Source organism: Gemella sp. (genome assembly GCF_057272915.1).
In genome coordinates this window covers 101,121-158,791 of record NZ_DBHIUF010000002.1, presented here as the reverse complement: position 1 = coordinate 158,791, position 57,671 = coordinate 101,121, and the positions used below count along the sequence as shown (strand labels likewise).

The 57,671-nt window shown below is 32.1% G+C and carries 62 protein-coding genes, 1 tRNA gene and 1 riboswitch (2 of these 64 cut by a window edge); of the genes, 7 read left to right on the top strand and 56 right to left on the bottom strand.

Annotation, left to right across the window (positions count from 1 at the left end):
* The 12 genes from ACO6OL_RS01675 to ACO6OL_RS01620 all read right to left on the bottom strand — a co-directional run.
* Positions 1 to 1,248: the 5' portion of a Sau3AI family type II restriction endonuclease gene (locus ACO6OL_RS01675; protein WP_314160566.1), read on the bottom strand. Its footprint begins 252 nt before the window's first position; 1,248 of the gene's 1,500 nt are visible here — the first part of the coding sequence; its start codon is at positions 1,246 to 1,248; its stop codon lies off the left edge, out of view.
* A 78-nt stretch (positions 1,249 to 1,326) separates the two neighbouring features.
* Positions 1,327 to 1,515, bottom strand: a complete 189-nt coding sequence (locus ACO6OL_RS01670; protein WP_314160567.1) for a hypothetical protein — start codon at positions 1,513 to 1,515, stop codon at positions 1,327 to 1,329.
* Between the two features lie 321 nt (positions 1,516 to 1,836).
* Positions 1,837 to 2,274: a GNAT family N-acetyltransferase gene (locus tag ACO6OL_RS01665; protein ID WP_314160568.1), complete on the bottom strand. Its 438-nt coding sequence runs from the start codon at positions 2,272 to 2,274 to the stop codon at positions 1,837 to 1,839.
* Positions 2,275 to 2,341: 67 nt separating this feature from the next.
* Positions 2,342 to 3,724, bottom strand: a complete 1,383-nt coding sequence (selA, locus tag ACO6OL_RS01660) for an L-seryl-tRNA(Sec) selenium transferase (protein ID WP_314160569.1) — start codon at positions 3,722 to 3,724, stop codon at positions 2,342 to 2,344.
* A gap of 10 nt (positions 3,725 to 3,734) precedes the next feature.
* Positions 3,735 to 4,886 carry an aminotransferase class V-fold PLP-dependent enzyme gene (locus tag ACO6OL_RS01655; protein ID WP_314160570.1) on the bottom strand — a complete coding sequence of 384 codons (1,152 nt, stop codon included), beginning with the start codon at positions 4,884 to 4,886 and terminating at the stop codon, positions 3,735 to 3,737.
* Positions 4,887 to 4,933: 47 nt separating this feature from the next.
* Positions 4,934 to 6,817, bottom strand: a complete 1,884-nt coding sequence (gene selB, locus ACO6OL_RS01650; RefSeq protein WP_485501912.1) for a selenocysteine-specific translation elongation factor — start codon at positions 6,815 to 6,817, stop codon at positions 4,934 to 4,936.
* 96 nt (positions 6,818 to 6,913) lie between these two features.
* Positions 6,914 to 7,186 carry a putative Se/S carrier protein gene (locus ACO6OL_RS01645; protein WP_485501911.1) on the bottom strand — a complete coding sequence of 91 codons (273 nt, stop codon included), beginning with the start codon at positions 7,184 to 7,186 and terminating at the stop codon, positions 6,914 to 6,916.
* Positions 7,187 to 7,197: 11 nt separating this feature from the next.
* On the bottom strand, positions 7,198 to 7,998 hold the full coding sequence (gene yedF / locus ACO6OL_RS01640; RefSeq protein ID WP_485501910.1) for a sulfurtransferase-like selenium metabolism protein YedF: 801 nt from the start codon (positions 7,996 to 7,998) through the stop codon (positions 7,198 to 7,200).
* A 26-nt stretch (positions 7,999 to 8,024) separates the two neighbouring features.
* Positions 8,025 to 8,999 carry a selenide, water dikinase SelD gene (selD, locus tag ACO6OL_RS01635; protein WP_399536002.1) on the bottom strand — a complete coding sequence of 325 codons (975 nt, stop codon included), beginning with the start codon at positions 8,997 to 8,999 and terminating at the stop codon, positions 8,025 to 8,027.
* A gap of 197 nt (positions 9,000 to 9,196) precedes the next feature.
* Entirely contained in the window at positions 9,197 to 10,231 is a 1,035-nt protein-coding gene (tolA, locus tag ACO6OL_RS01630) for a cell envelope integrity protein TolA (protein WP_485501909.1), read from the bottom strand.
* Positions 10,232 to 10,725: 494 nt separating this feature from the next.
* A complete protein-coding gene (locus tag ACO6OL_RS01625) occupies positions 10,726 to 12,045 on the bottom strand; it encodes a CAP domain-containing protein (RefSeq protein WP_485501908.1) in 1,320 nt (439 codons plus the stop codon).
* A gap of 437 nt (positions 12,046 to 12,482) precedes the next feature.
* Entirely contained in the window at positions 12,483 to 13,205 is a 723-nt protein-coding gene (locus ACO6OL_RS01620; RefSeq protein WP_485501907.1) for a metallophosphoesterase, read from the bottom strand.
* 194 nt (positions 13,206 to 13,399) lie between these two features.
* On the opposite strand from ACO6OL_RS01620, the gene tehB (ACO6OL_RS01615) reads away from it, so the two are divergent.
* Positions 13,400 to 14,239 (top strand): SAM-dependent methyltransferase TehB, encoded by an 840-nt coding sequence (gene tehB, locus ACO6OL_RS01615; protein WP_485501906.1) that lies wholly within the window; start codon positions 13,400 to 13,402, stop codon positions 14,237 to 14,239.
* A 190-nt stretch (positions 14,240 to 14,429) separates the two neighbouring features.
* On the opposite strand, the gene ACO6OL_RS01610 is transcribed toward tehB (ACO6OL_RS01615), so the two are convergent.
* Genes ACO6OL_RS01610 through ACO6OL_RS01600 form a run of 3 tightly spaced genes read right to left on the bottom strand, consistent with a single transcriptional unit; the run spans position 14,430 to position 16,374 of the window.
* Positions 14,430 to 14,933: a GNAT family N-acetyltransferase gene (locus ACO6OL_RS01610; protein WP_485501905.1), complete on the bottom strand. Its 504-nt coding sequence runs from the start codon at positions 14,931 to 14,933 to the stop codon at positions 14,430 to 14,432.
* 24 nt (positions 14,934 to 14,957) lie between these two features.
* Positions 14,958 to 15,860, bottom strand: coding sequence for an alpha/beta hydrolase family protein (locus ACO6OL_RS01605; RefSeq protein ID WP_485501904.1), 903 nt, complete (start codon positions 15,858 to 15,860; stop codon positions 14,958 to 14,960).
* A gap of 55 nt (positions 15,861 to 15,915) precedes the next feature.
* Positions 15,916 to 16,374, bottom strand: coding sequence for a low molecular weight protein-tyrosine-phosphatase (locus ACO6OL_RS01600; protein WP_485501903.1), 459 nt, complete (start codon positions 16,372 to 16,374; stop codon positions 15,916 to 15,918).
* 302 nt (positions 16,375 to 16,676) lie between these two features.
* Here ACO6OL_RS01600 and tehB (ACO6OL_RS01595) point away from each other — a divergent pair, with 302 nt between their 5' ends.
* From tehB (ACO6OL_RS01595) to ACO6OL_RS01580, 4 genes are all read left to right on the top strand, one after another.
* Complete coding sequence (gene tehB, locus ACO6OL_RS01595; protein ID WP_314160581.1) at positions 16,677 to 17,540, top strand: SAM-dependent methyltransferase TehB; 864 nt, start codon at positions 16,677 to 16,679, stop codon at positions 17,538 to 17,540.
* Positions 17,541 to 17,601: 61 nt separating this feature from the next.
* Positions 17,602 to 17,690: riboswitch (TPP riboswitch) on the top strand.
* A gap of 80 nt (positions 17,691 to 17,770) precedes the next feature.
* On the top strand, positions 17,771 to 18,328 hold the full coding sequence (locus ACO6OL_RS01590) for an ECF transporter S component (RefSeq protein ID WP_485501902.1): 558 nt from the start codon (positions 17,771 to 17,773) through the stop codon (positions 18,326 to 18,328).
* Positions 18,328 to 19,701 (top strand): ABC transporter ATP-binding protein, encoded by a 1,374-nt coding sequence (locus ACO6OL_RS01585; protein WP_485501901.1) that lies wholly within the window; start codon positions 18,328 to 18,330, stop codon positions 19,699 to 19,701. Before ACO6OL_RS01590 ends, ACO6OL_RS01585 begins: the two co-directional genes overlap by 1 nt.
* The gene (locus ACO6OL_RS01580) at positions 19,682 to 20,338 is read left to right on the top strand and encodes an energy-coupling factor transporter transmembrane component T family protein (protein ID WP_485501900.1); all 657 of its coding nucleotides are present in this window, start codon (positions 19,682 to 19,684) and stop codon (positions 20,336 to 20,338) included. Before ACO6OL_RS01585 ends, ACO6OL_RS01580 begins: the two co-directional genes overlap by 20 nt.
* Positions 20,339 to 20,399: 61 nt before the next feature.
* Here ACO6OL_RS01580 and ACO6OL_RS01575 read toward each other — a convergent pair.
* Positions 20,400 to 20,496: transfer RNA gene (locus ACO6OL_RS01575), tRNA-Sec, on the bottom strand.
* 239 nt (positions 20,497 to 20,735) lie between these two features.
* Here ACO6OL_RS01575 and ACO6OL_RS01570 point away from each other — a divergent pair.
* Positions 20,736 to 21,188: a LytTR family DNA-binding domain-containing protein gene (locus ACO6OL_RS01570; RefSeq protein ID WP_314396028.1), complete on the top strand. Its 453-nt coding sequence runs from the start codon at positions 20,736 to 20,738 to the stop codon at positions 21,186 to 21,188.
* A gap of 6 nt (positions 21,189 to 21,194) precedes the next feature.
* Positions 21,195 to 21,878 carry a LiaF transmembrane domain-containing protein gene (locus tag ACO6OL_RS01565; RefSeq protein WP_485501899.1) on the top strand — a complete coding sequence of 228 codons (684 nt, stop codon included), beginning with the start codon at positions 21,195 to 21,197 and terminating at the stop codon, positions 21,876 to 21,878.
* Positions 21,879 to 21,896: 18 nt separating this feature from the next.
* Here ACO6OL_RS01565 and ACO6OL_RS01560 read toward each other — a convergent pair whose 3' ends face one another.
* The 40 genes from ACO6OL_RS01560 to ACO6OL_RS01365 all read right to left on the bottom strand — a co-directional run.
* The gene (locus ACO6OL_RS01560) at positions 21,897 to 22,496 is read right to left on the bottom strand and encodes a TVP38/TMEM64 family protein (RefSeq protein WP_314160001.1); all 600 of its coding nucleotides are present in this window, start codon (positions 22,494 to 22,496) and stop codon (positions 21,897 to 21,899) included.
* A 10-nt stretch (positions 22,497 to 22,506) separates the two neighbouring features.
* Entirely contained in the window at positions 22,507 to 23,997 is a 1,491-nt protein-coding gene (locus ACO6OL_RS01555) for a TIGR04282 family arsenosugar biosynthesis glycosyltransferase (RefSeq protein WP_485501898.1), read from the bottom strand.
* Between the two features lie 359 nt (positions 23,998 to 24,356).
* Positions 24,357 to 25,112: a rhodanese-like domain-containing protein gene (locus ACO6OL_RS01550; protein WP_314396031.1), complete on the bottom strand. Its 756-nt coding sequence runs from the start codon at positions 25,110 to 25,112 to the stop codon at positions 24,357 to 24,359.
* A gap of 221 nt (positions 25,113 to 25,333) precedes the next feature.
* Positions 25,334 to 26,065 (bottom strand): rhodanese-like domain-containing protein, encoded by a 732-nt coding sequence (locus tag ACO6OL_RS01545; protein ID WP_314160004.1) that lies wholly within the window; start codon positions 26,063 to 26,065, stop codon positions 25,334 to 25,336.
* A gap of 222 nt (positions 26,066 to 26,287) precedes the next feature.
* Entirely contained in the window at positions 26,288 to 27,001 is a 714-nt protein-coding gene (locus ACO6OL_RS01540; RefSeq protein ID WP_485501897.1) for an HAD family hydrolase, read from the bottom strand.
* Between the two features lie 270 nt (positions 27,002 to 27,271).
* Complete coding sequence (locus tag ACO6OL_RS01535) at positions 27,272 to 27,748, bottom strand: hypothetical protein (RefSeq protein WP_485501896.1); 477 nt, start codon at positions 27,746 to 27,748, stop codon at positions 27,272 to 27,274.
* Positions 27,749 to 27,897: 149 nt separating this feature from the next.
* Entirely contained in the window at positions 27,898 to 28,623 is a 726-nt protein-coding gene (locus ACO6OL_RS01530) for an SH3 domain-containing protein (RefSeq protein WP_485501895.1), read from the bottom strand.
* The gene (locus ACO6OL_RS01525) at positions 28,623 to 28,883 is read right to left on the bottom strand and encodes a phage holin family protein (protein WP_485501894.1); all 261 of its coding nucleotides are present in this window, start codon (positions 28,881 to 28,883) and stop codon (positions 28,623 to 28,625) included. Before ACO6OL_RS01525 ends, ACO6OL_RS01530 begins: the two co-directional genes overlap by 1 nt.
* Before the next feature lie 17 nt (positions 28,884 to 28,900).
* Positions 28,901 to 30,574: a hypothetical protein gene (locus ACO6OL_RS01520; RefSeq protein WP_485501893.1), complete on the bottom strand. Its 1,674-nt coding sequence runs from the start codon at positions 30,572 to 30,574 to the stop codon at positions 28,901 to 28,903.
* Position 30,575: 1 nt separating this feature from the next.
* The gene (locus ACO6OL_RS01515) at positions 30,576 to 31,010 is read right to left on the bottom strand and encodes a hypothetical protein (RefSeq protein WP_485501892.1); all 435 of its coding nucleotides are present in this window, start codon (positions 31,008 to 31,010) and stop codon (positions 30,576 to 30,578) included.
* Between the two features lie 27 nt (positions 31,011 to 31,037).
* A complete protein-coding gene (locus ACO6OL_RS01510) occupies positions 31,038 to 31,379 on the bottom strand; it encodes a hypothetical protein (protein ID WP_485501891.1) in 342 nt (113 codons plus the stop codon).
* Position 31,380: 1 nt separating this feature from the next.
* Positions 31,381 to 32,133: a carbohydrate-binding protein gene (locus tag ACO6OL_RS01505; RefSeq protein WP_485501890.1), complete on the bottom strand. Its 753-nt coding sequence runs from the start codon at positions 32,131 to 32,133 to the stop codon at positions 31,381 to 31,383.
* A gap of 1 nt (position 32,134) precedes the next feature.
* The gene (locus ACO6OL_RS01500) at positions 32,135 to 32,317 is read right to left on the bottom strand and encodes a hypothetical protein (RefSeq protein ID WP_485501889.1); all 183 of its coding nucleotides are present in this window, start codon (positions 32,315 to 32,317) and stop codon (positions 32,135 to 32,137) included.
* Complete coding sequence (locus tag ACO6OL_RS01495; RefSeq protein ID WP_485501888.1) at positions 32,310 to 36,416, bottom strand: phage tail spike protein; 4,107 nt, start codon at positions 36,414 to 36,416, stop codon at positions 32,310 to 32,312. The genes ACO6OL_RS01500 and ACO6OL_RS01495 overlap by 8 nt, the downstream gene beginning before the upstream one ends.
* A complete protein-coding gene (locus tag ACO6OL_RS01490; RefSeq protein WP_485501887.1) occupies positions 36,416 to 37,141 on the bottom strand; it encodes a hypothetical protein in 726 nt (241 codons plus the stop codon). The genes ACO6OL_RS01495 and ACO6OL_RS01490 overlap by 1 nt, the downstream gene beginning before the upstream one ends.
* Positions 37,138 to 40,728 carry a tape measure protein gene (locus ACO6OL_RS01485; protein WP_485501886.1) on the bottom strand — a complete coding sequence of 1,197 codons (3,591 nt, stop codon included), beginning with the start codon at positions 40,726 to 40,728 and terminating at the stop codon, positions 37,138 to 37,140. The genes ACO6OL_RS01490 and ACO6OL_RS01485 overlap by 4 nt, the downstream gene beginning before the upstream one ends.
* A gap of 23 nt (positions 40,729 to 40,751) precedes the next feature.
* Complete coding sequence (locus tag ACO6OL_RS01480) at positions 40,752 to 41,324, bottom strand: Gp15 family bacteriophage protein (RefSeq protein WP_314397098.1); 573 nt, start codon at positions 41,322 to 41,324, stop codon at positions 40,752 to 40,754.
* Positions 41,317 to 41,688: a hypothetical protein gene (locus tag ACO6OL_RS01475; protein ID WP_485501885.1), complete on the bottom strand. Its 372-nt coding sequence runs from the start codon at positions 41,686 to 41,688 to the stop codon at positions 41,317 to 41,319. Before ACO6OL_RS01475 ends, ACO6OL_RS01480 begins: the two co-directional genes overlap by 8 nt.
* A gap of 19 nt (positions 41,689 to 41,707) precedes the next feature.
* Positions 41,708 to 42,163 carry a phage tail tube protein gene (locus tag ACO6OL_RS01470; protein WP_102169969.1) on the bottom strand — a complete coding sequence of 152 codons (456 nt, stop codon included), beginning with the start codon at positions 42,161 to 42,163 and terminating at the stop codon, positions 41,708 to 41,710.
* Complete coding sequence (locus ACO6OL_RS01465; protein WP_485501884.1) at positions 42,156 to 42,569, bottom strand: minor capsid protein; 414 nt, start codon at positions 42,567 to 42,569, stop codon at positions 42,156 to 42,158. Before ACO6OL_RS01465 ends, ACO6OL_RS01470 begins: the two co-directional genes overlap by 8 nt.
* The gene (locus ACO6OL_RS01460) at positions 42,566 to 42,910 is read right to left on the bottom strand and encodes a minor capsid protein (RefSeq protein WP_485501883.1); all 345 of its coding nucleotides are present in this window, start codon (positions 42,908 to 42,910) and stop codon (positions 42,566 to 42,568) included. The genes ACO6OL_RS01465 and ACO6OL_RS01460 overlap by 4 nt, the downstream gene beginning before the upstream one ends.
* A complete protein-coding gene (locus ACO6OL_RS01455) occupies positions 42,911 to 43,249 on the bottom strand; it encodes a putative minor capsid protein (protein ID WP_485501882.1) in 339 nt (112 codons plus the stop codon). It lies immediately after the preceding gene.
* Positions 43,239 to 43,634 carry a hypothetical protein gene (locus tag ACO6OL_RS01450; protein ID WP_485501881.1) on the bottom strand — a complete coding sequence of 132 codons (396 nt, stop codon included), beginning with the start codon at positions 43,632 to 43,634 and terminating at the stop codon, positions 43,239 to 43,241. The genes ACO6OL_RS01455 and ACO6OL_RS01450 overlap by 11 nt, the downstream gene beginning before the upstream one ends.
* Before the next feature lie 26 nt (positions 43,635 to 43,660).
* On the bottom strand, positions 43,661 to 43,870 hold the full coding sequence (locus ACO6OL_RS01445) for a hypothetical protein (protein WP_485501880.1): 210 nt from the start codon (positions 43,868 to 43,870) through the stop codon (positions 43,661 to 43,663).
* Between the two features lie 15 nt (positions 43,871 to 43,885).
* Entirely contained in the window at positions 43,886 to 44,773 is an 888-nt protein-coding gene (locus tag ACO6OL_RS01440; RefSeq protein ID WP_485501879.1) for a phage capsid protein, read from the bottom strand.
* Positions 44,774 to 44,791: 18 nt separating this feature from the next.
* The gene (locus tag ACO6OL_RS01435) at positions 44,792 to 45,361 is read right to left on the bottom strand and encodes a phage scaffolding protein (protein ID WP_485501878.1); all 570 of its coding nucleotides are present in this window, start codon (positions 45,359 to 45,361) and stop codon (positions 44,792 to 44,794) included.
* Between the two features lie 110 nt (positions 45,362 to 45,471).
* On the bottom strand, positions 45,472 to 46,581 hold the full coding sequence (locus ACO6OL_RS01430) for a phage minor capsid protein (RefSeq protein ID WP_485501877.1): 1,110 nt from the start codon (positions 46,579 to 46,581) through the stop codon (positions 45,472 to 45,474).
* On the bottom strand, positions 46,565 to 48,055 hold the full coding sequence (locus ACO6OL_RS01425) for a phage portal protein (RefSeq protein WP_485501876.1): 1,491 nt from the start codon (positions 48,053 to 48,055) through the stop codon (positions 46,565 to 46,567). Before ACO6OL_RS01425 ends, ACO6OL_RS01430 begins: the two co-directional genes overlap by 17 nt.
* A gap of 11 nt (positions 48,056 to 48,066) precedes the next feature.
* Positions 48,067 to 49,374, bottom strand: a complete 1,308-nt coding sequence (locus tag ACO6OL_RS01420; protein ID WP_485501875.1) for a PBSX family phage terminase large subunit — start codon at positions 49,372 to 49,374, stop codon at positions 48,067 to 48,069.
* Entirely contained in the window at positions 49,364 to 49,789 is a 426-nt protein-coding gene (locus ACO6OL_RS01415; protein WP_485501874.1) for a terminase small subunit, read from the bottom strand. The genes ACO6OL_RS01420 and ACO6OL_RS01415 overlap by 11 nt, the downstream gene beginning before the upstream one ends.
* A gap of 231 nt (positions 49,790 to 50,020) precedes the next feature.
* Positions 50,021 to 50,494 carry a DUF1492 domain-containing protein gene (locus tag ACO6OL_RS01410; RefSeq protein ID WP_485501873.1) on the bottom strand — a complete coding sequence of 158 codons (474 nt, stop codon included), beginning with the start codon at positions 50,492 to 50,494 and terminating at the stop codon, positions 50,021 to 50,023.
* A gap of 135 nt (positions 50,495 to 50,629) precedes the next feature.
* Positions 50,630 to 50,947: a hypothetical protein gene (locus ACO6OL_RS01405; protein ID WP_485501872.1), complete on the bottom strand. Its 318-nt coding sequence runs from the start codon at positions 50,945 to 50,947 to the stop codon at positions 50,630 to 50,632.
* Between the two features lie 13 nt (positions 50,948 to 50,960).
* Positions 50,961 to 51,143, bottom strand: a complete 183-nt coding sequence (locus tag ACO6OL_RS01400) for a hypothetical protein (protein WP_485501871.1) — start codon at positions 51,141 to 51,143, stop codon at positions 50,961 to 50,963.
* An 18-nt stretch (positions 51,144 to 51,161) separates the two neighbouring features.
* Positions 51,162 to 52,181 (bottom strand): DNA cytosine methyltransferase, encoded by a 1,020-nt coding sequence (locus tag ACO6OL_RS01395; RefSeq protein ID WP_485501870.1) that lies wholly within the window; start codon positions 52,179 to 52,181, stop codon positions 51,162 to 51,164.
* A gap of 151 nt (positions 52,182 to 52,332) precedes the next feature.
* Positions 52,333 to 52,557: a hypothetical protein gene (locus ACO6OL_RS01390; RefSeq protein WP_485501869.1), complete on the bottom strand. Its 225-nt coding sequence runs from the start codon at positions 52,555 to 52,557 to the stop codon at positions 52,333 to 52,335.
* A gap of 3 nt (positions 52,558 to 52,560) precedes the next feature.
* The gene (locus tag ACO6OL_RS01385) at positions 52,561 to 52,770 is read right to left on the bottom strand and encodes a hypothetical protein (protein WP_485501868.1); all 210 of its coding nucleotides are present in this window, start codon (positions 52,768 to 52,770) and stop codon (positions 52,561 to 52,563) included.
* A gap of 2 nt (positions 52,771 to 52,772) precedes the next feature.
* Positions 52,773 to 54,161, bottom strand: a complete 1,389-nt coding sequence (locus ACO6OL_RS01380; protein ID WP_485501921.1) for a DEAD/DEAH box helicase — start codon at positions 54,159 to 54,161, stop codon at positions 52,773 to 52,775.
* A complete protein-coding gene (locus ACO6OL_RS01375) occupies positions 54,155 to 54,442 on the bottom strand; it encodes a PDDEXK family nuclease (protein ID WP_485501867.1) in 288 nt (95 codons plus the stop codon). The genes ACO6OL_RS01380 and ACO6OL_RS01375 overlap by 7 nt, the downstream gene beginning before the upstream one ends.
* Positions 54,443 to 54,819: 377 nt before the next feature.
* Positions 54,820 to 57,231: a virulence-associated E family protein gene (locus ACO6OL_RS01370; RefSeq protein WP_485501866.1), complete on the bottom strand. Its 2,412-nt coding sequence runs from the start codon at positions 57,229 to 57,231 to the stop codon at positions 54,820 to 54,822.
* Between the two features lie 15 nt (positions 57,232 to 57,246).
* Positions 57,247 to 57,671: the 3' portion of a DNA polymerase gene (locus ACO6OL_RS01365; RefSeq protein ID WP_485501865.1), read on the bottom strand. 1,549 nt of this gene lie beyond the right edge of the window; 425 of the gene's 1,974 nt are visible here — the last part of the coding sequence; its start codon lies off the right edge, out of view; the stop codon is at positions 57,247 to 57,249.

Below are 57,671 nucleotides of genomic sequence, written 5' to 3'. Positions count from 1 at the left end.
TATAAATTGAGATTGATACTTTTCCCATTCATGCTTTCCAATACCTTCTAAATCTGATATCGGCATATTCCAAAATTTAGAACCTATTAACTCATATTCTCCTGTCATATTTTCTTTAAATACAACAAATAGAAATCTTTTTTCATAGAAATAATTATATAACTCTGAACTATCAAAGATTTCTTGAACAAAATCTAAAATTTTAAATTTTGGAAATGACATACTCTCTCTAGGATTACCTTTTTTATCTATCCTTATTGTTTTTATTCCTATATTAGCTTTTTCAAATTCTTCAACATTATCTGTTTTAACACCAAGCATTCTTGATATCAAACTACTGTTTGCTTGTTTAGAATTTTTATTGATTTCAAATTGAGAATATAGTTCTTCTTCTGTTTTTCCTTTATATTCATTAATCTTGTTTAATACTACATTATCAAAAGTTTCTTCTTTCAATTCTGTATTTTTCAAAATAGAATCATATGTATTAATTTGTCCGACAACATAGTGATTAATCACATATGACATATATGATTGTTTTAATGAATATGCTCTTCTTTTTGCAGGAATTTCGCTATAATATTGCTTTTGTTCGCTTTTTTGGGCTGTTGCTCCTTTAGTACATGCACCCAAATATTTTGTATCACCTTCAGATAGTTCATGTGCTCTACCTTGTTGAATCTTAGTAATAATTGTAGAATAATCCTCTTTAATTATTATTAAATCATCTCTACAGCTCTCTGATAAAATAGAAAATAGTTTTACATACTCTATACTATACTCTGTTCTTAAAATATCTTTTTCTCTTAAATACAAAATTAACAACATTAATCTCATTTTTTCTAGTACATGAGATTTTTCAAATACAGGTTCAACAGGTCTATCATTAGGTATCATAGTAATAACTAATCTTTCTCCTGCTCTTAAACTACCATCTTTCTTTTTCTCTATAGGTGTTACCTTTAATTCCGTACCGGCTTCTAAAAAATCAGGATTAGAATCACTATTTGGCTTGTAATAAAAATAATATTCTTCTAACAGATTTCCTAAACTTCCCTTTCCTCTAGGATTATTAAAATATGCTATTTTATCTCGAAGTTCATTCTTTTCTGAATAACCAATACCACTTTCTCTTATCTCACTATTTGAATAATAGTCTTTTAGTACTTCAAAAAACTTTTTCCCTTCTAATTTTTTAGCATATTTTTCTATAGCCAATGGATTATTTTTATCATAAGGTAAATTCACAATAATACAGCTCCTAATCAAATAATAATTATTATACCATAATTTTTACAGCAATATGCCAATAATCATTTAATTTATCTATTTTTCTTTATCGAAAAAACCATTTAATAAATTTATATCATCATTCTCATAATATTCTTGATATAATTTATCCAAAACTAATTCATCTTTTATATTTTTCTCTATGTAAATCATAGCCTTAATATATTCTTTATAATTCGATTCTGATATTCTTTCAATAACTTTTACTATTTCTAAATATCCCATAATAATTCTTCCTCTAATTTTGTTATATTAGATCCTATCATCTATTTGTCCTAGTGTCAATACACTTACTCATTATTCTAATTAACAATATTTAAAAATCCACAAAAAAGGGAGTGACTCAAAAATCGCGATTTCGTAGAAATCGATTTTTCAGAGTCACCCCCGCACAGTTTATTAGATATCTAAAAAGCTTTTATAAAGCGAATTTAGATATCAATAAACCACTGCGTCTATGAATTTTCATATAAACCTTGTTAAAATTTAGGACTTTTGGGTCAGCCCCAATAATCTTATTAAATACAAAATTTGATAAATTAATATTCATTCAAACAATTTTATAAACCTTTTTTGAACTTTATCACAGGTATAACCGATATGTTCATAGAATTTATGTGCTTCTTCACGCTTTAAGGCAGAATTTAATCTAATAAAACTAATACTATTTTCTACAGCATATTGTTCTAGGCTTTTCATAAGTTTCTTACCTATTCCTCTACCTTGAAAATCAAGGTTAACAGCGAGCCCTAGAATATTTAATCCTAGATCACTATAGAAACTTTCATACATTTGAGCATGAACAAATCCTATAATCTTCCTTGTATTCTCATCTTCATAACCGATAATAATATGTTGTTTCTTGTCATTAGTTAGTTGCTCTATTTGTCTTTTCACATTTTCAACATCTACATCATAACCTAATGCTACTTTACAAATTTCTGCTACTTCTTGTGCATCTTCTATATTTATTTCTCTAAACATATACTCACCTTCTGATTTTATCAAATATTATTTAACGTGCAACTTACTGCAACTTAAATTCTATTATCTACTTCGCAATTTCTATTAAAGCTTGTTTTACTAAATCAAATTCTCTAGTACGAAGAGTTCTCATATCAAAGATAAGCTCGTTATCTTTAATACGTGTAATGATTGGAATTTCTACTTCTAATAAGCGACGTTCAATATCTGTCGCACTTAATCTTGGGTGCTCTAATTTTACTACAACACTATCTAGATAGCTTGCTGGATAGCTTCCTCCACCTACTTCTGCTTTGTCTTCAGCTATTGTAATCTTGAAGTCTAGGTCACTAAGTCTTGTTTTAAATACGTTTGCTTTAGCAAATAAACGTTCTTTTGATAATGAAATCATATGAAGTGTTGGAATGTGTTCTAACGCTTCTTTTTCATCTAGATATAATTTCAATGTAGCTTCTAGAGCTGCTAGAGTCATCTTATCTACACGTAATGCTCGAGTAAGTTGGTTCTTCTTCATTTGTTCAATATATTCTTTTTTACCAACGATAATACCTGCCTGTGGACCTCCAAGAAGTTTATCACCACTAAATGTTACGATATCAATACCACTATCTAGAACCTCTTTTACAGTTGGTTCATAAGGTAAGCCAAATCTAGAGAAATCAACAAACTGACCACTTCCTAAGTCATTTATAGATACCAGTTCATTTTCACGAGCAAGATAAGAAATTTCTTCATTAGATACTTCTTTAGTGAATCCTACAATCTTATAGTTACTAGTATGAACTTTTAGTAACGCCCCTGTGTTGTCAGTAATTGCGTTCTCGTAGTCTTTTAAGTGTGTTTTATTAGTAGTCCCTACTTCGACAGGAGTACCACCACTTAATTTAATAATCTCAGGAATTCTAAATGCTCCACCGATTTCTACTAGTTCTCCACGAGAAACTACTATTTCTTTATCTTTAACTAGAGTATTTAATGTTAATAATACCGCCGCTGCGTTGTTGTTAACTACAAGTACATCTTCTGCACCTGTTAATTTTTTGATAATATCAATAAGATGAACATAACGACTACCGCGTTTTTTATTATCAATATCAAACTCAAGATTAGAATAGTTAAAAGCTACACTTTCAATGTTTTCTTTAATCTTCTGACTTAGTAAACTACGTCCTAAATTTGTATGTAAAATTGTTCCAGTTGCATTAATAACTCGTCGTAAAGAATTTTTATCTTCACTCTTCACTATTTGTTTAACTTCTTCTACAATTTTTTCTAAACTTGGAACTTCATGTAGTTCTTCGTTTAATATTTCTTGTTTAATTCCATCAATATAGCTTTTAATAGCTGATTTTACTCCTACTTCTGTATGTTCTTGAATTAACGTTTTAATTTCATCTAATAATAAAATCTTATTTATTGCAGGAATTTGTGATAATAATTGTTTTGACATAATATTTCTCCTAAATTTCTTTTGCTAATGTTTTTATAGCGTTAATAGCGTAGTCTACTTCCTCATCTGTATTCATGCTTGAGAATGAGAACCTTACTATCCCTTGTTCTTTTGTTCCTAGTACCTCATGCATTAGCGGTGCACAATGTGCTCCAGGCCTAACTGCAATATCATATTCTTCAGCAAGAACATCTGCAACGTCTGAGGCTGATATTCCTTTGAAGTTTAATGCTACTACCGCAGTACGATCTTTTGTAAAATCCCCATAAAACTCTAAACATTCCAAGTCTTTTAATTCATTATAGAATCTATTCGCAAAGTCGATTTGTTTTTTATAAAGATTTTCAATGCCATGCTTATTTATATATTTTATTCCCTCATGTAAACCTAGGATTCCGGAAGTATTCAAAGTACCCGCTTCTAAGCGTAGTGGATATTCCCCAGGGTGCTTTTCATCGAATGTTCTAACACCACTTCCACCGACTTTAAATCTCTTAATCTCTGGTTCTTTAAGTCTCACACATAGACCACCGATTCCTTGTGGCCCATATAAACTTTTGTGTCCAGTAAAGCATAATACATCTATTCCCAATTCATCCATATTAATAGGTACTACTCCTGCTGTTTGCGAAGCATCTACAACTGAAATAATATTATGTCTTTTACAAATATCCGCAACTTTTTCTAAATCTACTATACTTCCTGTTACGTTAGAACTATGTGTAATAGCAATCATTTTAGTATTAGGTTTAATAGCTTTTTCTAGTTCATCATAATCGATTAATCCTGTTTTACCAGCTTTAACAATAGTATATTCACAACCTATTGTTTCATGTGCTAAATATATCGGTCTTAAAACCGAATTATGCTCCATAGAAGTCGTAATAACGTGATCTTCTTTTTCCAATAATCCTAAAATCGCAATATTTAAGCTTTCTGTAGAATTACTAGTAAAGACAACCCTATCTTCTTTCTTCATACCGAAAAATTTTGCAACATCACTTCTCGCTTCAAAAACTTCACGGAATGCATTATTTGCTTCATAATAACTACCTCTCGAAGCATTAGCATACTTTGCCGATGACAATACCTCATAGACTTTATCAGCTACTTCTTTTGGTTTTTTCAGCGATGTCGCACCATAATCAAAATAATAACTCATATTACTTACCCTGTCTAAGTTATAAACAACCTAGCTCCCTTCAATATTTATTTCTTAACTAAAACTCTATAATTTTCTAAGCGTCTTGTTATGCCAATTTTATCCATATACTCTAAAATGGCCATAGAGTACTTTCTACTAGAACCTGTCATGTCTCTAAATTCTGCAAGTCCAATTTGATCATTAGTTTTAAAATGATTTTCTACTTTTTTAACAGCATCTTTAAATACTTTTTCATGTAAAACTAAATCAGCATCTAATCTTACTATCGTATTATCTATAAGAGATTCTAACAACTCAACTTTTGGTTTTTCACCATTTGTTAGTTCTTTAACACTTGGAGGTGTGAAGCCACCATCTAGTAATGCTTTTTCAATTCTTTCTTTTTCTGCCAGTTGTTTCTTATCATAATTAACTACGAAATCTTTTTCTGCAACTAAATTACCTTCTAGGCGAATTTCGTTATTTAGTATGAATAAGTCTAATAACTCTAGCATTTCTTTTTGAGAGATTTTAAACTTAGAAAGTACTTCAATCTTAGGAATACCTACTTTTAATTTATATCTATTGTGATAGTCACTTAATAATTTCTTCAGTTTTTCTAACACTTCATCATATTTTTTCTTATGAATATAACCTAATTTTGTTTCATAGATTGTAGTGCTTTCTACCAATTGTGTTAGTGACTCCTCAACCTCTTCTTTAGGAAGTTGAAGTTCTTTTAAAATATTCTCTTTAGAATTTAAGTAATCAGTATGCGATAATAAATAGTTAGCAATTAAATCTGTTGTATTACCTTCAAGCTGAACTTTCAGTTTTTCTAAGATTTCTTCGTTAAATCTACTATGTTTTTTAGGATTAGCATCTAATATTACCCCTCCACCTATTGTAATCATAGGTGAGTATGTACGGATAATAAATTTATCATAGTTTTTAACAGCAATTTCTTCTTCAAGTCGAAGTTGCGCAAAACTACTTTCTCCAGCTTTTAATAAATCTGTTCCAAGCGGTACAACACGCGCCATTACTTCCTCAGTACCGATATAAACACGTACTCTATCCCATAATTCAAGATTTGCTCTCTCATCATTTATTAGTTTGATTTCAGTATCAAGCATGTATGTCTTTGTTAATGAACCTGCAATGGCTAATGTATCACCACGTTTCACATCATCAAACTTAATATTCGCTAAGTTTATAGCTGTTCTTTGACCTGCATAGGCAGTTTCTACATCTTTTGAGTGAACTTGAATATTCCTAACTTTTGCTTTTACTTCTTTTGGATAAATTACTAATTCATCCCCTACATTTATAACACCTTCTGTAAGAGTCCCCGTTACAACTGTTCCAAATCCTTTTACTTGGAATGAACGGTCGATGTTAATTCTAGCATTTTTCTCGACATTTTTTGCTGCGATATCTTCTGTTTTCTTATCGATTGTAGCTAATAATGTATCAAGTCCTTTTTTACTAATTGAATCAACTTCAATTATTGGAGAATTTTCAAGAACTGTACCTGAGATAAATTCTTGGATATCTTCTTTTACTAATTCTCTATATTCTTCTTCAACTAAATCTATTTTCGTCATTACGATAATATAATTTTCTATCCCTAATAACGTTAAAATATCAATATGTTCTTTAGTCTGTGGCATAATTCCTTCTCTAGAATCAACTAATAGTAAAACTAAGTTTATACCACTAACTCCAGCAAGCATATTTTTAATAAATCTCTCATGACCAGGAACATCAACAACTCCACATCTTTTCCCACTCGGTAGATCAAAATATGCGAACCCAAGGTTAATAGACATCCCCCTGTCTTTTTCTTCTTGAGTAGTATCTGTCTCAATTCCGCTCAGTGCCTTTATCAACGTAGTCTTACCGTGGTCGATATGCCCCGCCGTACCTATAATTACATTGTTATTCATATATTTCACCTTTACACTATATTAAGAATAGAGATTATTTAAGAAAATTAAATCAAACATTTTAAACTTTCTCTATGTTAATCTCTATTCAAAATTTTATTTAATTTTATAATCTTCTAATTTTTTTATTACTCTCTTGATTCCAGTTTTTTTAGAATAGTATAGTCCACGATATTCAATATTTTCTTCTTGTAACATTCTTACAATGTTATCAAAATTATCCCACGCTGTTTTTAACATAAAACCACATCCTACACTTATTGATGGATGCGTAGGAATTAATGATGCTGCAAGTTTTCTTTCTAAACAAATGTTATCAGCCTTTATCGAATCATGCGTACTATTAAAAACAATTAAACCTTCTTCCACGCTATTTCCTCCTATGGTTGAATTACTTTGTTCGCTTTTCTCATATCTTCTACGATGAAGTACATGTTTGTTGGATTACCAACTGCTAAGTCAATCTTATGATAGTCGATACATGCCCCACAACAAACTATTTCCACACCAGCGTCTTCTAGTGTTTTTAATTCTTCAATTACATGACTACGAGTTTTATCTACTAAAACTCCTCCATTATTGTAGAAAATAATTTTTTTAGGTAATACTTCTTGTTCCCCTAAAGCATATAGATAAGCTTTTATTAATCTTTTACCTAGCTCTTCACTACCATGTCCCATTTGATCTTTGTTAATTACTACAATGTAGCTATCATCCTTAACAACTGGAGCAGCTTCTAATTGCGGTGCTTCTTCTTTAGTAATTTCTACTCTAAAGCCACCTTCAATATCAGAAACTTTAAATTCATAACTATTTTTATCGGCAAATTTTCTAAGACTTTCAACGCTGTCTTCAGTTTTTACTAATAACGTGACTTTTGTTTCTTCTTCTAATACACGTATAGCTTGAGTCACAGGCACAACACATGTATCACATAATGTATCAACAACTACACCCTCAGTAACCTCTCCTTTAGAGATTGTAACGATATATTTATCTTTTGCTTCCTCTTTTACCGCAAAGTTATATCCTAATTGAGTCGCCATTTTTTCTAAATTTTGTGTAGCAATAACGTTATCTACAATTGTTTCGACTACGTCATTATCCACTAATAATTTTTTTGTTTGAATAACTGGCATTGGACAAGCTAAACCTTGTGCGTCTAAAATTTCTTTTTTCATACTTATATTCTCCTTTTATAACAGTTCTATTTAACGATAACTGCTTTTTCTTGTTTTTCTATAACTTTTCCTACGATAGCACTCTTAATTTCAAGAGTATTAAGTTTTTCTAATAATTCATGTGCTTCATTCTCTGGTAAACTTATTAATAACCCACCTGAAGTTTGTGGATCATACATAATTTCTTCTAATGCAAAGTCTTTTACTTGATATTCTACATTCGGCTCGACAAACGTTCTGTTTAATTGTCCTCCTGCAGTAATAACAAATTCATTGGCACATTTATATGCTTCTTCAATATACGGAATGTCTTTTGTATATACTTCTGCAGAATGTTTACCATCTAACATCTCTACAAGATGCCCTAAGAAACCAAATCCTGTAATATCTGTACAACTATTTACATTGAAATCTTTCATCATTTGAGCAGAGTATTTATTAAGTGTTGTCATTTGTTTAACACTTTGAGCAAATGCTTCTTCAGAACACTCTTTAACCATATGAGCTGTATTAATAATACTTACACCTAAAGGTTTTGTTACTATTAGTAAATCCCCTACTTTACAATTGTTATTTTGTAATATTTTATCAGGATGAACAACTCCTGTTACTGATAAACCATATTTTGGTGTAGCATCATGGATAGAGTGCCCTCCAGCAAGAACTCCCCCTGCTTCATGAACTTTCTCAGCTCCACCTTTTAATATTTGATGTAATATTTCTAAGTCCATATTTTCTGGGAAGGCAACGATGTTTAATGCTGAAATAACTTCCCCACCCATTGCATACACATCACTTAGCGCATTAGTAGCTGCAATTTGACCATATAAATATGGATCATTAATCATTGTTGTGAAGAAATCTAAAGTTTGAATAATCGCCTTATCTTCAGATATTTTATAAACGGCTGCATCATCTGAAGATTCATATCCTACTATTAAATTTTTATCTTCTTTTTTAGGAAGGTCTCTTAATATATCTGATAAGGCCCCCGGCCCTATTTTCGAGTTTCACCCTCCACAAACTATCATATTCATTTTTTTCTCTGACATATTTACCTCCTGTGTTATAATACTACTTACCTATAATTATACTACTTAACATCATTTTTTGAAAGCATTATTTAGTTTTTTAATGTAAAAACAGACAACTAACTTAGAATCAATTTCATCTGTTAGTTGCCTATAATTTTTATATTTTATCTTATAAAACTCACGTGTACATAATCATAGTGGTTAGCAGTTACACCACCACGATCCGGCATTAAATTCCATGTATTTGCCGGTCCATAAATATTATGTTGTGGCATGTAGAATCTTTGTTTCCAGATAACATAGTATACGCCAAGTTCTTTCATATTTTTAGTTATATATTCGGAAAATTCGTCACCTTTAGCTGACCCTGCTGGTACCATGAAATCTACAGACATTCCAGTATTGTGTCCGTGACCTGTCCCATCATCATCTCCAGCTCTGAACATTGAAAAGCTTGTGATTTCAAACTTTTTAGCTAATACTACTTTCATTTTCTTAGTATGATCTGTTAAACCATTCATCGCTGGATCTGCTAGCTCTGCAGCTGTTACTTCTGGTAATCCATTTTTTTCTGCTTCTTGTTTTACTTTCGCTTCTGCTTCTTGTTTTGCTTTCGCCTCCGCTTCTTGTTTTACTTTCGCCTCCGCTTCTTGTTTTACTTTCGCTTCTACTTCTTGTTTTACTTTCGCTTCTGCTTCTTGTTTTACTTTCGCTTCTGCTTCTTGTTTTGCTTTCGCCTCCGCTTCTTGTTTTACTTTCGCCTCCGCTTCTTGTTTTACTTTCGCTTCTACTTCTTGTTTTACTTTCGCTTCTGCTTCTTGTTTTACTTTCGCTTCTGCTTCTTGTTTTGCTTTCGCCTCCGCTTCTTGTTTTACTTTCGTTTCTGCTTCTTGTTTTACTTTCGCTTCCACTTCTTGTAATCTTTCTTCTGCAGACATTTCTTTTTTATCTATAAGCTGATCAAGTGTTGGATTAGTAATATTCATTTTAGTTATCTGCATTATTGGTTGTGCATTATCCTCAACTTCTACATCATAGCGTACTGTTATATTAAATGTATGATTGCCTACATTAACAACATTTTTTACAGTTTCTTTTATGACACCTGTATGTGGTAATTTTTTAGTTGGCACATCCGCATTAATATCAATTTCATATTCTACGACCTCTCCTGCTTTGATATTATCTTTTTTAAACAAGTAGTCTTTTTTATTTTCAGTAGTTATTCTTGCTACTACATTTTTTACATCTCTATCAGTTGTAAGTTGGACATAATAACGTCCATTTTTCTCTACAATATTAGATTTTACACTTTTTACGTTTACATTCGAAGCAATATTATCGATCTCATTAGCAACTGTGACTGTTCCTGATGCACCAATTAATAACGCTAATCCAGTTACCTGTTATTCTTCTCTTCCTCATTGATTTTCTCCTATGACTTTATTATTTGTCTATTATACATAAATCACATATCTAATTCAACATGATTTCTAATTTGTAATATTGACTGCTTCTATATTACATAAAGGTTATAGAGGATTTCATAACTTACTAAAGCTATAACTTTATGTTAACACTCTTAACTTATTTAAAAAACATGCTACATGATTAATTTTTCTATATTATAAATAACAAATTTGTAATATAAAAAGCTAACTAAGAACAATGTCTAAGTTAGCTTCTTATTTTATTATTTTACTGGATTTCCATTTAAATAAACTGTAGTGGTACCGTCTAAATATTTCCCTTCTTTTGGCGAAGTTCCGTTGAACGCTCCATTTGAGCTTTGGTGTTGTACAAGATACACTTGACCATTTTTTATAGTTACTCCTACTCCTACATCTTTAGCAGTTGCATCTAATAATGTATTTCTGTGTCCGTATGGATATTTAGCTACTACATTTCCAATTTCTTTAAATAAAATATCAAATAAATGTTGAGCAATTTGGTCAGGCGTTCCATAATCTCCTGATATAGCAACATTCGCTAGAATTGAACCATTATATCCCGCTGCTCTTGCCGCATCTTTTTCATATTGAATTGACCCATTTGGTCCGTGGATATTACCATCTATCGCACGAGTTGGTACATCAGCACTTCTTCTTTGTGAAGAAGCGTTTAACGCTGCATTTGGTGTTAAAGCTGGTAATCCATTTATTTGTCTTAATTTTACAACTTTATCCAAAAATGCTTGCTTTATTTGTTCTTCTCTAGTAGCTGCCACAGGTGGGGCTGGTGTATCAACTTTTTTCGGATCAACTTTTACTACATCCTTTGGCGCTGGTGTATTTGTCATCACCGTGTTTACCGGAGTCACTGGTACCGTTGCCACAGGTGTATTAGCCACTAAATTCGTCGGGTTAGCCGATGGTTTGGTACCTTCAGGTGTATTTGGTTTCACTGTTGATGGTTCATTAGTTTTTGGTGCCTCAGCTGGTTTTGTTGTTTTCTCTACAGGTTCTGCTGGAGTTGGAGCTGTTTTCTTAGTTAAATCAGCTATACTTGGAACATTTGTTGGCACTTCATTTTCTTCTACTTTTATCTCATTTTTAAGGTTATTATTAACTCTTTGTTGAGCTTTCACCTCATCTGTTGCGATTTCATAACGAACAGTAATTTTGAATGTGTGACCACTTACCTTATTTACTGTAGTAAATGACTCTGCCTTAACAGTTGCTGTGTGAGGTAGTTTTCTAGTAGGAACTTGTGCATTTAAATCTAATTCTACTACAACCTCTTCACCGGCTTTAATAATATCTCTTTTAATTAAAAATTCAGCTTTATTTTCAGTTGTAATACGAACTACTACATTAGCTACCTCTTTATCTGCTACTAACTTAGCATAGAAGTGCCCTTCTTTTTCATAAACACTCGCTTTTACATTCTTCACATTTACATCTACAGCTGCAGGTTGAACATCAACAGCCTTAGTTGGAAGAGCTGTTACCCCTGACAATAACACAAGACCTGTTAACACTTTACTAGTCACTTTCAATCCTTGTTTTTTCATTTGATATTTTTCTCCTTATTAATACTCTTTAATAATTGCTTCTCCTATATTATAATTCATCTTCTTATTCACAATCAATAGATTTTCCATTTTGTAATACAAAATACATTTTGTAACAATTTAGAAATATTAAAAAATCCTAAATTACTTTATTTTTATTATTTACTTAAAATTCTTACCTCAAACTAGAAACACTTTAAACTCTTAATATCCTTATTAAATCAACTTTTTCTAGTTTTGAACCTTAAATATATACTAAAACTAAATTTAAAGTATATTTAAGGTTCAATCAGTATAATTATCATATAACTAGTAAATAGTTATAAACTTCATAAACTTTCCTTTTCTATAAGAGACCGAGACAAATGTGCTCGGTTTTTTTTGACTTAAACTAAAAAGATGAACAGATATAGTCTCTATCTATACCTGCTCATCTTTTATTTTTTATAAATGTCTTCTTCTAATATTGGACTTTGTTTTATCGTTAAACTATTTTCATCTATTACTACTATGTTTAACTTTCCTCCATAGACACAACCACCATCTATATTAAATCTATTTTCTTTTTTATCATAATATGGTTCTTGTTTTACAGGACTATGTCCATGAAATACTATTTTATTGTATTTGTCATTACTGCTTAAAAATGGTTCCCTTATCCAAATCATATCTCTATGTGTTTGATTCCAGAAATTTTTATTAAAATCTACTCCGGCATGAATAAAATAATATTCTGAGCTCTCATATCTTGTAGGGAGACTTTTTATCCATTTTCTTAAAGATTTATACTCTTGTGCAAATTTTCTAAAGTATATTCCTCTAGTTTCTTCGGTTGCTTCTGGATAAAATGATTGTAATGTCGTTAAGCCACTATTTCTAAAGTAATGATCCTGTCTTGCTGACACCCCCCCTCCATATATCGCTTCTTTTATTGCTAAATTAAACATATCTTCATGATTTCCTAATAGCACAACATGATTAGAATTTTCTTTTTGCAAATTATAAAAAAATTCCCAAACTAACTTAGTATTTTTTCCTCTATCACACATGTCCCCTAAACAAATTAGTTTGTCAGAACACCTGTTAAAATTCACTTCATCCAGTAATTTTTTCATTGTATAAAAACTTCCATGAATATCAGAAATTACAATTGTTCTCATAAAAACACCTACTTTTTTTGTTTCTTCTTTTTATAATAAATGAAAAAAACTATCTTGTAAATAGTAATATCACAATATTACTGATACCCTTTTCAATTTTTATATATTTTTATTAAAATTACTCTAGGATATCATTTTAAATTTAACTTTTCACGTGATATAATGTTAGTAAATTATCCAGAAAGGAGCAGCATATGGAAAATAACTTGCTTTGTTTTAAAAGTACATCTAATCTTACTGCTCTCTCTTTACCAAAAATTTATAAAGAGGGATTTTTCACAGAAGATGGTGTTTGGACAAAATTAACAATCATAAAAGGTAAAATGAAATTTGCTTTTCTTAATTTAGAAAATGACATTATCAGTCAATATCCACTCAATCCTAAAAGTAATCTTGAGCTTATCAAGCCCCTTAGTGTTTTTAAAATTACACCTGCTTCTACAGATTTACAATTTCAGTTAGAGTATTATTGTTCACGTGAGGATTATTTCTTTAATAAATATAATTTAAATCCTGCTCATTTAGAGATTGTTAATGCCGTAAAGTATATTGAACCATGTAAAACATTAGATCTCGGCGCTGGAAAAGGTAGGAATTCGCTATATCTTTCATCATTAAACTTTAATGTTACGGCAATAGATTACAATGCCGATTTTTTACATGAATTAGCTGATATTTCTATTAAAGAAAAATTAAATCTTACTGTGTTTAAATATGATATAACTGAAGCGAACATAAAAAACACCTATGATTTCATATTCTCTACGGATGTTTTTATGTATCTAAACCCAACAAGAATACAAAGTGTTATCGGCAACATAAAAAAACAAACACATGATAAAGGATACAACTTAATAATCAGCGCATTAAATGCAACAAAACATGGTTGTCCTCTTACTCCCTTTCCATTTACTTTTATGGAAAATGAACTGAAAGAATATTATAATGACTGGAAAATTCTTAAATATAAAGAAAATATTGAGGCTACCCCTTATCCATATGCTATGATTCTTGCTCAAAAGGTATCAAAATAAAACTAAACGGGGCTGCCCTAGAAGTCCTAAATTTTAACAAGGTTTATATGAAACCTCATAGACGCAGTGGTTTATTGATATCTAAATTCGCTTTATAAAAGCTTTTTAGACATCTAATAAACTGCGTGGGGGGACTCGACAAAATCTTGTTTCTTTGAAATCACGATTTTTGAGTCACCCCCACTTTCTTCTATTCAATATTTTCTCTAATATCTTTTTGATACCAAACTATATCATACCAACGATTAAATTTATAACCTACTTTCTCAAAGTGAGCTACTTTTCTAAATCCTCTTTTTTCATGGAAAGAAATACTCCCTTCATCTGGATAGGCGATACATGATGTCAATCTACATATTCCTCTGTCATAAAGTTGTTTTTCAAGTTCAGAATACAACTTCTCTCCAACACCTTTACCACGAGCTTTCTCATCTAAATAGATTGTAATCTCAGCTGTCCATTTGTACGCATCTTTTGGATAAAACTCACTAGCATAGGCGTACCCTAGTATGTCATTTCCTTCTGTTGCTACTAAAAATGGATATCTTTGTATAGCTTTCGAAATCTTCTCTTCAAACTCATGTACACTCGGCACAGTATAATCAAAGGTAATTGCCGTATGTTCTACATAAGGTCTATATATATTCACTAATTTCTCGGTATCTTCTAATTCAACCGTTCTAATGTTTATCATGATTTTCTCCTTAAATACTTTCTCTTACAAAATAATAATTGCCTTAGTAGCTTCTTCTTGTTGCGCTCCTCTAAATCCATGTCCAGCTCCTGGAATTTCTTTCAATTTAGCATCTTTAAAAGTTTCTATAGCTCGACGCGAATAACTTATCGGTGCAACATTATCGCTTGTTCCTTGTACAATAAGAACTTTCCCATCATAATTCTTCATATCATTATAAACATCGTAGACTAATGATTTCTCAAAATAAGCTTTTCCTACTTCAGTTCCTCTGTGATTATAAACTTCTGGAATATCTGATACTGATTTGAACAATTCTCGTGCATCATCAAATAATACAAACGCTGGGAATACTAATATTAATCCTTTTATCTCTTCCTTAAGTTTGGCACCCTCAATAGTAGATACGACTCCACCTTGGCTCTGACCTAATAAAAAAATATTATTTTTATCTACAAAGTTTTGATTTTTTAGTGTATTTACTACTACGTCAAGATCATCAACTTCTGTAAATACAGATATTTTTAAAGTGTCATTTCCACTTCGACTATTTTTATTCCCACTCATAAAATCAAATGAGTAAACTACATATCCTTCTTTCGCTAAACTCTGAGCGTAATAATCTTGTCGTTCAGTATTACCTCCAAAACCATGAGAAGCAATTATTGTCGGTAGTTTTTGTTCCTTATAATTTTTTTGTGCCGTTATGTATCCGTATATTTTCTTCCCTTGACCTTCGGAATAAAGTTCTTCTTTAACTATATTACTCGTATCGATATTTGAAGTATTTACTGATGAGTTTTCCACAAGACTATTTCCTCTATCTTGTTGATTATTTTTTGGAGAAAATTGTGATTTTACTCCAAAAGCTACTGCTACTATAGCAACTAATGCCACTATTCCTATTATTATTTTTTTAAAATTCATTTATCCTTCTTTCTTGTATCTAACTTAATATTAGTACATATCCTATTTTACCCTATTAAAGATCATCTTTCTTGATTTTATCTAATAAAGCCGTACATCCTTTAGTTACATCATTGAAGGTTGTTTTGAAATCTCCTGTATACCACGGATCATCGATAATTCTATCTTCTCCAGCGTATTCTAATAATTTTTTTACCTCTCCTGTTTCTCTACCTGCAATAAATTTTTTAATATTTTCTATATTGCTGTCATCCATTCCTACGATATAATCTGCATCTAAATCATTATCGTTTAGAATACGAGAATACATTCCTTCTACCCCGATACCAACTTTAGCAAGTTCTTTTCTAGTTCCACTGTGAACAGGATTACCGTGTTCCCAACTACTTGTTGCAGCTGAATCAATTAGGATTTTTTCACTTAAACCTTCTTTTTCTACCATATCTCTAAATATTGCTTCTGCCATAGGTGAGCGACAGATATTTCCTAAACAGACAAATAACACTTTTACCATTTTTTCAATACCTCACTTATATTTATTATCCATCTTATTATACCACAAAGAGATTAATTCAACATAATAAAGACAAGGGGTTGACCCAAAAGACCTAAATTTTAACAACGTGTATATGAGAACTCATAGACGCAGTGGTTTATTGATATCTAAAATCGCTTTAGAAAAGCTTTTTAGATATCTAATAAACTGTGCGGGGGTGCCTCGACAAAATCACGATTTTTGAGTCACTCCCATTGTTTTATTTTTATATTTTACATGATATAATGAAGTTAAACTTAACCGTTAGTAAGGAGATTAATATGACAAAAAACTTAGTATGCTATAAACGATTACCACTTTGGACAGCCGTAACACTTCCTAAACCATTTAGGCAAAAACACAATACTAGAAAAGATGTTTGGGCAAAATTAACTATTCTTAATGGAAAACTCCAATTTACAGAATTAACTGAAGATAATGAAGTTGTGAAGGAGCATATATTTACACCTGAGAGTAATATTCCATTCGTGGAACCTCAAGCGTGGCACCGTGTTGCACCGTTATCTGATGATTTAGAATGTTTCTTAGAGTTTTACTGCGAACCTAAAAATTATTTCAAAAACAAATACGATATTAATCCTGCTCACTCTGAAGTAGTAGAAGCCTTGGAGACTATTAAACCTTGTAAAACATTGGACTTAGGATCTGGTCAGGGGCGTAATGCTTTATTCCTTTCTAAACTTGGTTTTGAAGTCACTGCAGTAGATAATAATATTCCCGCTTTAGAATTTTTAATGGAAACATCAAAAATTGAAAATTTAGATATTAAAATAGGAAGCTATGATATAAATACAGCAGCTCTTAGAAATACTTATGATTTCATCTTTTCAACAGTAGTTTTAATGTTTATCGAAGAAGAATCTATACCTAATGTTATTAAAAATATGCAAGACCAAACTAATATAGGTGGTTATAATCTAATAGTTGCAGCAATGTCTACTGATGATGCACCTTGTCCACTTCCCTTCCCTTTCACTTTTAAAGAAAATGAACTTAAAGAATATTACAAAGACTGGGAATTTATTAAATATAATGAGGATTTTGGACAACTTCATAAGACTGATGCTAATGGTAATAGGTTTAAACTACGTTTTGCTACTATGCTAGCTAAAAAAATTAAATAATTTATTTATAAGCTACTTTTTTGACACCGTTATCAACTCATGTTATAATTTTTACAAATCATTAAAACATTTGGGGTGCTTTTTGCTGAGAATATACCCATAGAACCTGATGTTGTTAGTACAACCGTAGGAAAATGTTTATTTTTAATCAAGTCTATTTTAAAGTATATATATAATTTAAAAATACCTCTTGTTGTTTTAATGAATACAAATAACAGGAGGTTTTTCTTATGAAAAAATGGTCTACAAAGGACATAATTATTATAGCCTTAATAGGTTTCTTATTCGGAGGGATATTCCTTGCAACAAGCTTGGTTTACGTTCCATTAAAAGCTGCTCTTGGAGCAGTAGGGTACGCACCTTTTGCTAACTCAATTTTATTTGGATTATGGGTTATGGCTGGTCCAGTTGCTGCAGTACTTATTCAAAAACCAGGTAGTGCTACACTTGGAGAAGTTCTAGGAGCATTAGCTGAAATGCTATATGGTTCATACTTTGGTGCTGCTGTTCTTGTTTCAGGTTTAGTGCAAGGAGTGGGTTCTGAGGTTGGTTTCTTAGCTACAAGATACAAACGCTACGATACATTTTCACTATTTCTTTCTGCAGTGGGTATTACACTATTTAGCTTCGCTTATAAATATTTCCAAGCTGGATACGAAGCATTTTCTGTAAGTATGATTTTAGCGATTCTACTAGTACGTTTTATTTCTGTATTCTTCTTTGGAGTTATCTGTGTTAAACTAATCTTGAATATAGTAAATAAAGTACAAAACAGCGGTAGTAAATAATGAATATCATAGAAATCGATAATTTTTCTTTGAAAATTAAAGATAAAATCTTATTTGATAACGTTAGTTTAAAAATAAAAGAACATAGTTGGTTAGTTTTAACTGGAAATATTGGTAGTGGTAAGTCTACCCTACTTCGTACTATTTGTAAATTAAATAAAAAACATTATGAAGGAGTAATTACTTACAAAGGGAAAAATATTGTTGATATTCCTATGCAAGAACACCTTAAAAATATTGGCTATGTCATGCAACATGCGATTAATCAATTTGTTATGCCTACCTTAGAAGAAGAAATAATATTTGCATTAGAAAACCTATGTCTAGAACCACAGGTTATTAACGAAAAACTGGATTATGCTTTATCTATTACAAATACTCGTGAAATTTCTACAAAACATATCCATACATTGTCTGGAGGAGAACGTCAACGAGCTGCTTTTGCAGTAGCATTAGCTATGGGAAGTGAAGTTTTAATTTTAGATGAACCTTTTGCAAATGTCGATAAGAAGACTCGTAATTCTCTACTAACTCTTCTAAAAGACTTAAACAACCATGGTGTGACTATAATCGTCTGCGATCATGAGTACCAACTATATTTAGACTATGCTGATACCTTTACTTATCTTTCTGATGGGAATTTAGAGTTAGTAACAAATCCAACTTCTAAAAATTCTAATGTGAAATTGTGCAACAACACTCACTCTGAACAAATTTTAAGACTAGAAAATATTTCAATTCAACAAGGAAAAAAAGAATTATTAAATGTCGATGATTTTCATATATTTAAAGGCATTACCACTTTGACGGGAGATAATGGAACAGGAAAAACAACATTATTACATGCTATTTCACAATTAAAAAAATATGATGGAAATATATTCTTTAACGAGACAAAAGTAAAGAAATCAAGAAAACTATATAAAAAAATAAGTACTTGTTTACAAGATGCCTTTCAACAGTTTATTAGCTTGATGCCTCGTGAAGAGATTTCAATGCAAAAAGATATTTGGGGGCACGCTCCATTATGGCAAGAGAGACTTTTAAAAGAATTTGATTTAGAAAAAGAACTCGATAAAAGCCTCTATTATTATAGCGGTGGCCAACGAAAACTTATTCAACTTATGTGTTTACTGAGCCAGAAAACCGAGTTGCTACTATTAGATGAACCTTTTACCCATCTTGATGAAAGAGCATGCTCATTTATAATGGATTGGATTGAAGAAAATAAAAGACTTGCTGGACAATCATTTATTATTGTAAGCCATAGACTGGAACCACTAAATAATAAGAGTGATTATCATATTGAAATTTCAGAGAATACGCTACATTATGTAAAGGAGAATTATTATTATGCAGAAGAAAATAATTAGTCCTACTCTAGCATTAATAGTATTATTATTAACTATTTGGATTTCATTTAGTAAATTATTAGTTTTAAATTTTATGATTATTGGTGTAACAATTCTCTATTTTTGTCTATCAAGATACTGGAAAAAGCTACTGTATTTCGTCCTAGTACCGCTGTTACCCGCATTGGGTTCTGCTTGGGCTATTATTGTTCATAGTTCTAATTATAAATTTGCTCTATTAATTTTTTCTAGGACATATAGTTTTGCAGCTTTAGGATTAATCACCGCAACATATATTTCACTTGTAGAACTACTAAAATACTTTGAACAACATGGGTTATCTTCAAATATAGTATACGGACTCTTAGTAGTTATTCAAGCTTTACCAAGAATACAATATGAAACACAAATGATTACAAAATCTAGTCGTCTTCGAGGGGTTTTCTTACCATTTTGGTCACCATATTACTATGCTAAAGCTATATTCATCGCGTTAACTTGGCAACCTCAAATTTCTGAGGCGATGACAGTTCATGCCTATGAAGACTTCAAAGCTCGAACACATTATAATAAATATTCTGTTGATAAAAATAAAAGTATAATTATTTTAGTACTCTTCCTATTTATCTCAATTTCTTTATTAATCATAAATAAATAAAATGATGCCATCATGGATAAAATCCATGATGGCATTACTATATTCAAAAAATAAAAAAAACTGGCGGGAATGTGTGGGAATCGAACCCACCCAAGAGGCTCTTAACCCCTCATACTAGTTTTGAAGACTAGAGAGCACACCAGAACTCATCCACTCCCATGTATGTTTATATTATACAATAAATATAATGAAAAATCAAGACTATATGTTAACGTATCCAAAGCACTTTTCTTTCATGTGATAATTTAGCTTTTATCTAACTTTCCAAAAGAAACAATAAGAAACAATTAAATTATTAACCACTTGCTTCCTATTTTTTACCACTTACCTAAAAGCTATTAATTTTTAAACTGAAATAATATATAATATAACTATAAACATTTAGAAAGGAGACAATATGAAAATTAATATCGAACTAGACTCAAACCTTAAAGAAATTGAACTAGTTATTAAGACCCCAGACTTAAATAGTGATGTCATCTTAATTAAAGAATTAGTTGAAAAAGCTATAGTTAATTCACAAAAAATAGTTTTCTATAAAGGTGATTCTGAATATTTCATTCCTCTAGAATCTATTTTATTTTTTGAAACTGACGATAATAAAGTCTATGCTCACACTACAGATGAATTTTTCGAGGTTAAATTCAAATTATACGAATTAGAGCAACTTATTCCTTTTTACTATTGTCGAATTTCTAAGAGTTCAATAATAAATACAAAAGCAATTTATTCACTAGAAAAATCTTTTTCTGGTTCAAGTACCGCTTCTTTTTCTAATTCAAAGAAGCAAGTCCATATTTCAAGACATTACTACAAAATATTAAAAGATAAATTAAAAGAAATGAGGTAAAAATAAATGAGAAGAAGTTTTATTGGATTATTTTTTATAATCCTTGCGGTAACTACTCTACTTGATGGATTTAATATTTTCCCAACCGGATCAATCTTTCTGGCTATATGTACTGTTGTACTAGGATTTTTCGCTATTCGAGGTTTAATAGATTTTGATTCATTTGGAACTATCTTTCCTCTAGCATTATTATTCTATGTGTACAATAAAAATTATCACTTTGCTGATATATCAGGTGGAAAAATATTCTTTATCGCTGTTTTCCTTAGTCTAGGTATTTCTATGTTTGTCCCTAGAAAATATAAATATAGAGAATTTAAAAGTTTTTACAAAGTAAAAAAACATAAAAAAATAAAAAGTGGTAATGATTTTTCTGATGTAACATTCGGAGAAAATGTCCAGTATGTAGACATAACTAAATCTGATTCATTCTCTGCTTCTACAACATTCGGAACTACTACTATCTACTTTGAAAAATTAGATACTTATCCTATTAAAAACTTTGACCTTAATGTTTCGATTTCTTTCGGAAATCTAAAAGTGTATGTTCCAAAAGAATGGGCAATCGAGAATAATACAAATAACTTCTTAGGAAAAGTTCAAAAAAACTCTCATAGCATCGGTAAAGATGTTAAAATTATCCTAAATGGTTCGGTAACATTTGGAGAAGTTGAAATAATTCATATATAAAAAATAACTCTCAAGACATTAAAGCTCTTGAGAGTTTTCTTTATTATTTTCTTCTTTCTTTTGCTGTTCTCTTTTTTCTACTAACTTAGATAAATAGATTGAACCTACAGTTAATAAAATTACTAATAATGATGCGATTAAAAATTCTTTACTGAAGATATTTGTACTAGTAGCTCCGAAGTTTAAGAATACTACTGTTCCAGGGATAATACCAAGTACACTCGCTATCATATATTTTGACAAACTGATATTAGTTAGACCATATCCGTAGTTTATCATATTATACGGTACTAAAGGTATTAGTCTCAGTATTACTAAACTCATCATTAGTTTTTCATCACTAACATTAAAAATTCTATCGTGTTGCTTAGGTGTCATTTTTTTCTTAAGGTAGTTTTTCACCCATTCACGACCGAAACGACGTGATATTACAAACATAATATAACAATTTAATGAAGCTCCAACGAAGGTTAGTAAACTTCCTTCTACAAAACCAAATGCTACTCCTCCAGCAACAGCAAGTATCGGAACTGGAAAGAAAAATACCGGTAAGAACATAAACATTAATACATAAATTATCGGTGCTAGGACACCAAAACTTTGAATAAACTCAGTCATTACTCTCCTCCTATTTAAAGTATGCTGATACTTTTTCTAAAAATTCTAATTCAATATATGACGCTATTTTTTTAAATGTAATGTCATCCATCAGCATTTTATCATTTTCACTATACTGTCTAAATGCCATACTACACCAAGTAACTCCTCTTAGACAATTAAATATTAAATACCTCTCGAATCTCTTTCTATCGAAATTTCTATAATTACCATACGCTTCTAAAAACTCATTAATTTCATTTTCTGATAAAATGATATCAGTTTTCCAAAATGTAGTTGTCGGTGCTAGAAAATGGGCTAAATCTTGTTCACATTCACCTATTAATGCCTTCTCCCAATCAATAACATAGCTGTCTTCTTTTCCTTCACCTATTAAGAAATTTCCTGAATTTAGTTCAGTATTTATAATACATGGATTAGCAATACTATACTTTTCAGGTATAAGTGTCAGACACTTTTCTAAGAATCTATTAATATAAGAGCTAACTTTCTCATCGGCTTTATCCCAAGCTAAATACTCACCTGCCATCTGTTTACATTCATCAAACATGAGTTGGAATGGGTTTATTGCATTGATTAAGTTATTGTCTCCATATGGTGTATTATGAACCTTACTTAATAAATAAGCTGCAATATACATATCTGTTTTGTAATTAAGTGATCTTCCTTTTAAGAATTCCATTGTTAAATATTTATACGGTAATAAATTCGTCTCTGTTACTAAATCATAAGGTTTTGGTGTAACTCCACTGTCTTTCAACAATTGTAGCGTTTCGTATTCATATTCTATTTGATTTTCAAGATTCATCTGGCTCTTCATATTTATTCTGAGAACCTTTTTCAAATCTCCTTCTTCAAAGGTAAAGTTAATATTATACTCCCCTGCACCTAATAACTTAATATTATTATAACCTGTCTCTGCTAATAAAAGGTCTTCTTTAGTATCGATGTCTAAGCCAGCTTCTCCTAAATAATAACTTAACTTCTGCTCATCACAAACAGTAAGTAAATTCTCTAAAACGCTGTTATCCCCATAACTTGGAAGATTAAAAACTTCTTTAATAGCTTTTTTCATACCTATTAAAAAATAACCACCATCAACACTTGGATTTATAACAATATTATACTCATCTAATTTTTTAAACGCAGTATGAATCATATTTTCTTGAAGATTATAGATATCTGAACCTAATAAAATCACCTTGTCACTAGACTGTAACTCCTCATCAATTGCGTTATACATTTTATCACCAAGTGTTTCACCTACTTGATAAGAAAATTCTCTATTTTCTAGAATATCCACCATCACACTATCATCAATACTTTGACCATCATGATAGACTGCTATCTCTTCTCCACACTCTTTTAAAACATTATAGTTTTTTTTCATTAATTTCTTTTGAATTTCTACAGCAGTATCCGGAGATACAAAGTCATATAACCTTGTTTTTGTTGTACCTACCTTCGGCACTCTTGTAAAAAATATTATTCTGTTTTTCATCTCTGAAATTTTCCTTTTATATAAAAAATATTTAAGGGAGTGACTCAAAAATCGTGATTTCCAATAAACAAGATTTTGTCGAGTAGCTTCCCACGATAGTTAATTAAATATCTAAACAGCTTTTATAAAGTAAATTTAGATATCAATAAATCCCTACTCTATGAGTTCTCATATGAACTTTGTTAATTTTTAGGACTTTTGGGTAATCACCTATACAAAAAAGGGAAACTCAACTACAAAATTTCTAATTGAAATTACTATTTTGAGTCACCCTTTTACTTTATATATTAATGTTTGTGTCCAGCATGATCATCTTTCTTTTCTGCAGAATGATCATGTCCTTTGTGCTCATCATGTCCTTAATGTTTCTCTGCACCTTTTACTGCGTCACTTGGATCTTTACAGCAATCTGCAATTTCAAATTTATAACTGTGTTCTTTAGTTCCATCAATTGCATTACATACATTTTTGTATCCTAAATCAATAAGTTTTTGAGCAACTACTGAAGAACTATTTCCTGTAGAACTATATACATATATTGGTAATGCTTTATTTTCCGGTAAAATTGATTTTAAATCATCTAATTTTTTAACATCGATATTTTTTGCTCCAGCTGCGTGACCTTTTTCAAAATCAGCTTTATCTCTTACATCTAAGAGCACATTGTTTGCAGCTGTGTCTAATAATGCATCTTGGAATTTACTGCTACTTAATGATGAATATTTTACAAGATCATAGTTATAATCTTTTACATTTTGAGCTCCAGATACATCTTTAAACCCTTGTTTTGTAAGTTTATCTATAGCATCCTTTGTCTTATCTGATTTATCACTATAAACTACTACTTTCTTCTCTCTCCAAGTACGAATTTCTTCAATACTCTTATCTATTTTTGATAATGGAATATTAATGGCATGCTTAAGGTGACCTTCTTTATAAGCCGCTTCATCTCTAATATCTATAACAAGATAGTTTTCTTTTTCCTTATCATCTTTTTGAATTTTGTTTAACTCCTCACCTTTTAATTCTTTTGCAGATGAAGTAGTTGAACATCCTACTAAAGTTAATGATAACACTGCTGACATACTTACAGCTAAAAATTTATTATATTTCATTTATTTTTCTTCCTCTCCTTATTTAATAAGAGACAAGGTGGTACTTAAATATTTAATACATTTAGGTATGCCCCCGTCTCTTATTAGTATAACTTAAAAATAGTTTCTTTTCTAATAAATAATATTATTTTTACTCATTTTTTATAATATTTTTACTTTTTTCTAAGTGTATCTTCCTCTTTGACTTCTTAATAAAACGCACTTTAGAAATTTACAATTTTTTAAAATTTATATTCATGCTCTTTTGTTCCATCCCAAGCATTATAAACATTTGTATATCCTAGCTCAACAGCTTTTTGAGCAGCTTTAGATGAACGATTTCCACTGTAACAATATGTATAAACTGGTGCATTTTTATCGGCTGGTAACAATGCCGCTAAGTCTTTATCAATATTTTTAACATCAATATTTTTAGCTCCTGCTACATGACCTTTTTCATAATCTTTTGCTTCACGAACATCTATGAAAGTTCCTGCTTTTTTATCGATTGCAGCTTGGAATTCATGAGCAAGCAATGTAGTAAACTTAACGATTTCATAATCCTTATAGTCTTTTACACCTTGAGCATTAGAAACTTTTTTGAATCCTGCTTTTACAAGTTTATCAGCAGCTTCTTTACTTTTCTTACCAGTGTTGCAGATTGTTACTACTTCTTTATCTTTCCATGCACTTAAGTGCTCTGCATGTTTCTCAATATCAGCTAATGGAATATTGATAGCGTGTTTTACGTGTCCTTCTTTATATTCTTTAGCATCTCTCACGTCGATAACAAGGTATTTTTCTTTTTCTTTGTCATCTTTTTCAATTTTATTTAACTCTTCCCCTTTAAGTTCCTTTACCGCAACAGTCCCATTACTGCTACTAGAAGTACTATTAGAAGCTGAAGAACACCCTGCTAATGATAATGATAATACCGCTGCCATACTGACAACTAATAATTTATTGGTTTTCATAAATTTATCTCCTTTGTAATAGTTTTCATAAATAGTATAACAAATTAAATAAATTCAATCAACAGCACTTCCCAAGATACCGAATAATTATTTTACTTTTTACCTAGAATTTCAATTTACATAAAAGTACAATAAAAGCTATAATCTAATGTGACTATAGCTTTTATTATACACCTTATTTTTTTCATACTTTTGTTATATTCAGAAAAATAATAATATTTTTTACAATTTCTTAGCTTCTAATTCCTTGAAAAACTGAATAATGTTTTTTACTTTATAACCCGTATAATTTTCTAACTTATCATCAAAATGCCATTTTCTTTCTACTAAACAAGTTTTAAAACCTAATTTTTTTGCCGGATTTATATCATGATACAGAGAATCTCCAATCATCATAGTTTCGCTTGCCAATATATTTTCTTTTTCCAAAACATTGATAAAAGCTTGTTCTTTTGGTTTACTTATATGCGTTTCTCCTGAAATGTACAATTTAAAGATATTATCTAAACCAAGTTTCTCAATTTTACTTCTTTGTTCACAAGATTTCCCATTTGTTAATAATATCATTTTATATTTCTTTGAAAATAGACTTAACCAGTGATTTACTTCTTCGTTAGGTTTAATTGATTCCAAGATAAAATCAAACTGCCTCTCATAATAATTGTTACAATCCTCTTTCGTTAAGATAATTCCAAATTTCTCTAAAGTCAGCTTTAATCTTTTATCCCTAATATCTTTCAGCTTCACATTACCCTTTAAAACCTCATCTACTAGCATATTGTTGATAGCTTTATAGTGCTTGAAAAACTCTTCATAACTTGCTATTTTATAGTATTTTAAATATTCATATACCTGTTTGTTAGACTTTTCCCATATGATACTAAAATCATATAAAGTATTATCTAAATCAAAAATAAGGTTCTTTATCTTAGTCATCAATCTCACCTCCCTTATAAAATTCATTTTAATTATTAATGCGTTCTCAACATTATTATAACATATAATGGAACATATTAAAAAATACTTAATTTTTAAATTTGATAGAAAACTATTAACTATCTTTAAACGCTATTCTAATAGTGTTTGTTAACCTTTAATACTCATTATATAAGTTTATGTTATGAACATTTTTTATAAGTATTTTAATGATTTTTGCGCAATTTTTGCGCATAATAAAAAGCCCCTTTATTTTGGGGCTTAATTTTTTTATCTTGTATTGTGTAAACAATCAAGTGTGAATTTATCTCCATCTAACACCGCTTTATATTCACTCATGTAAAATTGATATGATCTATCTTCATCACCTTCAAAATCTACTTGAAATACTAGATTCTCATAGTAATCTTCTTCCATATATCCTAAGTGAGCCTTTAACTCTTCAACTGAATAGCAACAAGTACAATCGTTAGGTTTATCATCTGTCCAGTAAGTCACTGTTGCTCCTTCTTCTAATACTAACTCATTAACAACAACCATCATTTTATCATAATTTCTCATTTTTAATTCCTCCGCATATCTAATTAATTTTTTGGCTACTTTAAAACTCATATTTTCTAATTCATACTTACCACTGCGGTAATTTTGAATAACGCTAAGTGTCAATCCTGTATCTTTTGAAATTCTATAATCAGTTAAATCACTGTTGAATAATTCTTCTATTTGTTTAATCGCTTGATCTATCATTTTATCCCTCCTGTTCTTTACATTATTAATTATACCTTATATAAGGTATAAAGTCAATAGATAATTTAAAACTTTTTTTAAAAAATGCATAAAAAATAAGCCCCTACTTATTAGTAAGGGCTGTTAGTCATTATGATTTATTCAGTTAGTTATTTTTTTCTCCACGTTCCGTGAGTTTCAAATGTATCTAAATTCATAGAAGCCACATAACGTCTTTCTCCACTATTTGAAATGTAAGATAACCATTCATATCCATTAGCATTACAGAATTCCATATAGTTGAATTCTTCACCTTTTTCATATGATCCTACGATTTCTGCATCTGTAGATGGGGCATTTCTGATGTTAAGTTTGTCTACTCCTACAGTATATGTACGTACTTCAGGAAGTGAGATTAAATCAGAATTTTCTTCTACTACTTCATTATCATCGGTAGGGAAATAGAACCAACCAACGATTCCATCAAAATTACGTTCATTGTATCGTGCTGGACCTCCTACATATAAACTATCTGCATTACCATCAATATTTTGTTCGATGGTTTTCATAGTGTAACCATCACTATCTTCAATAACTTGTCCAGTGTGTCCGAACGGATGTCCGTATATATATGTAGTGTCCATTACAAAGACCGCTCCAGCTCGTGGTTTGCTATCTAAGTTTCCTACTTCATTATATTCAACTTTATATCCTAATGCAGCAGCACTATTCAATAGATCAATAGCATTTCCCCATAAGGCTTTACCAAAAAATAGTACTGATAGATAATTTGGTAAATCAACACATTGAGTACCATATGCTCCATCTTGGTCAACACCTATTCCTAAGTTTGCTATTCTTTTTGCTTCATTTGTAATTTCAATTGTTTTAACCATTATTTATCCTCCGTTTTATTTATATTTGTTATTTCTTCATTTCTACTTTGCTTAACTACTTGATGTGTTCCGACACTAGCAAGTCCTAATAATACTGCGTTAGTATCTTTAAATACCGCCCAACCAATTAAGCCCCCAAGTACTCCTAATACTTGAGGGATAAGCTCTGTCGGGAATGGTTTCCACTCTTTAAGAAACTTACCTAATAGGTTAAGTCCGAACACGATTAATGTTAATAATATTGGTTGTAATTGTTCCATATATCTCACCTCCTTTCTTAAGGCAATTGAACAGGCCACTCATCTTCTGTTAAGTAAGAGAATGGGTTGACGTGATTTTCATCTGCACCTAAGCTACTAGTTACAATTTGTAACTCCAATCCAGTTTTTAAATTATTATTATACGAGTAGTGAATAATCACAGCCCCTGTTCCTTGCGCACCTTCTGAATTTTCCGCACTAGTGGTATTAGAATAAATATCGCTAGAAGTACCATATATAGTCTGAACTATATCGTCAACTGGTTTAAAACCATTAATAGATAATGTATTCTCTGACCAATAACCTCCAATTTCTAATATTAAATTAGAATTGTTATTAAATCTACTTATCTTAATTTCAGGGTTAAATTTCACGTGCACAACATCGTTTTTGCGTCTAAAATACATTCTGTTTTTATTATCGCCTATATTCTCCTGCCAGCCTAATACCCAGCCTGTGTCACCCTCAGCAACTTTCCAACCAGTATTGCCACCATCAGTAGTCTTAATCCATTTTAGCGCACCGTTAGTTTTAGCTATATCAATGTAAGTTGTGCCAATAGGTGCTTCTACTACACCGTTCGGCATTCCAGTTCCTCGCATTTCAGATTGACTAGTTGGCAATTTAACACTATTCCCACCACTAATACTTAACGTATTATTGTTAATAGATAATGTTTGATTAGGTTTCAGTGTGTTAAGTTCATCTTTAGTTACAAAATTCTTTGCTGTTAAGATATCATCAGTAATGAATTTTGAAGCATCTATTCCAGGTTTATCTTCAATTTTTTTTACACGCTCAACCAATTTACTATCATCATAAGATGTAATTGTAGTAGTAGGTCTTGCTTCTAATTCTGTCAAACGTCTTTTCACTTCTGAATCATCGTAAGCTGTATTTGCAGGAGCTGGTCTGTTTTCTAATGCTTGAACTCTAGATTTTAAATCACTATCATCATATACTGTATCCTTATCAACCCTATTTTCAAGATTAGTTACACGTTTTGACAATTCACTATCATTGTATGCAGCAGGCACCTCTGTAGTTTTTGCATATCCTAGTTTTTTTACTTCCTCTAGAACACCATTATTTGCCGTTTTAAGCTGTTCTTCTGTGACTAAGCCATTTATACTAGGAACATCTTTACTTAAAGCATATGAGGTTAATTCTTGCTTCTGGGCGTACCTTTCATCAGCAACTGTAGTTGTTAAGTAATTAGTTAAATCTACACCGCTAATTTGTAGCTTAGATAATTCATCTTTTAATTGTGATCTTGTTACTAATTCCAGTTCACCAATATTATTAACGTGCTTAATCTGTCTGTTATCTACTTCTCCTTTATCAATTTCTGATAATACAACATTGAATTTAAACTTGAACACATCTAATGAATCTGAATCACTGTCCAGAAATAAAAATCCTAATACCTCTTCACACCTTGCAATTAAATCTGTATTGAAGTTAACCCTAACTACATTACCTTCTATATTCCCATTAGCTTGCCATGTGGAATTAGAATCCCTAAATTTAAATAGTACCTTAGCTGTATATTGAGATAAATCAGTTTCATTTTTTACCACAAACTCAAATCCAGCGTTATTCCTATCATGTGAATAAAACTGAATGTTTAAATTCTCCGTTTCACGTCTACTAGGTGTGTTTATCAAATTTGTTCTTACTAGTTTTTTCATACTATTCCTCCTTTTTATGTATAGGTAATTTTCTAAATCGATTGAATAAAGTTTCTATCTTACCATTTCCACCTATTTCCTGATAGCTTTTGTATAATCCACTTAACTCTGATAAATCTTCGCTTGTTGTATATCCACGGTCTATTGCCTCACTAAATTCCTTGTGCAATCTGTACGACATTATACTTTTATTTGAGTCACGATTATGTAGTCCTATCTGCGTTACTTCATCCACTTTATCCTGCGTATTCTTTATTTCCATATTTACTCTATCGAGTTGCTTTTCTGTTTTATCTTGAGTGCTTTTTACTTCACTACTTAACTGTTCAAATTGTTTTGTTATTTGCTTATTGCTATTGTCAAACCATATCTTAACAAGCGGAATAATAGCAACAGTGAAAAGTTGCAATATAAATTGCAAAATATAGTTCGCCATTTAGACTACCTCGTAAAAAAGAACATGCTATTCTGCATGCTCTTCTTTTCTTTCTGTTGTTTCTTTTGGTGCTTCGCTTACTGTTGGTGTTGGAGTGACTACATCTTTAGGTTGTTCACTTACTGGAGCAGGAGTAACAACGACTTCTTTTGGTGCTTCTGGTGTAACTTCTTTAGTTGCTTCTTCAATCGCTTTTAATTCAGCTTCTTTTCGCTTGAACTCCTCAACTGCTAATCTAACCATTTCACGTAAGTTTCCAAAGTTAGGCACTTGTTCTAAAGTTTCAACCTCTGTAATAATCATTCTCATGTGTGTTTGTACTAAATAATCATCTTGTTTAAATTTTGCGCGTTTAAAACTAAATTTCATCTTAATTATCCCCCTCGCTGTGTGATATAGTGTTGCTATTTTCTCCGTTATTGTCATGTTCTTCTTCTCCTTCATCTTGTGATAATTGTTCCATGATTGTTTGAACTACTTTAGTTAATGCTTCATCAAGTTGTAATTTAGTGATGTAGCGATTGTTATCATCTACCAATTGTTCTTTATTTTCAGTTCGTTCAAAAGTGATTTCTTTATACTTAGTTGGTTCAGCACTTGGCACCCACTCAACAACACTTGTGTGGTCTGCGATAACTTCGTATAGTTTGCCATCAAATTTAAACTTATCTCCAACTGAATAATCTGTGTTAACTTCGTAAGAATCAAATGCGTTGATAATTTTATCTTTATTTGTTGTTATTGTCTTAGGGTCTAACACGTCTAAAAGTAACGTCATTAGTACTTTGTCATTACCTTTATTCACCTTAGCGAATAGCTTAGTTAATGCTTTCTCACGTTCTGTAACGTCCTCTTTATTGCCTGCTAAAATTCCTACTTGTTTATTAAGATTAGCATATTCAGCAACTAGTGCTGGAGTTGCCTCACCTGTGTACATTTGAACTGCGATTTGTTTTCTGATTTCTTCAAGAATTTCTGCATCATTAGCAGTTGCAAATTTCCCTGGTAATTCAACATTACCATTGAAATAAATTCCTCCTGTGTTCATATTGAAATATACGTTTACACTTTTATATCCACCCGCCGTTGGATTAGGTTGTTTAACTGATATTTCTAAAGCCATATTATTGTACCTCCTCATGTTTTACTTCTTCTACTTTAGTTTCCTTTAATTCTTTAAGCTCTTTCTCTTTAGCCTCTAATTCTTCAGTTAATTTATTATAAGCAACTTTATAATGTGCTAGTTGCATTGTTTTCTCACTTAATTCTTGTGCGATTAAATCGATTGGTTGTAATTGATTATCCATTTATTATTTCCTCCAATTTGTTTTTTAATTCTTTATTTTGTTCTGATAATTCTTGAATAGCTTTGATTAAATACGGTATCATTTCAAACGGTTTATACGATTGAATGTCGTCTGGATTAACTAAATGAGCATCATTCATGTGTATTTCAACATCTTGTGCCATTATTCCACAATTGATATGTTTACTTTCTTCTTGAGGTAATTTGATGTCATAGTCATAGCATTTAAGATTGTTGATTATTTCTAACCCATTTACTTCTGTTGGTTTTATGTTGGATTTGTAACGTTTATCCGAAGCACTCATAGTAACATAATTCCAATATTGTGCTATTTCATCGTCTTTCGGTCCAACTGTTCCTATATAATATTTTATCCAAGTTTGCCCGTTTCCTTTTTCCATATATATTTTCTTAATATTTGGAGAATAAGTATATGTTCCATTGTTATAATGAACTACACCGTGAGGAACACGAATACCACTGTAAAATACAGGTGTTGCTTTACAAGTCATAACTCCTTGTGCATTCACCCACCATGCATTAGGTCCTGGGTTAATCCAATCTCTACCCCACGCTGCCCAAAATTGCGCTCCTCGAGTTCCTGCGTTAAATCCTGGATTTATACCACAGTCAAAATTATTTGCTCCTGTTAACCAAAAGTCATCGCCTTTAGGGTTGTATCCTATCCTAAATCCACCTATTTCACCTGTGTAAGCTGAAAGCCAGTCAGTATCTAATTGAGTAGATGAAATTTTAACAGTTTTTAAACTTCTGATAAAAGCGTCCTGCGCCCAAAGTTTAGAAATAAAAGCATTATGCGTTACTAGGTTATTTATCAACCCATCATCTATCAATATATGCTTAGCTCTAACAGCGTTAGCAGCAATGATTTCTGCAGTGATACTTCCTGCCTTGTGGTGTCCAGTTTCTAAAGTTTGAGTTTTAATTTGTCGACCCTCGATTGAACCATCAACAATTAATTCTGCTGATTTTTTCTTGTATATTTTAGCATTTTTGAAAGTAATATTTGTAAAATTACTCCAATCAGGCTGTTGAAGTCCTAGCCTATACATTGCTACTTCTTCGTTTAACCCATTAATTGTTAAGGTTGTTTTTAGTGGAATTACAGAATTAGAATACTCACCACGTGCTTTTAATCTCGAAGTAATCCACGTCCAATTTCCTGACTTATATTTAACTGCGATAATAAAGTTTAAATCGTGTCTTAATATTCCACTCCATGTTCCTATCCCCTCAATAATAAATTGATCTCCATTATTCAACTTATCTGAAGTGATTTCAGGAGTTATCCAAAGGTCACGGTCTGAAAATGTAACACTTTCTCTAGATTGAACATCTACCAAATTCTCATTACTTGGAGTAATTATTACTCTATCAGAGATGGCTTGAATACTTTCTGGACTAACAGAAAGTATACTAGCAAGGTTTCTTCCGTTAAAAACTTTATTTGAACCAAAATCAATTCCATCAGCACCTATTCTAAGTTGTGAGTGTCTTACAGTATCGTTTAACGTACTACTTACTGTATTTAAAGTTCCTGTAGTTGTTTGTTTCCATGAGTTCAACTCATTTACATTTTGTTCTACGTCCTCTGGTGCTGGTGTCCAGTCAGTAGAAATATTCCCTTTTTCTAATTTAGGTAAACGGATATATATTTTATCTCCGTTGTTAAAATTAGTAGTAGGGGTATAAAATGTAAATTGATACCAGTTGTTAAACTTGTTCACGAAGGTGTGCTTTATTCTTTGCCATTGAGTCGTTATATCAACTTGTTTTTGTCCATTAGTTTCAAAACCAACATTTCTAAACGTTAAATTCCTATTAGCTCTAACCTCTATACTCCATGTCATGGTTTCGTCTTGGAATTGAGTTTTAACTAAATCTGTTAATGTTAGAAAAAAACCCTCATTGCCACTTTTCCCATTTTTAGTTAAAACTAGAGTATCTCCTTCTACTGATTTCTCCCATTTATCCCAACTATAAAATTCTTTATTGTTTAAATTTTTACTATCAGTGATATAGTTTCTACCACCTAAGCTAGTTTGTATGCTTTCTCTAACATTACTAATCTCTCGACTAAAACTGTTAGCTGTTTCTCTTACTTTATTTTCAACTACAGAAGTTGTTGCATAACCTTTCTCGTTAACCCAACTTTCAATGCTACGTCTTGCAGCAGTCAATTGGTTAGCTGTGTTATTTTGAGCCCAAATTTGTAAGTTAGCAGTTCTTACTCCGTCTTGATTCTTGTAGGTCTCTAACGCTGATAGTTGGTTGTTGATACCTCTAGCACTTTCTGTAAACTTGCTACTAAATTCTGTGTTCTTAACAAAACCTTTATTATCAATTATTCTATTGATTTCAGTTCGTTCACGGCTTAATTGATTAGCTGTATCTCTTTGAACCCATTGTTTTAAACTTTCAGTTCGTGTGCCATCTTGATTTTTATAATCTTCTAAAGAACTAATCTTACTTGTTAAGCCATCTACACCTTTTTTGAATTCAGCTTTAACAGCACTCAAACTATCTTCATTTTTCTTCTTAACTGCTGTAAATTCTCTTGTTATGCTAGCTTCAAGTTCAGTAACTTTGCTTGTAGCACCGTTAACAAGTCCTCTAAGTTCTACAACTGTTTCATTATTTGAAATATCCTGCATGTTGTTAACTCGATCAGATAATGCTTGAATTTGCTTTGTTGCTTCAACTCTATTCTTGCTTATCTCTAAGTTTGTAGCTTGGAATTGCCTATTGTAGTTTTCTACAGCGGTTGATACTTGCTCTCTAAACTGATTGATTTTTTCATCAAAGGCTTCACCCATTTTTCGGATTTTTTCTTCGCTACTTAATAAGGCTTTCTCATATCCACCTTTTACATTATCCTCAATAACTTTTGATTTTTCATTAAAGAACCTATCAAACGCTGCGTCCTGTTCGGCAATCAAAGCATTTATTCTAGCAAGCACTGAATCGTTTTGTGCTTGTAGTGATTCTATTTTAGCTGAGGTACTATCGGTAAAACTACTTCTACCGTCTCCCACTTCTATCTCGTGATTTTCTTCAAGGATAACATCCCAAATTACCTTAACTACTTTCGCGTTCTCATTTAATATTCCCAACTCGCTGTAATAAACTTTTAATCTGTCGCATAAATCTATCTGTTCAAGTGCTGGGTTATCAAACACGCCCTCAACTTTTGATAAGTCTTGGTAGTTGATCTTTAAGTTAGTTTTTGGTACACCTACATTATTGTTTTTAATGTAACTTTTAGCTTTACTTCTTAACTGCTCCACCGTTTTTAAGTTTTCATCGCTTGAAAAATCAACTTTTAAAATTCTTCTGTGTGTGAATTTATTTAAGTGGGTGCTATCAAGTAGTATTTCTGGCAATGTTATTAATTGCTCCCTGTTGTTATCATCAGTATATTTTTTAAACGGAAAAACTGAAGTGTAGGTTTCAAGTATCGATTGTTCTTGTTCTAAATCTAACAGGTTTTTACCATAAGCGATTATGGTTGGATTATCAATTCCCATGCTTTTATGAAGTGTAATATTTAAGTTATCGAACTCATACTCGCCACCCCAAACATCAAGAATTGAGCCTGCTTTACCTCCTAATGCGTCACGGGCGTTTTCAATATTTTCAACTTTCCACGTTGTCGAATTTATCGTGCTTATATCAGATTGAACGACGAACTCCTCACGACTATCCAACAAATTATCACGCCATGCTGTTAAGGCACCCATTGCACTAACGCTAGTAAGTGTTATATCCGGTCTGATAGCATTCATAGTAGTTTTAACTTGCGAAATGTGTTGGCAGTAAATTTTAAATTCATTTTGTGTTTTAGTAATCTTTGATACTACAAAATGTTGATTTTTAGTTCTGTATCCAGCATCACTTTTTATATACATTCCCTCTTTGATTTTATCAACATCTTTACCATTTACTGGATAATCAAATTCAAGAATATATATACCGTGTTTTTCTCTACTAACATAGCATTTAGAAGCGTCAGATAATACTGACACCCCCAAATGTTCAAAATTAGTTTCATTTGCTTTATATAAAATAGGATAAGCCATTAAACTAGCGCCTCCCATCTTGGGGTTATTTCAACAACAAATGAGTTATTGTCCCATGAGATTCTGTTATCTCCTATTTCAAGGTGTGGAAATGGATATGTGAACACTTTATCATACTGCGGTTCCTTGTTGTCCCAATGAGCGGACTGCGTTTCACAGTCGATTACAATGTGTCCACTAACTCCTTTCAACCTAAATATTTGAGAATTAATATTCAAATTAATATCTCCTGTTCCTCTTAATTTAATAAGTGGATTGGCTTTTCTTTTTTCTGGGTTTCTTAGTATTTGACCGTTAGAAACTGTTATCTTATTAAGTCCTGTTTTCAAGTATTTAATAGGGTGTAATTTAAAATTTAAGATACATTTCTTCTTACTTGTTAATGTTCCCTCAATTTTAAATGTTTCATAAAAGTACGCTTTATAAAGATACTCACTATCCCAACTTAAGCTAAAATCATACCATTTTGGCTCTACGTTGATAAGGTAATCATTTAATTTATTGATTATGTTTTGGACGTCAGCTTTTTCATCATAGATTTTAAACGGGAAAGTACGTTCAACTACTTTCAACCGTTTATTATCTTTAATTTTCGCACCATTTACACCGTCTATTTCAACTAAATCTACAGTTTGAGAAGAAGATTCCAGTTCTATTTCATCTACTAATCTTAATCCTAACTCTTTTGTATTCAGTTGATTGTAAGTAATATATTTAGTTATCATAGTCTGTCTTTCTCCTCCTTAATTAAGAATTTTATTTGCTCATATAATTTACGAACATCTTCTTCAGAATTTGTGCTTAAATTCTCTATGTGAAGCAACGCTCCAAAGTTGCTTGTTTTGTTGTTAGTAACGTTGTTACTACTTCCACCTGCTGTTGCAAATGATGGAACACCTTTAAAACTTAACATGTTCTCAGGTACAAAGTTAGGTTTAAACTTATCAATTGCACGTTGATAAGCGCTGAACGCTTTATCTAATACTGGCATGTTTTTAACCATACCTTGAGCAACCCCTCCTGTTAAGTGGCGACCTGTTTTTTTATCAGTAAGCCTTGATGGTGAGTGGATTTGTGCCTTAGCTCTCAACGCTCTGTCAACCTCGTTAATAATTGCATTAGCTGCAGCAGTAACCGCACCTAACGCTGAGTACATACCTTGCGCAACTCCATTACTTACCTGTGCTCCCACATTGTAAGCAACTGGCACTATACTTTGACCTACGCTTTGAACAGTATTTTTGATACTTTCCATAGCTGAACGAACGTTACCCTCGTTACTTCTTAAGCCGTCAGCAATATTTCTTCCTGCTTCTTCACCTGCTCTACGTCCCTCTTGTGCCATTTGTGAGGCTGTTTGTTGAAGTGTAGACACAAATTGTTGGCATGTGCTTTGAATAGACCCTAAAGCACTATTCATAGCTGAAGAAATGGCACCAGCTAACCCGTTCATTGCTCCACTAATGCTTGCAACCATACCAGATACTGTCGCTCCTACTGATGAAATCGAAGTACCTATCTGATTAATCTGACCTGCTACGCTAGTTGCTGTACTTCCTACTTGTGATAATGCACTAGTTAAGCCACTAACTACACCAGTTAACGCTCCAATTGAAGCTGAAGTTGTACCAAAACTTACTGCTAGTGATGAAAGAACAACACCGAATGCACTAATTGATACAGTAACAGAACCTACTGCTGTTCCAATACTTGTTATTTGACTATTGAAAGCACTGATTGAACCACTGGCAGTCATAAGTCCAGCTAGTGATGTAGTAATGTTAGTACTGAATAATTGAACGGCTGTTGAAGTTGTTATCAAGATAGGTGGTAAGGCGTTTAATGAAGTAGTTAAGCTTGTAATCAACGTTGGTAATGCAGTAAATGCTCCTTGAACAGAAGTTGCTGCTTGACCTAACATTGATAATCCACTTGCCATTGTTTGCATACCAGCTCCAGCCGTTGTCATTTCTCCAGCGTGAGCCGTTATTGCACCTACTCCAGTTGCCGTTGCTGTTAATGTAGCAACTAAATCTCCTAAGCTTAAATCAACAAGAGTTTTCACCCCTTCCGCAAATAATCTGAATCCGTTACCTGCTTTTTCTGCTGATTCTCCAATACTTTGAATAACATTTGCCACTCCATCAAGTACTGTTCTTATTGAATTACCAATTGAATCAATAACTTCTTTAATTCCATCACATACAGTTTTAACTGCATTTCCGAATTTTTCAAAGGCTGTTCCAACACCCTCTAATACTGATTTTATTGAATTACCTACTGATTCAATCACGGAACCTACACCCTCAAGAGCTGACTTAATAGCATTACCAACTGAATCAATAATGCTTGCTACTCCTTGTAAGGCTGATTGAATAGCAGTACCAACTGAAGTAATTACAGTACCAACTCCCTCAAGAGCCAGTCTTACTCCGTTCCCAAAACCAGTAAAGGCTGAACCTAATCCCTCAAGCACAGACTTAATGGCAGTACCTACAGATTGAATAACCGTTCCAATTCCCTCGAATACTAACCTAATTCCATTACCAACGCTTTGAATAGCTGTTCCAACCGATTGAATAACGCTACCTAATGAAACTAAAACGGCTGATAAGCCAGTACCTAATGCAAGAATAACTTGTGACACGGCACTTCCTAAGGCTTGAAATACCTTAGCAACTCCATCTCCTTGAGTTCCTAAAAGTGCAAGTCCAGCACACACCATAAGAATAGCTCCACCCAATGCAAGCCACGTTGGTGGAGGAACCATTGCAATGGCACTTCCTAATCCTTTAAAAGCAATAGCAAGTCCAGTTCCTATCCCTTGTGCAGCAGTTGAAATTCCAGTACCTAAAGCAGTTAGAACGGACGGAACACCGCTCAATGCTGTTTTGATACCCTCACCAATTCCCTTAGCTGCAGTACTTATTCCTTTTCCTGCTGATTCTATCACCTTTCCTAAACTCTCTATTATTTGAGATACAGTACTTTTAGTTTCTTTAGTTTTTTTCGTTACTTCGTCTAGTGATTCAGTAGCGTTTTTCTTGAATAATTTAAACGGGTTTAACCCCTTAATTAAATCAAGTCCTTTAGTTGCCAACTTGATGGCTTTTAATGAACCTACAATTCCTAACAATGAATAAGCAATGGCACTAATCACACTAGGTGGGAGTGAAGCTATTAATTTAGCAAACCCACTAACCACCTTAGCTACTACGTTCACGATTAAACCTAATGCATGTGCAAAGGTGCTAATTGCTCCACTATTTGCCAAAGCTGTAACAAGGTTAGTTACTGCCTTTTGAATGTTTTTAAAGGCACTTAAAACGGCACTTATCGCTCCGCTATCATTCAACCCTTTCCATAGTTCCTTAGCTACTGTAACAACATTTTTAATTGAAGTAGCTATTCCATTAACTACTCCATCAATATCAATACTTTCTAAGAAACTACCTAACTTTTCAGCAAAGTTTTTAAAGTCGATTTTTTCTAGTGCTTCAGTAATTCCAGTAATTGCCTTAATTCCGAACTTGTTTACTTGTTCAAATGCTGGCTGTAACCTATTAGCTAAACTTTCTTTCGCTCCATCAATGGCTTGGTCTATTGTTTTAAACTCGGTCGCCATCTTAGAAAAGCTATCGTTGTTACCTACCTTTTTAATAGCGTTGAAAAAATCTTCTGTTTTGATTTTACCGTCTTGAACACCTTTAACAAGTTCTTCAAGAGACATTCCCATTTCCTTGGCAATCGCCGCCATACCTGCTGGGGTTTGCTCCATCATCAATTTAAAGTCCTGCCATGCTACTTTTGGCTTCGCCGCCATCTGAGTAGCTTGGGTGCTTAAAGTCTTCATGGCTTGCTTAGGATTTTCTGCCGCTGCTGCTAACCCACCAAAACCAGTTACAAGTTTATCAGTTTCTTTTATCCCTACTGCTGCTAACTGCGAATAGGTTTGTGCCATATCTGACGCACTGTAAATAGTTTTGGTGGCATAATCTTGCATAACGCCCTTAGCTTGTGCGATTTCTTCCTTAGACTTACCAATCATTGACATGTTGCCTTCAAAAGTTTTCCACGCTTTAGTTGAACTGTTTAATTCAGTTACCATCCCACGTATTCCGTTAGAAATACCACTAATACCTGCACTTATACCAGCACTTACTAGGTTTGCTCCTAACACACTTTTAAATACTGAACCTGCCTTAGTTCCAGCACTTTCAAGACCGTTTAAGGCACTTTTTAACCGTCCTATTCCAGAGGTGGCGCCTTTCTCGTTCAAGTCAACATCTATTTTAACTTTACCTTCTGCCATATATTAACCTCCTTTCTTTTAAATCAATCATTGATAGGAAGTTCATATTGACGTTGTAGTTTTTTCATGTGTTCTTTATATTCAGAACTATCATGTTTTGATGGTTTGTAAGACCTAATCTTTACAACTTCCATAAATTTAGTATTATCTGGAAGTCCATTTAATAAGGCATTAAACTTTCTCCAATGCAATTTACCTTGCATTTCAATTAAATCAATATTATACGCTTGTAAAAAAGAAGCAAAAATATAGTCTGAGTCGTATTTCAAACTATATAATTGCTCCTGTTCTTCTTCTATTTCCTTAACTGGCATAGGGTTTCCAGCTAAATCATATTCTACTGAATTAAATTCCTCATTCTTGATATGCTCTTTTATTACCTCGTCTAAAAATAAAACTACGTCCTCTATTGAGTATTTCTCAAATGATTCACCTGTTAACATTAATAAGGCAAAGTGTGGTTTCTGATAATCTTCAAGATCACTAGAATTAAGCATATCAAACAACCTAATTACATTATCAAAGCTAAGATTAAGCTTATAAACTTCACTACCAACGATTAATTCATCTTCTAATTTGTAAGCTAAATTAAGCATGGTTGATATTTAGATACTTAATCAGCTTATCTGGAGAATAACTGCTTCCTAATTCTTGAGTTATCCCAAATAGCGTTTGAAATACCGCTAGTAACGTTGGCATACAAGATTTGTTATAAAGATTATAAACTTTCTCAAAAGTTTCTTCATCGAATAACTCAACCCATAATTCTTTAGCTAAATCATAGATTAATTTAATATCTTCTGTTGTTCCTTTTAGTTCTCCAAGCTTATCTTTAACTACACCTGCTTTTTCTTCCACGTTTGCTAGTTTTAGAATATTTTCATCACTAGTTACAAACTTTAATTCAAATTCTCCAAAATCAACTGGAATTACATTTTCAAATTTCTTAATTACTACCATGCTTATATATCCTCCTAAATTATGCTACTGCTGTTTGTTTTGGCAATGTTGTCCATTTAATCGTACATTCAAAGTTTTCAAAGTCACTTGCGTCACCATCTCCAGCTTTAATCTTAGAAACAATTGCTACTGCTTCCCACGCTGTCTTACCATCTGAAGATACAACCTTGAACCATACTTTTCTATCGTCACCAACTTTATATCTAAGGTCAGCGATTAGTTTTTGTGCGTCATCTTCTACATCGAAGTTCCCCTCAAATGAGAAACCAGCTTTAACTGATTTTACAGTTTCTTCTGGTGTACCATCACCGTCATACCACGCTACGTCGTCAGTATCTTCATCTGTTTCATCGTTAACAGTTTTAATATATTTTGCTAACAGTTTGTACTGTTCTTTTGTTGGTGCTGTTGTAGCGTTCGCCTTATCAAAAGGTGCTACAAAATGTTTTCTCAATGCGTTTTTTTGTCTAGCCATTTAATAAATCTCCTTCAATTTCAATTTTTGATACTATACGTAAAGTATAGATAAAATAATCTTGCTCATCACGTCCATTAACTGCAGGCTTTCCAACCTCTAGTCCTAAGAAGCGATAAGTATTATTTGCACTAGGTAATTGTAAATTAAATTCAGATAGTGCGGTGTGGATAGTCCACAAGATAGAGTTAGCTTTTTGGTTATCCATGCATTTTATGGCAATTTCAAAAGGTAAACTAATTTCTTGTGTTCCATCCATAAATAACCGCTCTACCTTACCACCTGCAATTAAATTAACTACTAAATCATCTGATTCAATGAAATAATCTAATCTAGCTACTAATGGTAAATTTAAAGAATTAATATAATCACAAAGTACGTCTTGAAAATCAATGTTATTAATCATCTTATTCCTAATCCTTTCTTAGCTACTTCTTCCCAATTTTTCATGTTGTTGTTTGAAGCTTTTTCAGTCCATTTGCTACCAGTATCAGGTGTTGTATATTTTTTAAATCTAACTATTCCATTTGTTCCAAAAAACTGTGCTCTAGCATATACTGTATTCCATGATACTGAACCGTTATTAGCTTTTCCAGTTCCTCTTAAAATATCTTCACCATCACTTGGCACATAGTTTTCACTGTCTAGCAATACTTGGTCAGCAACTTCTATTCTAGCTTTCTTAACGTTCCCTGGTCCGAATTTTCGCTCCATAGGTGATAAATCGTAAGATACTTTTAGTGACATCTAAATCACCGTTAACTCATAAGAGAATACTTTATTTCCTAAATAATTAGTTTCAAAACTAATTACCTTGTATTCTCCGTGTTGGTCTGTGATTTTAGCTTGTAACCAACTATCATTAACAACAACATTGTTAAATTTAGGATAAATAAATAAAGTTCCCGATTTGTTCCTTGTGATATTTGTTAAGTTTTGTGTGTTTGTAGTCTTATCTAAAGAACTTCTATCAAATCGAACGAATTTTATTTCAAACGGTTCTTTAAAAGTGACCTTCCCCCATTTATCTTTTTCACCTGCCAAACTTACAGTTACAGTATCGGTTAAAAGGCGCTTATCTATCATAGCAAACACCTCTATAACCGAACCCAACGCTTTTAAGTAAGTTCATAGTGTCTAACGCTAAATTATACTTACTAGCTTCAATTTTAGCTGGACTAGTTCCACTACCACCATAATTAATAGTGGTTCTTCCAATACTCAAACTACCTAATGAATGCTTATCTTCAGCAGTAAGTATTCCAGTTTCATTTAAGTAACGTATTTGATTAGCAATAGCAAGCTTTACAGCTTTCTTACGTGGTGGGAAATCATCTTCTAAATTATTATTTTGATAAAAGTAATTTGTATATAAATCTACAGCCATTTCTGCCTTTACTTTTAATTCTGAAAATTCTTCAATTTCTGCAAAACCTAATTCTTTATATTCTTCTAAAGTTAAATAACTCATTTTTAACCTCCTAAAAAGAGGCTGAATTATTCAACCTCTTTAGCTTTTTTTTCTTCTACAACTGGTGCTTCTTCCTTAACTTCTTCTGGTTCTTTTACCTCTGTTAAGGCTCCCTCACCTAATGTACTGATAATTTCTTTCGCTCTAACTTCTGTAATATCAAGTTCAGTTCCTTTTTTCACTCGTTCATAAGTATTTTTATCTGTAAAATCTACGTTTACTAAGTATTTAACCATTGTTATTACCTCCTATTATGCTAACGGTGTAGCGCTTGTTACTTTAATAATTGCTTTCTTGTTATCATCAAGAACGAATGTACCACCTTTAGCAGCAGCTTGAAGTTTAACACCGTCAAATTCTTGTGCTTCTACTGTTCTAGCAGTTTCAATTCCGATGAATGGAATTACAATTCCATCTGGTGAGAAGATTGCAACAACATTATTTTCAAAATATTGTTCTGCCACTTCATTTAATTCTACGTTTTTATATTTTAATAATCCATTTGTATCGATACTTACATTTGAACCTTTTGATTTGTTGTTTGAAGCCATATCTACAATTGCATTATAAACTTGCGCTCTTAAGTAACATTTGATTGGTGCGTTAATTTCAGAGTTAACTACATAAACATTTATCTCGTTAAATAACTTCTTAAGACTAGCTTCAGTAAGATCAGCTAATTGTTTAGTTTCCCCAGCATTATCTGATAAGAATTTCCCTACACGTTTATTAACTTTTCTTGTTTGTGCTTCAGAATGTAATCTTAAACGGTCTGCTACTGCTGCGTTTAAATCGTTGTTAACTGTGTAACGGTCGATTCCCTCGTGGATAGTTAGCGTGTAATCATAGTTTACTTCTGTATCTGTATAGATTACTTCTTTTAATTCACCAAAACGGCTTCCAGCTTCTGTTCCTGTTCCAAAAGCTTTGTTTGCGTCCGTGTCATAAGTACCTACTACTACTGGTGTAGAGTTAGTTTTAACTAAGAAAGCCTTAGAATTAAATTGTACTCCATCTAATGTTTGAATTGGAGCTAATACTCCTGCAAATGCTTTTTGTACACCGAAAATTGTAGAAAGCATTTGTCTATATTGTGGTGCGTATTGACGCACTGGTAAATTATTATTGCTTGTTGTCATATTTTAAAATTCCTTTCTTTACTGTTTATATTGGTCTATAATTGCTTGGAACGGGTCAACACCTGCTGTTCCATTTCCGTTAGGGTTGCCACCAACTGTGATTTGTGGTGTAGTTGCTTGTTGTTCCTGTTCAAATAAGAAAGGCTTGCTTTCTTTTAATGAATTAACCACATCATCAAGTTTAGGCTTCCCGTCTTCTCCTAACTCAACCTTATCTACATCGATAAGTTTCATTAGAACATCGCTATCGTGTGCCTTAACATCTTTAAGTGCCAAAGCAATAGCATTTGTTTTATTAATTTGTGCCAACTTATTATCACTATCTACTTTGAATTGGTTGTATTCTTCCTGTAATTTCTCTAAAGCCTGTTTAACTTCTGAATTAGCATCATTACTTTTTGTTAACTCTTCAAGTTTAGTGTTTTGTGATTCAAGTTGTGCTTTTAATGTGTCATTCTCAGCAGTTAGTTCTAACTTCACTTGTTGTTTCGCTTTCTCTAAACCTGCACCGTACGCTTGCATAATTTTATCAATTGCGTCCTTATCTGTTACTCCTGCTTCGATTAACATATCTCGTTTTAAGCTCATAATTTAAGCTCCTTTCGTTTTACGTCCTGTAGACTTTATTTATTTAGCACTGTGACACCGTGCAAGGCATAAAAAAATAAGCCTTTTAACGTCATACTTAGGACGAATGATTAGTATTTTCTGATAACAACTGGATTCTTTTCTATAAGGTTCTTTCTACCAGCCTTTAAAGTTTTTTCTCTTAACTTTAATTTAGCTTGTAGTTCGTTATCTTGTAATTCTTTAGCTAATCTTTGCTTATCTTTATTTATTTTTATTTCACGGTCAAAAGCTTTTAACCTTGCTTTATCTAAAGCGTTTTGTTTTGCTTGTTCCTCGGTTAGATTCTCCAAATACTCTGGTAATTCTGGCTTGTAATTCACACCAACAACAAAAGGTGTCAGATAGTGTCCGCAGTTGATTCCTAAACAACCTCCTGGACTTCCATAACCATAGTCTGGCAAACTTAACACCCTTTCGCCATTAATTGTTCGTGCTACTCCTTTAGTTACTATTTGATGTTGTAACGGTGCACATAATTCTCTAGCACTAGACTTAGCACTATAATAAAAGGTGTCTATTCCTAAATCATCCGCTGGTCTTTCCCGCATTTCTCTATATACTCTGAAAGTAGTTGTTCTAATTACTGTTTGTGCATATCGCTCTACAGTCCACGTCCTACCTCCACTATCTTTAAATGCTGTGAACCCTCGTTGGTACATACTCATAACGGCTTCAGATAGTGCTTTTTCGTGAGTTTTCGTTCCACTTACTGCACTAGCTACTGCCTTTTCTAATGTATGCTTATAATTATTTTGTAGTGATCTTGGTAATGTAGTATTAATTAAATTATTAACCTCAAACATTGTTTGCTTAGCTAGTGAATCTAAACTATCTTGAACTAAATAATTAGGTTGTGCGTTAGTCTTTAAAGCCTGTGCCAATTGTTGGTGGCTGTCTTGATAAATTTTATAACCCTCATTAGCAATTACATCACGGAATACATCTTCAGCAACTCCACTATATTTAGCTATAAGCTTTACATTTTCTTCTGTGATTAAATGCATATCGTTTAACTTCTCTAACTGCCATATATAAGGGTTATCTATTAAATCAGCCGTTCCACGTTGTTTTAATCTTCTGACTATGTTCTTCATCATTTCCATGGATAATTCATGATATAACCCCTCTACTTCTTTTGACTTTATCCAATAATTACCATCATTATTCTTTATCTCCATAGATTACCTCATCCGTTTCATCTAGGTTAGGTTGTACTTCTTCGTTGATTTCATTTAACATCTTAGTAGCTTCTTCATCAGTCACCCCTAACACTTTAGAAATGGCATATTGTTTACTAACAATTCCACTTGCTAAGGCTTTGACCCAATAATCAAGTTCTGCGTTTCTATCAGTAAACACTCCATCATCTAGGTTAACAGAAATATCTTCTAGCTTAGGTATTTCACCGCTGTAAATTCCGTGTGCCTTACCTAATTCACAAATAGATACTACAAGTTCTTTGATTGAATGTTCAACTAACGACACAATACTATTTCTTAATTGGAATGTATCTGAATTTTCACTAACAACTTCTGTTGCTGTTTTCATCGTTTTACCATCAAAACTAAACATTCCACCACTAACCCCTACTTGCATTTCAAACATTGCTAATCCTTTGTTAATAGCTTTGATATAATCATCAGCTCTGATTGGTGTAGTTAAATCAACGATTTTACTTTCATCAAGTCCTCCACCAATTTGAACATAAACATTTTGATCTGTTTCAAATCTTCGTCTTGTTGTAAATTCAGTTCCTGTCATAACAGTCATAGTTGTTAATCCTTCTGGAACGGCAACTCTACGCTGTCCCATCTTAATTTCCCACATAAACTCATCATAAGTTCTATTAATGAAATCAATTGTTGTTTTCGCATTATCGAATATCGATAACCCCAACGGACTATTAATATCTTTGTTGTTCATTCCTGGAGTTTTCAAGTAAGTAAATAACGGTCTACTTAATCCCTTAATAACTATACTTTCTTCTAAGTCTTCATATAGTTCACTCAATAATACTTGACTACCAATTGTGCTTGAATTATTTGACTTGTAAAGCTCATTTGTAATTGTTAAATCTTCATCGTTCCACTCGTGGAACTCAACTAATGTATAATATATATTTGTTTTACCTTGACTTTTTACAGTCTTAGTTATGATTGCTGCACTGCTTACATCTTGCATGTTGCTTTGTAATGGTAAAAAAACTGGTGCTTGAATAAATGCTACCTTAATTGTCTTCCCATCAAAATATGGTCTCATTGCCATTCCACCCAAAGCCAAACAACTTTCAAGATATCTTTCAAAGTTTTTGTTAAATCTATCATTTAACAAAACATCGTTAACAAACTGATTAATTGTTTCATTATCAACTGTTATTTCAGCTTGTTCGTTATAGACTAACCCTGCTATCTTCTTACAAGCTGTTCTAGCAAGTGGCAAATGATTAAATTTCCTTGTGCGCTGTTCTCCATCCGTGTTAAGGTAGGTAACATCGCTAAACTTACTCTGGAAGTATGTTAAATTGTTCTTTATTCGGTTGTATTCTTCAGAAGATACAACTATCTTCGGATGGTCTAATATACTTGTTAAACTACCTTGCATGGTGTACTTGCTCCTTTTAAATAAATTCTTAATAATCTGTATAAGCCCCATTCTTGTTACTCCTATACTTTTAATCCTAATAGTTTTGAGTTATCTAAAACAAAATACTTAAATTCATCGACGGTGTGGTCGTCCTCTTTAATTACTTTTGGTTCGGGTGTTTTAATCGTCTTTTCATCATATCTGTACATTTTGTGTTCTTCAATGAATATCTTGTTATTTTCGTGATCTAAATAAAAAAACCTACCTTGTGCAAGTAAGCTTGTTACCATATCAATCATGGTCTGATTCTTTTTCTTTGCCACAGGTACCCACCTAATTCCAAAATCTTTATAGTATTGGTTTCTTAACGCTCCCTCAGCACTATCTATTGTTAACCTGATAATAGGTACATTGTATCTCTCCTGTACTCCAGTAATGAAATCATTAATCATTACTGTTAAATCACTAGGCGCAGCTTTAACACTTCTACCTGCTGGAGAATAATAAAAAGTATCTAATAAGATTACATTTCCTTTAGCAGTAATACCGTAAGCACCGCAAGCCGTGGCGCTTTGTTGGTGCCCTGTATCTAGCGCATAAGATATTCCTATAATTTTATCATCTGTTGGCAACTCCTGTAACGGGTGAAAACAAGCCATGTTATAAACGTTATTACCTAATCCAACTGGCTCTCCTAAATAAATGTAGCGATAATAATCAAAGTCATTTTCTTTAATGCGATTAATATCAGCTAACATTTGCTCTGTAACAAAACCTAATTCATCATTCAAATAGCTTGATTCATGAACCAAATAACTTTCGTTAGTTTTCATTAGTTCGCTCCACTCATTAATCCAGATATAAGGATTTCTAGGTGGATTATAGCTCCAGAAGAATTGCACAAAAGGTATTAATCTGTGTTTTTGTCGCATAAATGTAATGTTTGTTTGGTCGAATTCCTCCTGGCTTTCAAACTCGGCGGCTTCTTCATACCACACTGCAATAATATTATTAATATCATTTGATTTTAACTTTTGGAAGTCATCCGCCCCGTAGAAATAAAAACTTGATCCTGTTAAAGTATGAGTTATTTTAAAAGGAGATACTGTACTTTTAAATGAATTGCTTAAGCCGTACATATTTATAGCCCAATTTATCTTATTAAAGACACTATCACGAATTGTATTTGCTACTTTCCTGATTACTACAGCATTAGCTTTCTCTCCTTTAGCTATCAATTTAACCATATCATTAACCAATTTTAAAGCTATAACTGAAGATTTAAAGCTGTTCCTGCCGCCTTTTAATACGTTGTAAGGCACTTTAGAAAGCCACACAGGTTTAAAATGTAGATTCACATTCTTCTGAACATCAAAATTACTCATCATTCCACCTATCAACAATTATGATGCTTTCAGTAGCAGTTGAGCTTTTTTCTTCTCTTGCTTGGTGAATTTTATTTAGGATATCTGCAGCTTTTATTCTATCTTTCGCACTAACATCAATATAGGTTGTCTCCTGGAAACCTTGACCCCGTCCTATAAGTATTTCCTCTGTTTGTTCGCCTCTCATTACTGAGGTTAAATACTGAATAACCTCTTGCTGCGTTGCTGTCTTCTTAGATTCAATCTCTTTCATCCGCTCATCGATGTAAGATTTTATTCCTACATTTTCCAACAATTTGTGACTTTGAGATTTTGCATAATTTACGCTGTATCCTACTTTAATTGCTGATTGCATCGCATTTCCGCTTAAGATGTACTCATCAGCAAATTCTTTTTGTTTAGTTGTCAATTTCGCCAATTTTCCACCTCCGTTCAGGCAAAATAAAAAGACAGTCGTTAAACTGTCTAGGAAGTTTTTATGATAGGTGATTTTAGGTAGAGATTTAATACTATGAAAAAAAAAAATAAAAAGTTTGCTGTACACGTCTGCTTATAAAAAATCTAACTAATAACAATCTCTAGGAGTCCTCTACCTAAAATCTTATATTACTATTATATCACTTACCTACTTACTTTTGTTTATCTCTTTTTACTTTGTTTTATCTTTTTTTACTTTTTGAAACAACTTATCAATTTTAACTGCTTTTAAAGCTTCAGAATGTTTTCTATTTCTCGTATTAGCTTCAATTTTTAATAAATGATCAATTTCTAACCAATCTTTGCAATCAAAGTATCGATATTGTAATAATAATCTATATTGTAAATCTTCAACGTTTTTAATGCAGTCAAATATTTCTCTTTCTGTCTTAACAAGCTCTACAGTATTGTCAACAATTTCACGTTCTAAATTATCGATCTCATAAATTAAATTATCCCAACTATATTTGTTACCACCTTTGATTTGTTCTTTTGCATAATCAATAGGTTTAATATTATGTTTTAACATAGATCTTCTATCTTTAATTTTCTCTTCATTAGAAGCTATTAATCGTTTAATGTACCATAATTTTGATAAAAATTTCTTTTTCTGATTTGTTTGTCTTTCTTGTCTATTTAATACCATTACTTCCTCCTGTTAATATATCTCTTTGTCGTGACTACCATAATCACTATTACAAAAATTAGTGAAATACTAAAAAATATACCTATGATGTAAAGTAGAATGTCGATTATATAGGTTGATTTTAAATCCATTTTTTTACCCCCTTATCATTCCTTTTAAAAACACTATATCTGGCGTATTAATATTTCTAAATATTAAAATTCCTATTCCAATGATAATTATTGTTATTAATGCTGTTCCCATCAATTTAAGGTTTTTTCTTGAAATTATTTCCTCTTGCCCAAAAATAACCACTAACATTAAACCTATTATCACAATAAAAAATAATATTTCTAATATCGTATTACAAGTATCATATATAACATACTGTTTTTTTAATCCTTCATATATTTCTGGTGCTTTATCTATACTTAAATTTAATTTTTCAACAATGTTTTTCATTAATTCATCCATACTCTTTTACCTCTTACTTAATTCTATTCTTGCTTTTAAACAGATTCACTTCTTTCTCGATGCTTTTAAGAAGCACGGTTTCTTCTTCAATATCTGTTTCATTTTTCACATCGGATCTCTTAAGATATTCTTGTAATGCATGTTTTATAATTTGAGCATCTTTATATTTTAACGTTAAATATATTCTGTTAGTCATTCTAGTTCTCCTACTTTACTACTTCAGTCTTTTAGCTATCTCTTCAATTACATTTACAGTCACACTATTACCGGCTTGTTTATACAGTTGACTATTGCTGTTAACCTCTTGTGCTTTATCAAACAATTCATCTGGGAAACCTTGTAATCTCCAACACTCTTTAGGTGTCAATTTTCTTATTTTATAATCTGATAATACGACACCTTGTTTATTCGCTTCTTTAATCAGTACCCCATGTCTATCTTGTGTTGTTAATGTAAACATATGTTCGCCATTTTCCTTAAATCTCCTACCGTTTTGTCTTTTCTCCACTCTATCAGGAGTAAGTACTGGTACTGCTACTTGTTTCGGTGCTTTATAATCAGTAGCTAATAACGCTCCAACGATACCGTTTTTATCATGAACAACAGTTCTTGTCCCTTGACAACTACCGTTAGGGTTTTTAGTATTCCCAATAATGCTTATTTTCGGTTCATAATCAAGATCTTTGTTTTCTCCTCTGATAGGAAATACTCTGTAGGTACATTCTCCTCTAAGATGTCCAACAATGAAGACACGTTCCCTATTCTGTGGGACTCCGAAATTTTTGCTGTTAAGCACTTGCCACTCGACATCATACCCCAGTTCATCCAAGATTTTAAGTATTCTAGTGAATGTTTTCCCTTTGTCGTGTGATAGTAAGTTTCTAACGTTCTCAAGCAATAAATAGCGTGGTTTGATTTCTTTGGTTGCTCTAGCAATTTCATAGAATAAAGTTCCTCTAGTGTCCTCAAATCCCAGTTGCTTTCCTGCAATTGAAAAGGCTTGACATGGGAATCCTCCGCAAATAACATCAACCTTTCCTCTAAGTTTTCTAAATTCTTCATTAGTCACCTCTTTTATATCATGATATTCTATTTCATTTTCTGTGTTGTGCATTGCTTTATAACTTAATCTTGCAAATTTATCTATTTCACAAAATCCTACACATTTATGCCCGGCTCTTTCCATTCCTAAACGAAAGCCACCTATCCCGGCAAACAAGTCTAAAAAATTCATAATTTATCTCCTATTCTCAAATGTAAGACAAATCCTACAGATTGCCCACACAAATGTTATTACATATCCATCCTCTGTAGTAAACTTAGTATTACACATTATCATTATGAAACCAAATAACAGTATGATTCCAAACCATTCAAAAACATATCTAAGCATTGTATATCTCCTTATATTGTTTAAGTAATTGTAATTCTCTAATTCTCTGTTTCTGATCCTGGATAGTCCTTTCTTTGACTATATTGTCATTAGAAAGCTCCTCAATTGTGTTGCTCGATACATACACCCCCAACATCAATCCCGCTGTAAACATTGCTAACAACATTGAAAGTGTGATTAATATGATCTCTATGTTATTCCATATCTTTTTAACCATCTCTTATCCTCCTATTCCGTTTAATTCTGCTATTTTCTTAGTTTGTTCAGCTTGTTCATCATAAAGTTTCAAAAGCTTTTGTTCTAATTTATGATTTTCCATTTTCAATTCTTTGTTTTCCTTTTCAAAGTTAAGATGGAAAATTTCTGTTAATAGCAAACCTATTAATACTCCTAAAAAAATGAATAATATATTTTCTGGATTTTTTAACATTTCTACTTACCTTCTTTAACTTTTCTAATTCTAGCTTTCAAGCTTTGTAATATTTCCTCTTGAACATCCGCCTTACTATCTAAGGCCCTCATTACATCTTCATCTCTTGTATCTTGTGTGACTAAGTGATGAATAATTACCTTTTCTTTTTGGCCTTGTCTATGTAATCGCTTGTTGGCCTGTTGATAATGTTCTAAATTCCAAGTTAAACCGAACCAACACACATGATTTCCACCTTCTTGCAAATTAAGACCATATGCAGCACTTGCTGGATGTGTCAATAGAATATCTATTTTTCTTGCGTTCCAATCATCTTCATCTTGTGTAGTTTTTAATTCTCTAACTACTAAATTACTTTTTTCTAAAGCTTTCTTAATTCTTTCTTTGTCGTGTTGAAAGTTGTAAAATACCAAAAGACTTCGCCCTTGTAAACTTTCTACTAACTCAAGAAATGAATCTATTTTTGCATTATGCACTTCTGTGTAAATTCCTGAATTATCATATACCGCACCATTACTTATTTGTAATAGTTTATTTGATAATGCGGCTGCATTTACTGCTGTTATATCCTCTTCTGCTTCTTCTAGCTCCAGGACAAAATCACGTTCCATTTTGTCATAGTCTTTTCTTGCTTTATCATTTAACACAACAGGTATTTCATTGTAAGATAAATCGGGAAGTTCTAAATAGTCCTCCGATTTCATGCTTATACAGATATCGGATATTTTATTTATGATGTGATCATAAACTCCTTCTTTTACTTTATAATCAAAAATTTGACTTCTATTTCTCTTATTCGGCTCCATATATCTATTTCTAAAATGTGTGATATATTTCTCTAATCTCTCTCCTTGATCAAGTAAATATATTTGGGCCCACAAGTCCTCCACACCATTTGGGCTCGGAGTTCCTGTTAACTCAATCAACCTATTAATTTTAGGAAGTACCATTTTCAAAGCTTTAAATCTCTTACTTTGACTATTTTTAAAACTGCTACTTTCATCAATTACAACAGTATCGAAATACCAATCATTTCTTAGATAATCGACTAACCAGGAAATATTTTCACGGTTGATAATATATAAATCTGCATTTACACTTAAAGCTTTAATTCTCTTTTGCTGACTTCCCAACACTAAACTTACTCTAAAATCTTTTGTGTGATTCCATTTATCTTTTTCTTTCGACCATGTTCCCTCGGCCACTTTTTTCGGTGCAATAATCAACACTTTATTAACTTGAAATCTATTGTATTTTAACTCCTTAATTGCTGTTAATGTTGATACTGTCTTCCCTAATCCCATATCAAGAAATAGTCCACATTTGGGAACATTGATCACATGATTAATTGCTGTTAATTGATACTTATGTGGAATAAACTCTCTCACGATATCAACTCCTCTACTAACTTATCTACCCCTTCTTTATTTTTTACTTTATAAACTTTTTGGCCCAACCGATTAAAATCTCTCTCTACTAATTTTTGCCTTGCTGAATATCGGCCACCAATAGGCCTTTTTAATTCTACAAAAGCCACAGGTTTATTTTTTAAAATAATAATTCTATCTGGCACTCCTGAATATCCTGGAGACTCAAATTTTAAACACAGGCCTTTTTTATCTTTAATTTTTTTTACTAAATATTTTTCAATTTGCTTTTCTGATATTTCCATTTGTCAAAATCATCTCTCAATTTTAAAATTTTTAATTTGTAACTTGTAACTTTATTTTCCCTATATAGTATATAAAACATAGATATTATAGATATTATAGATATTATAGATTTATATAATCCTATATTTTCTATAATTCCTTTATTTTTATAATATATATAGGTTTTAAAGTTACAAATTAATATATAAAATACTTATTAGAGTTATTATATCAACGTTTATAAGGTGTAACTTTAGGTGTAACTTTCCACTTTTAAAGTTACACCAGGTTGGTTAAACCTTTGATATAACAAGGTTTTATAATTTCCCAAAGTTACACTAAAGTTACATTTTGATTTTTGATTTGTAACTTTCTTTCTCCAAAGTTACACCCAAAGTTACACCCTTTTAAATCCTTTTTGCGGGCCGTAATTTCCAAAACGTGTTGCTTTTTCATCCTTAACCCACCCAACAATATTACTAATTATTTGATTTATTTCTTTTGCATCAGTTCTCTTCATAAATCGTAAATCACCTTTTAAGCACTCCTCATATACTTCTACAGCACACACTTTTTGCCTAAATACCATTTTAGCTCCTTTATCAAAATCGCCTGCTAAAATGTTTTTCCTTGTACCAGCATCAAGAGAATACCAGTTTTCGGTAATAGGTTTATCAAGGTAATCACGAATTAAACCTTCTTTTGCGTTTGATTCTTTATGGTGTTCACGTGCAATATTGGCCAACTCTTCGGCCTCCTTGCTAAGTTGCAAGCTTTCACCCATTAGAAATAATGCGTAAGCCTCGGCCCACACCTGGTCAACATCTTTTGGTAAATCATCCCAAACGCTTTTTTTAATTTCACCTACACAAATATCAATAGGCCAAAAACGTCTATTTCCGGTTGGATCTTTTAAAAATTCATCATCGTTTGATGTTCCATAGAAAACACATCTTCTAGGATATTTGCTTGTACGTCTTCCGTAAGCTTCCCTATATATATCTTCTCTTTTACTCAAGAATTGCTTGATTGCATTCGTATCATGCCTATTCATTGCGGTAAGTTCTCCTACCTCTACAATCCAGCTCCCCTGGATAAGTTCAGAAGCCTCTTTACCTTCAAAAGTTTGTAAACTGTCATTAAACCATTCTTTACCTAAGATAGAAAAGAATGTACTCTTACCAACACCTTGTGGCCCAGCTAAAATTGTCATTACATCAAATTTAACTCCACCAATTATGGCCCTGGCCACCGCAGCTACTAAACTTTTTCGAATAGCTTCTCTAGAAAATACATTATCAGCTGCACCAAAATAATCAATAAGTAGATTATCTATCCTCGGTACTCCGTCCCATTGTAAAGATGTTAGATATCTTTCAACATAATTAATTCTATTTCCATCACTCACAATTAATAAAGCTTTATCTTGCTTATCCTGGCCCGTTATTTTATAAACTGTTTCAAGATACCTAGAAAAAGAAGCATCATCCACTTCAGACCAATCTCTGTGATCTTTATTTGGATCATAATGTTTATCCCAAGGCAGTTGACCAAAAACTAATCCTCGATTACTAAAAATATCAATAGCAATTTTATCTTTTAAGTTTGGATCATTTTCCAGAATCAAAACTATATTATTAATAGTCTTTTGAATTTTACCTTCTTCACTTCTTTCAAGTTGTGAAAGCCAGTTTAATTCATCTTCAGCTTGATTATTTTCTTCATCATTACTTACGATTTTAAAAACATCTTTAGCGTTGGCCACCATTTCACTATTCATCAAAGCTGCTACATTAGCATCTTCAAGAGCTAGTTTTTTCATGGCCTTGTATGATGGATATTTGCTTACAGGAGTTCCGTCTTTCACGTTCTCATCAAGATTACTGAATTTGTGTATTCTTATTAAGTCAAAAGCATTAACAAGTTGGCCACAACATGGATCAGTTGCGTGATGTGAATAAAGGAATTTATTATCATAAAGTACAGCCCCTCCAGAAGTACTACCACCAGTGAAAGTATATCTATCAGGAGTGGCCGTTGCTTCATATAAAGCAGGGATAAAAGTTTGGATGGCCGTTGTGATATCATAAACTTTACAAAATGGGCCAACTAATCCATTTTTAGTTAGTGGATCTTGTTGTCGGGCTAAAAGTTGTTTTTGTTTAGTGTCTTGACCAGGGACGTGTGGCCACGTTGAAATGTCAGTCCAGTCAGCATACATATTAAGAACACCAACACGACTACAAAATTGCCCAGGATAAAACTGGAATATGTACTCACTATCAACCGAACATGATGGATAATACATAAAACGGTTAACTTCAAAAGTAGTTGGATCACAATTTTCAATCCCTAACAAGCTACCTAATTTTCTAGCAATGGGTTCATATTCATCAGGAGTGCAACTTTCATCAAGTGGAATAAGCACCCTAAGTCTAGGTGTATAATTACTGTGTTTTCTAGTTGAATAAACAACAGAAGTACACCCAAGCGAACCTACTCTTTTCAAAATGTCATCAGTCATATTTGGTTGTATGTTATCCAAGTCTAGACAGACAACATCACGACTAATTATGTTCGTTGCTTTTCTTCGGCCATCTAAAAGCTTAGCACCAGTGAAGCCCCCAACATCTTTTAAATTATCTTGATCCGATTTTTTCATCTTGAGAAATTCATCGTATTTCTCTTGTGTTCTAACTGGAGATTTTAAAGTTTCTACAAAGTCAAGCCAACTAATATCTGTATTTTGCCAAATAGTTGCTTTTCTATGATTTGCTTTAGCAATTCCTAATAATCTATTTGCTTGCACTTTTTAACCTCCTATCTAATCTTTCATATAATATTTAGTCTCAAATCCAGCACCTTTTAGCACTAATCCAGGAGCCCAAGGAATAGGCTCTGCCAAAATATTATTTACATCTTCTAGTTTTTCATCATCGTAAGCATCTATTACCACTTCATCATGGATATGCATTACAACATCATAATTTTTTTCGTATAGTCTTAACAATGTTTCCGCTAGGCAATCTCTTGCTATTGCTTGAACAATATTCTCGACTAGCTTTCCTCCATAAGTTGAGTTAACTTCCCATTTTTTAGTAGTTTGGTTAACTCCGTAATAATGAAGAGCATCTTTTTCAAATTGGTTCAATTTTAAAAATGGCTTAGGATAATATAGCGAACGGCCACTAGGTAATTTAATCGATATAAAATCAAGGCCGTACATCATATCCCATTCACGTTGAATCT

Excerpts from the sequence above, each read along its gene's own strand:
- ACO6OL_RS01670 (WP_314160567.1), bottom strand. The coding sequence starts at position 1,515 with ATGGGATATTTAGAAATAGTAAAAGTTATTGAAAGAATATCAGAATCG.
- ACO6OL_RS01665 (WP_314160568.1), bottom strand. The coding sequence starts at position 2,274 with ATGTTTAGAGAAATAAATATAGAAGATGCACAAGAAGTAGCAGAAATT.
- selA (WP_314160569.1), bottom strand. The coding sequence starts at position 3,724 with ATGTCAAAACAATTATTATCACAAATTCCTGCAATAAATAAGATTTTA.
- ACO6OL_RS01655 (WP_314160570.1), bottom strand. The coding sequence starts at position 4,886 with ATGAGTTATTATTTTGATTATGGTGCGACATCGCTGAAAAAACCAAAA.
- selB (WP_485501912.1), bottom strand. The coding sequence starts at position 6,817 with ATGAATAACAATGTAATTATAGGTACGGCGGGGCATATCGACCACGGT.
- yedF (WP_485501910.1), bottom strand. The coding sequence starts at position 7,998 with ATGAAAAAAGAAATTTTAGACGCACAAGGTTTAGCTTGTCCAATGCCA.
- ACO6OL_RS01625 (WP_485501908.1), bottom strand. The coding sequence starts at position 12,045 with ATGAAAAAACAAGGATTGAAAGTGACTAGTAAAGTGTTAACAGGTCTT.
- ACO6OL_RS01620 (WP_485501907.1), bottom strand. The coding sequence starts at position 13,205 with ATGAGAACAATTGTAATTTCTGATATTCATGGAAGTTTTTATACAATG.
- tehB (WP_485501906.1), top strand. The coding sequence starts at position 13,400 with ATGGAAAATAACTTGCTTTGTTTTAAAAGTACATCTAATCTTACTGCT.
- ACO6OL_RS01610 (WP_485501905.1), bottom strand. The coding sequence starts at position 14,933 with ATGATAAACATTAGAACGGTTGAATTAGAAGATACCGAGAAATTAGTG.
- ACO6OL_RS01605 (WP_485501904.1), bottom strand. The coding sequence starts at position 15,860 with ATGAATTTTAAAAAAATAATAATAGGAATAGTGGCATTAGTTGCTATA.
- ACO6OL_RS01600 (WP_485501903.1), bottom strand. The coding sequence starts at position 16,374 with ATGGTAAAAGTGTTATTTGTCTGTTTAGGAAATATCTGTCGCTCACCT.
- tehB (WP_314160581.1), top strand. The coding sequence starts at position 16,677 with ATGACAAAAAACTTAGTATGCTATAAACGATTACCACTTTGGACAGCC.
- ACO6OL_RS01590 (WP_485501902.1), top strand. The coding sequence starts at position 17,771 with ATGAAAAAATGGTCTACAAAGGACATAATTATTATAGCCTTAATAGGT.
- ACO6OL_RS01585 (WP_485501901.1), top strand. The coding sequence starts at position 18,328 with ATGAATATCATAGAAATCGATAATTTTTCTTTGAAAATTAAAGATAAA.
- ACO6OL_RS01580 (WP_485501900.1), top strand. The coding sequence starts at position 19,682 with ATGCAGAAGAAAATAATTAGTCCTACTCTAGCATTAATAGTATTATTA.
- ACO6OL_RS01570 (WP_314396028.1), top strand. The coding sequence starts at position 20,736 with ATGAAAATTAATATCGAACTAGACTCAAACCTTAAAGAAATTGAACTA.
- ACO6OL_RS01565 (WP_485501899.1), top strand. The coding sequence starts at position 21,195 with ATGAGAAGAAGTTTTATTGGATTATTTTTTATAATCCTTGCGGTAACT.
- ACO6OL_RS01560 (WP_314160001.1), bottom strand. The coding sequence starts at position 22,496 with ATGACTGAGTTTATTCAAAGTTTTGGTGTCCTAGCACCGATAATTTAT.
- ACO6OL_RS01555 (WP_485501898.1), bottom strand. The coding sequence starts at position 23,997 with ATGAAAAACAGAATAATATTTTTTACAAGAGTGCCGAAGGTAGGTACA.
- ACO6OL_RS01550 (WP_314396031.1), bottom strand. The coding sequence starts at position 25,112 with ATGAAATATAATAAATTTTTAGCTGTAAGTATGTCAGCAGTGTTATCA.
- ACO6OL_RS01545 (WP_314160004.1), bottom strand. The coding sequence starts at position 26,065 with ATGAAAACCAATAAATTATTAGTTGTCAGTATGGCAGCGGTATTATCA.
- ACO6OL_RS01540 (WP_485501897.1), bottom strand. The coding sequence starts at position 27,001 with ATGACTAAGATAAAGAACCTTATTTTTGATTTAGATAATACTTTATAT.
- ACO6OL_RS01535 (WP_485501896.1), bottom strand. The coding sequence starts at position 27,748 with ATGATAGATCAAGCGATTAAACAAATAGAAGAATTATTCAACAGTGAT.
- ACO6OL_RS01530 (WP_485501895.1), bottom strand. The coding sequence starts at position 28,623 with ATGGTTAAAACAATTGAAATTACAAATGAAGCAAAAAGAATAGCAAAC.
- ACO6OL_RS01525 (WP_485501894.1), bottom strand. The coding sequence starts at position 28,883 with ATGGAACAATTACAACCAATATTATTAACATTAATCGTGTTCGGACTT.
- ACO6OL_RS01520 (WP_485501893.1), bottom strand. The coding sequence starts at position 30,574 with ATGAAAAAACTAGTAAGAACAAATTTGATAAACACACCTAGTAGACGT.
- ACO6OL_RS01515 (WP_485501892.1), bottom strand. The coding sequence starts at position 31,010 with ATGGCGAACTATATTTTGCAATTTATATTGCAACTTTTCACTGTTGCT.
- ACO6OL_RS01510 (WP_485501891.1), bottom strand. The coding sequence starts at position 31,379 with ATGAAATTTAGTTTTAAACGCGCAAAATTTAAACAAGATGATTATTTA.
- ACO6OL_RS01505 (WP_485501890.1), bottom strand. The coding sequence starts at position 32,133 with ATGGCTTTAGAAATATCAGTTAAACAACCTAATCCAACGGCGGGTGGA.
- ACO6OL_RS01500 (WP_485501889.1), bottom strand. The coding sequence starts at position 32,317 with ATGGATAATCAATTACAACCAATCGATTTAATCGCACAAGAATTAAGT.
- ACO6OL_RS01495 (WP_485501888.1), bottom strand. The coding sequence starts at position 36,416 with ATGGCTTATCCTATTTTATATAAAGCAAATGAAACTAATTTTGAACAT.
- ACO6OL_RS01490 (WP_485501887.1), bottom strand. The coding sequence starts at position 37,141 with ATGATAACTAAATATATTACTTACAATCAACTGAATACAAAAGAGTTA.
- ACO6OL_RS01485 (WP_485501886.1), bottom strand. The coding sequence starts at position 40,728 with ATGGCAGAAGGTAAAGTTAAAATAGATGTTGACTTGAACGAGAAAGGC.
- ACO6OL_RS01480 (WP_314397098.1), bottom strand. The coding sequence starts at position 41,324 with ATGCTTAATTTAGCTTACAAATTAGAAGATGAATTAATCGTTGGTAGT.
- ACO6OL_RS01475 (WP_485501885.1), bottom strand. The coding sequence starts at position 41,688 with ATGGTAGTAATTAAGAAATTTGAAAATGTAATTCCAGTTGATTTTGGA.
- ACO6OL_RS01470 (WP_102169969.1), bottom strand. The coding sequence starts at position 42,163 with ATGGCTAGACAAAAAAACGCATTGAGAAAACATTTTGTAGCACCTTTT.
- ACO6OL_RS01465 (WP_485501884.1), bottom strand. The coding sequence starts at position 42,569 with ATGATTAATAACATTGATTTTCAAGACGTACTTTGTGATTATATTAAT.
- ACO6OL_RS01460 (WP_485501883.1), bottom strand. The coding sequence starts at position 42,910 with ATGTCACTAAAAGTATCTTACGATTTATCACCTATGGAGCGAAAATTC.
- ACO6OL_RS01455 (WP_485501882.1), bottom strand. The coding sequence starts at position 43,249 with ATGATAGATAAGCGCCTTTTAACCGATACTGTAACTGTAAGTTTGGCA.
- ACO6OL_RS01450 (WP_485501881.1), bottom strand. The coding sequence starts at position 43,634 with ATGAGTTATTTAACTTTAGAAGAATATAAAGAATTAGGTTTTGCAGAA.
- ACO6OL_RS01445 (WP_485501880.1), bottom strand. The coding sequence starts at position 43,870 with ATGGTTAAATACTTAGTAAACGTAGATTTTACAGATAAAAATACTTAT.
- ACO6OL_RS01440 (WP_485501879.1), bottom strand. The coding sequence starts at position 44,773 with ATGACAACAAGCAATAATAATTTACCAGTGCGTCAATACGCACCACAA.
- ACO6OL_RS01435 (WP_485501878.1), bottom strand. The coding sequence starts at position 45,361 with ATGAGCTTAAAACGAGATATGTTAATCGAAGCAGGAGTAACAGATAAG.
- ACO6OL_RS01430 (WP_485501877.1), bottom strand. The coding sequence starts at position 46,581 with ATGGAGATAAAGAATAATGATGGTAATTATTGGATAAAGTCAAAAGAA.
- ACO6OL_RS01425 (WP_485501876.1), bottom strand. The coding sequence starts at position 48,055 with ATGGGGCTTATACAGATTATTAAGAATTTATTTAAAAGGAGCAAGTAC.
- ACO6OL_RS01420 (WP_485501875.1), bottom strand. The coding sequence starts at position 49,374 with ATGATGAGTAATTTTGATGTTCAGAAGAATGTGAATCTACATTTTAAA.
- ACO6OL_RS01410 (WP_485501873.1), bottom strand. The coding sequence starts at position 50,494 with ATGGTATTAAATAGACAAGAAAGACAAACAAATCAGAAAAAGAAATTT.
- ACO6OL_RS01405 (WP_485501872.1), bottom strand. The coding sequence starts at position 50,947 with ATGGATGAATTAATGAAAAACATTGTTGAAAAATTAAATTTAAGTATA.
- ACO6OL_RS01400 (WP_485501871.1), bottom strand. The coding sequence starts at position 51,143 with ATGACTAACAGAATATATTTAACGTTAAAATATAAAGATGCTCAAATT.
- ACO6OL_RS01395 (WP_485501870.1), bottom strand. The coding sequence starts at position 52,181 with ATGAATTTTTTAGACTTGTTTGCCGGGATAGGTGGCTTTCGTTTAGGA.
- ACO6OL_RS01390 (WP_485501869.1), bottom strand. The coding sequence starts at position 52,557 with ATGGTTAAAAAGATATGGAATAACATAGAGATCATATTAATCACACTT.
- ACO6OL_RS01385 (WP_485501868.1), bottom strand. The coding sequence starts at position 52,770 with ATGTTAAAAAATCCAGAAAATATATTATTCATTTTTTTAGGAGTATTA.
- ACO6OL_RS01375 (WP_485501867.1), bottom strand. The coding sequence starts at position 54,442 with ATGGAAATATCAGAAAAGCAAATTGAAAAATATTTAGTAAAAAAAATT.